The following is a 41,970-nucleotide window of genomic DNA, read 5'->3' on the forward strand; positions in this document are numbered from 1 at the left end:
AAGAGTGTACTGGCGCGTGTCCGCACCAATACACTCTTTTTATGACCATCTATCTTCTATCTCCCACATATCGATCGCTACCAGCACCAAGTCCGACAACCAGCAGCAATACGCTTGCACCCAGCAATAAAACAAGCGGCATCGTCCAGCTATTCGTTACATCATGAAGCCATCCGAATAATGCCGGGCCCATTGCTGCAAGCACGTAACCTACGGATTGGGCCATTCCCGACAGTTCCGCTGCTTCTTGAGTGCTTCTGGTCCGTAGACTGAAGAACATCATCACAAGTCCGAAGGCAAATCCTCCGGCAATCCCAAAACAGATCGCCCAGACAGCCATTAAAGCACTGCTTCCCAACCATATGCCACCGATTCCGATGAAATACAAAATAGCCGTGATGATTACTAGAATACGTTGGTTCTTCATCCGACCTGCCCACAACGGCACGAAGAAAGTAAACGGCAGCTGGGCCATTTGCATTAGTGATAGTAACCAACCTGCATGGCTTGATGACATCCCTCGCTCACCAAGGAGAACAGAGAACCAAGCAATGAAGACATAATAGAGCAACGACTGTAAGCCCATAAAAATCGTTACCTTCCAAGCAAGCGAAGAACGCCACATATTTCCACTAGAGATCGACCCCTTGGCCCCAGTCCCTTGATCGAGCTTGCGCATTTGCGGAATCCAGAACAGGGTTGCTAGCGCAGCGATCATAAACCAAATCGCCAAAGTCCCTCTCCAGCCAAATCCAGCTTGACTAGCTAGCGGTACACTAATACCTGAAGCGACGGCAGCGCATAAATTCATTGAGACGGTGTAGACACCTGTCATTAACCCAATTTTGTGAGGAAACTTCCCTTTAATCAGACCCGGAAGCAGTACATTACATACCGCAATAGAAAGCCCGAGTATCGCCGTACCTGTGAACAACAGTCCCGTTCCAGAACCCGACCGGATTAGAATCCCCATAGCAAGCATAACCATAGCAATTAATAACACATTAGCCAAGCCGAAACGGCGAGCTAGCTTTGGAGCAAACGGGGACAAAATGGCAAAAGCCAACAATGGTAGAGTAGTAATAGCTCCTGCTAAAGTGTTCGATAAGCCTAGATCATCCTGAATCATTTGTACCAGTGGACCGACGGATGTGAAAGGCGCTCTAAGTGCCGCTGCGATAAACACAATCCCCAACACTAGCAGCCAGCGATCATATTTGGTATCCGTTAAACCTCTATTCTGAATGTTTCCTTCTCGTTGCGATGCTTTCATCATGTATCCTCCTAAATTGCAACAAGCATAAACGCCTTTGACATCCCTGTAAGGACGGTGAGCGATTACGCCTGAAATATAAAAATGTTTATTACATGGCATTAAGACCTATCATCCACTATTATTATAAAAGTTACAAGCCTTAAGTAATTTTATAACCCTATTATTGACAAAATCGAATGACATCTTTAGTATCCATATAATCAAGACAATTGAGAATCAATTTCATTCGATCTCCTACATATTCTTATAGAAAAGAGTGAACAGAATGCTTCGAAGGTTTTTTTCCTACTATCGTCCGTATAAAAAACTATTTATATTGGACTTCTCCTGCGCTGTTTTTGCAGGTCTTCTAGAACTAGCTTTTCCGGTAGCTGTCAATAAATTTATTGATGATTTGCTCCCGGGTCAAGATTGGCCGCTAATTCTTATTGCGTGTGTCGCGCTCCTAGCTATTTACGCCTTGAATACAGTTATGCAGTATATCGTTACATACTGGGGGCATATGCTTGGCATTAATATCGAGACCGATATGCGTAAAAAAATGTTCGATCATATCCAGAAACTGTCCTTCCGCTTTTTTGATAATAATAAAACAGGTCACCTCATCGGGCGAATCACCAACGATTTAAATGATATCGGCGAGGTGGCGCATCACGGTCCTGAGGATATATTTATCGCCATCATGACACTTGTCGGTGCTTTCCTCCTTATGGCTGATATTAATCTGAAGCTGGCCATTATTACTTTTATTATCGTTCCAATTATGGCTTGGGTGATCATTTACTTCGGACGCAACATGACTTCCACCTACCGCCAGCTTTTTGGAAATGTAGGCAGTTTCAATGCCCGTATTGAAGATAATGTCGGCGGAATCCGGGTTGTTCAATCTTTTGCCAATGAACAGCATGAACAAGAGCTATTCGCAGTAGATAATCAAATGTTCCGTAAAACTAAGCTTCTCGCTTATAAAATCATGGCCAAAAGCTTATCCGTCAGCTATATGATGACCCGCCTCATTACGATCCTTGTGATGATCAGCGGCGCTTGGTTCTTCATCAATGGCGAGTTGCAAATCGGTGAGTTTGTGGCATTTATTCTGTTGTCCAATATCTTTTTCCGTCCGATCGAGAAGATCAATGCCGTTATCGAGAGTTATCCAAAAGGAATTGCCGGCTTTAAACGTTATCTAGAAATTATTGATACGGAACCAGATATCAGCGATAAGCCGGATGCCGTAGAGGTAAATACTTTACACGGTGATATTACCTTCCAGAATGTCTTTTTCGGATACGACGAAGATCGTCCGGTTCTACAAAATATCAGCCTAAAAGTTAAGGCTGGCGAAACGATTGCCTTTGTTGGACCTTCTGGTGCAGGCAAAACAACTATTTGCAGCCTGCTCCCTCGTTTCTATGATGTCACAGGCGGGGCTATCACCATAGATGGCATTGATATCCGTGACATGAAGCTGGAGTCGTTACGTAAGCAGATCGGGATCGTACAGCAGGATGTGTTCCTGTTCTCGGGTACGATTCGTGAAAACATCGCCTACGGAAAGCTGGATGCGAAGCTGCCCGAAATCTGGGAAGCTGCTCGGCGTGCCCATCTGGAAGATCTCATTCAGAATCTTCCAGATGGCATGGATACGGTGATCGGCGAGCGCGGTGTGAAGCTGTCCGGTGGACAGAAGCAGCGCCTAGCGATCGCCCGCATGTTCCTGAAGAATCCACCGATCCTGATTCTGGATGAAGCTACTTCAGCACTGGATACAGAAACGGAAGCAGCGATTCAGCAATCGCTTGCGGATCTGTCCGTGGGTAGAACCACACTCGTCATCGCCCACCGATTGACGACGATAAAGAATGCCGACCGGATCATGGTCGTGAACGAAGAAGGCATCGCCGAGCAAGGCCGCCATGAAGAGTTAGTCCATGCCGGTGGCATATACAGCCGGCTGCATCAGGCACAGTATAACGCTTAGGGACGTTATCTGGAGCTTCTGTAGAATGATTGATTCAGCTGCTGAGATTTTCAAGAATAACAAGCCTAGTCTCCACGTTATTGGCGACTAGGCTTGTTTTTTCGTGCTTCTCATCTATTTCCAGCATGAGAGGCTGCACACCACATGAGTAGGGTCCTGTGACCTAGGTACCTACTATCATTTTTAACATCGCTGCTTCTACATTGACGTTCTTTCATGACCACGACCAAAATGTACATGCTCTAATGAGTGAAGTATCTGTGTCCCAATAATTATTATACACTCTATAAAAAAGTTCACCCGGATGTAGAATGAGCTTTTTTTAGTTTCAGGAGAGCTGAATATACGAATCTTCAAAACCCAACAAAACTTCATTACGCTGCCCCCAGCTAGCCTCTTCCCTTCCCAACTCCGAGACGTAACCGTACAGGCAATCGTCTCTTTGTACTAGACAGATACGGCCACTAGGCTTGCTGTAAACACAGGCTCCTGTGAGTTTTTCTTCAAAAAACTTGCCTCTACTTGTGATACGGTTCACCGTAACAGGGCTAACGGCGAAAAATGCGAAAGGAGCTGCCGTGGCAGCTCCTTTCTTGGTCGTAGAGAAACGTCTATTGAACTTATGAGTTTGGATGATTAAACAACACAACACAAGAGTCGCATTCGAACATAGAGAGAAAAAGTTGCAACAACAGTACTCAGTCGAACTATTGCAACGATTCGAATAAACGCTTTAAATTATTTAATAATGCGTTTTTTTCATCCCAAGTCCAATCAGCTAAAGCTTCATGCATATTGCGCTCACGGGCGAGGTTAATCATTGTATTGATTTCCTCCCCGTATTTTGTCAATTCAGACACACGAATTCGAGAGTCTGAACTTGATGGATAAGTATAAACCAACCCGGCGGTCTCTAACTTATCGATTTGCCGACTAACACTCGAATAGTTTTTCCCCATCATAGCAGCCAAATCACCAACACTAGTCGGTTGGAGATGCTCGATACCAACAAAGACGCGAAAGGCTGCTGCCTCCAAATTTACACCAGCATCAGCAATCATTTTCTTATCACGGTCTGACCGATTGATAATGGAAACTAAATCAATTAGCGCTTTAAAAATTTCATTCTCCATTTCTTTTTATCGCACCTTTACTACTGGACGTGGTGTAAGCGGAGCATTCCAAGCCTCTTCGATATTTTCTAGAGCAAACTCTGTTGTGTCAATCTTTATCTTCCTCTCGGCGGCCATCTCAAAAACACCTTGAACAGCGGATAACATATCAGCTTTAGAAACACTCTTATCTCCACTACCTACCAGTTCAATTGTTGATGAGCGTAAAATAGATGAAGGTAAATTTATGTTTTCTTGTCCAGATGAAGTTCCAATGCTTACAAAGCGGGTTACACGATCCGTATTATTCTTAGAAAGAGCTGCCATGATGGCGAATGCGCTATCACCCCAAAGGTAATCCAATATAACATCAACACCTTCAGCAATAACTGGCATTAGGCCGTTTTCAAACATTTTTTGTCCGTAGTCAGCTGTCATATCAAATGCAATGGCCTCATCGGCTCCAAGTGAATGTAGCTTCGATTCATTGCGTCCCGTTACAATGATTTTCTTGGCCCCAAGGCCCTTAGCAATCTGAACTGCTAAGCTACCGGATGCCCCAGTGGCGCCGTTAATCAAAACCGTTTGGCCGGATTTGAAGCCAGCCCGAAATACCAATGCAGCCCATGACGACATAGCTGGGTTGGCAATAGCGGCAGCAGTGAGATCATCAATACCATCCGGTAAACGAACAACTAGCTTCTCGTTGACAACGGTTTGCTCAGCCAAACTACCATACGGTGCCGTTGGCAGTGCAAAGTAAACTCGAGACCCATCTTTCAAAGTTCCAACACCGTCAATACCAGCTACAATTGGAAAATTAACTTCTGATGAGTAGTGCTTACCCATTGAACGGAACTTGCTAACTCGACTCAAGGCTGTTGCCGAAACGTTAATTATAACTTGCCCACCTGTCGCAACAGGGGAATCAAAATGACCCATTACGGGAATGGTCCCCTTCTTCTTCACTATTGCTGCCTTCATAGTTATTACACCCAGCTCTCATTCGAAATTATGTGCATCGCACAAATTATGTGCACAATGCACATTTTATTTCGAACCATTCCTTGATGAATATACTGAGGTCAAAGGGTTAGCTAAATTCGTGCTTCACCGTCGCCAATTGGACACGGTCTTTCAGCTGGACTATCCATATGCAAGGCAGGTCGGTCTTTCTGCATCCAGACTAATTAAGCAATAACTTGCCGTTACTTATGATACGGTTCACCGCGGCCGTCCAGTCGTTCCCTGTTGAACTGATTATGGAGGCAAAATCATGGAAGATAATCTCGTACACAACAGGTTGACCGTCAATGGCTGGAGCAGGTGCTGCGGCAGCAGAGCAAGTCTGTCTCCGATGTGTTCTATGCCGTGAGAGGTACGCAAAATTAGTTATATTTTGACTACTATCAGGACCACATGACAAACCTATTAATTAGCTACGACCTCGACATGACCCTCATGAAGATCAGTTAATCAATGCCTGCCACTAAACCGTTTAATCGCTTCCTCGGTCACCGGCTCGAAGAGGTTTACAAGGTTGCCGTCGGGATCACGGAACAGCATAGAACGGTTTCCCCACGGCATCGTGGTCGGTTCTTTTACCCAATCATAGACAATTGGCTTCAAGCGTGCATATTCGGCTTCGACATCGTCGACGCGGAACTCGATGATGACAGTGTGATTGCTCGCTGCCACTACGGAACCAGCGCCGAATAGCTGCGCCGTTTGGGAGTGGCCGATTGCCAGGGTACATGCTGGCATAACGAGTTCGGCAAAAACAGGCGCGGGGTGCACCGCCGAAACACCCAGAACTTTTTCATAGAACTCGACGAGACGATTCACATCGTCGGTAATGATGCGTACAGAAGCAAAATTCACAAAATACCATCCTTTCTATACTCCTTTATGTTTACATACCCGATAATAAAACAACGCTACTGACAGCGTTATGTCAGTAGCGTTCTGAAATTTTTCGGGCTTCCTCACGAATCTTACTCCGGAATGATTCAGGCTCCAATACGATTACACCCGCTCCCCAGCCGAGCACCCATTGCAGTAATTCATCCAGTTGGCGTACGCGTAAAACCACATCTAATCCAGCTTGATGCTCTTTCATTTCTTCAATGTAATGATAGTTGGATTCCTTCACCTTATCTGCGAGATCATGATTAAATCGAAGATGAACTCGCAAGTGGCGATCATCCGGAGGGATATACTCTCTTATGTCAAAATGCACAGGAAGCTCGAATCGCGATTACGCCTGTTTCTTCATTTGAAACAAACGAGGGATAACGAAGCTGATTGACAAGCGGAAGGGGCTTTTCCTTTGTCAGAGAAAGCCCCGAAATTGAATCACAGGCTTACCTTCGTCATTTGATGTAATAAGCTACCCATATATTTCCGATACAATTTATATCTGAATATGAAAGATTGGGTTGTTTTATATGGCGAACGGATCAAATGAAATAAAAACACTTGATGTTACAGAAGTTCTTGACCTAGCTAGTAATAAACATATTATCGACGCATTTGTTACTGATGAGAACAATGAGCAAGAAGTGGTTGTAGCAATAGTTGCTAGGATACGGATTGCTGATATTAAAAACAAGCAAGGTTGGAATGCAACTGTTGTAGATGCAAAAAGAAGTCGCTTTTATGACAGTGTAGAAATTAATACAGAACCTACAAACCGCGTGGCATCAAACGCTGTAAATCTACACACATCTTCAGGAATTTTCTATGGTTCCTATAAAGGATATAATGTTAGAAAGCAACGAGACTATGTCAAGAAGAATGGTAAGAAATTGTTGGAACGATATCAACAGTTCTACTCTGAACCAGTCACCCCTAAAGATCAATAATTTGTTGTAGACAGTTGCTTAACTATCCTCGTTAAAGAGTCCTATTCAAAAATAGAGCCAGACATTCTCCCAAAGAGAATGGCCCGACTCTATATCTGTTAAGATGTGTTTCTATTACCAAAGGTTCAACTTCACCTCATGCAACCTTGTATTAGGATAGCCGATGAATCGACCATACTATATCCGTACTGAAACCAAGGGTTAGACCGTCAGCTTCGTAATAGAATCCAACTTCATCACCTGCTTGCAGCTCTACATCACCGGATAGCGTCACCGTCGCACTACTTAGTACGGTCCTTATAGTTAAAATTAACGCTATATTGACGTCCAAGATAGGCATATAACCTTTTATTAAATCAGTGCTGCCATTCTTCTTTACGGTAAAAAATGGATCAATGCCTCTTCCTAAGCTTATACTAACTGGAACGTTAGTCTTATAGTTAACAGTTGCATATATAGCATACTTGCCAGTGGCCGGTGCCGTAAATATCCCTGTAGCAGGATTAAATGCAGGGCTTGCGTAATAAGGGGACGCCTCACTCCAATTCGTAAATAGCGTGCTACTAGCGATTGAGTATGTCGTACCCGTAACAGAAAATCCTTCCGAGGTAAAAGAAGTCCCCGCTGGCCCTGGATCTCCTTGTGGTCCCGCCGGTCCTGCTGGGCCTTGTGCTCCCGCTGGCCCCGGATCTCCTTGTGATCCCGCCGGTCCTGCTGGGCCTTCTGCTCCCGCTGGCCCTGGATCTCCTTGTGGTCCCGCCGGTCCTGCTGGGCCTTGCGCTCCCGCTGGCCCTGGATCTCCTTGTGGTCCCGCCGGTCCTGCTGGGCCTTGTGCTCCCGCTGGCCCTGGATCTCCTTGTGGTCCCGCCGGTCCTGCTGGGCCTTGTGCTCCCGCTGGCCCTGGATCTCCTTGTAGTCCCGCCGGTCCTGCTGGGCCTTGTGCTCCCGCTGGCCCCGGATCTCCTTGTGATCCCGCCGGTCCTGCTGGGCCTTGTGCTCCCGCTGGTCCAGTCGCTCCGGTATCGCCTTTATCACCCTTGACTCCATTGCCTTTAGAATTCTGCGATTCTTGGTCAACCGATGGCTGAGTACTGATGGTGATGGTTTTCATGGTGGAATTCCATACTACTTTTGCACCGAATAATTCGGCAATAAAACGTACCGGTACCATAACCCGGTTCTGAATGATCTTAGCAGGTTGATCGAGCGTGACCTTCTCCTCTACATCACCGACTTTAATGCTGGCGGTCGGGTCGCCTATAATCAGCGTACCCGATGCATCTCCTTTAAAAACCGCTATTGTTTGTGTAGAACTGTTCCAGTTAAGAGACACGCCGAGCGAGTCTTCAAGGACCCTCAAAGGCATAAGCGCGGTTCCTTTATGGACAATGGGTTCGACGTCACTCGGGATTACGCTATCATTAACGATAATAGAAATCTCGGCCACTTGGCCGACCGGAGCCGCCTGAGCAACAGGGACCACAAACAACGTCATTACAAGCACAAGTACAATAGATAATTGCAGTCTTTTTATTTTTATCACTTTACTTTCCCCCATATTTAGTCAATTCGAAGTAGATACCAGCACCTAAATAATTACGAACAGCATTCAATTATTCGGCGGTTGCAATCTGATAGGGATCACCTTCAAGTCCCGTTCCTCCAGCAAAGCTCACTGCCGCATATGCCTTACCTTCATCTGTCGCGAACAATCCGGGTATACCACTTAGCACCACTAGCTAGATCTATTATAATGGAACTAATTGTATTTAATAGTGACCGCTGTCATCAGTATTGTCACATGACAAATTAATTTAGTAGTCATTTACCGAAGCCGACAACGGAGATTGTGCGAAGATTCATACTCAAAAGCATAATAATTCGCCCTACTTATGATAAGGTTCTCCACTCAGTCTGTACCGGCAAGCTTTCATACTAAAACAGATTATAGTAGACAACCCTTCAATTCATTTGCAGGAAGCCTTTAGCCTGGTACCGCTGGTACGTCAACTTCAACATCAGGCCCATCGTTTACGATGTACACTACTAAAGAACCATTAAGTTCTATTGTCGGACGTTTCGTTTCCCAATCTTCTAAACGCAGCTTTAATTCTGTTGATGACTCTGAAAAAAGAGTAAGGGGAGATGCCTCAATCTGAGCAAGCAAACGCCCCACGCTATCTGTTTCAATAATGAATTGAAAGGTGATCATGTGTTGGAGAACGTTTTGAAGTCTACGATCCATGCCTCTGCATCCGAGATTACATTCTTTGCTGCGTCGATGGAAGTATGACGTTCAAGAAATGCCGAACATTTTAAACTGATTCGTTTAACCATGTTTCCGTTCCCATCTTTGATGCTATTTTAGAATGTTTTTCTCCAAGTGTAATTGTCGAAGAAACAAAAACAAGGGAAGACCCAGTGAAGGACCTACCAGTAGCGTACCTGCAATCGGCAGCCATAAATATTTCATTTTCTTTCTGGTGCCTTCTAATAGAATAAATCCCATAAGCACGATCGCGGTAACTAAAACATCCATCCATGCAAAAGCTCCGATACGCGTACTGGTTATGGCTTCAAATAGGAGAGACAAATCGAGGCCGTTGCGCACGACCCAAGGGATGAATTGCGATTAGGGCAAGACGAGTCCCAAAAAAGATAATACTCCGTAAAAGTACTTCATTTATAACCCTCCATTATTTTGTAATTTGCAACTCCAAAAAGCTCGCAAAAGTCCGTTTGCTCCATCTTCGCTGCTGCGCGTGACCGCTCTTCAACCCATATCCTTCAAGGCTCCGTTCCAAGCCCTCAGCGCGATTTCCCAAAAAAACTTGCCCCTACTTATGGTACGGTTCACCGTGCTGTCTGTAACGGCAAGTTTTAGGGCCATTACTCTGGCAACCAGCGCAACTGACTTAGAGACGTATAAGCGAAAGAACTATTGAAAACTTTGGTCAACCCTATAGTTTTTTGACTACTTTCTATTGTTTGTACAGTAGTCTTAAAATCCACGTATTTGCTAGAATGTAACTAATGAATTTTTGAAACCGCTTTCATTTGGCGTGATGGGCAAGATGTATGTGCAATGGTTTAGTGCCTTCAGTTGCTCACGCGAGTTCAAATCTTGTTTTGTCCTCCATTATGGGTGAAGTGGCAGAGTGGTTGATTGCAGAGGGGAATCCCTTGTGGTACGGCAGTATCACCGAGAGTTCGAATCTCTCCTTTACCCAACTTAATAAGGTAAGGTGACAGAGTGGTCTAGAGTACTTGCTTGGAACGCATCTGTGGCTGTGAAGAGCCGCTTGAGGATTCGAACCTCTCGCCCTTCACCATAGCTTACTAGTTTGGTTCAGAGACCGAATGATTTGCTTATGTACAGATATTCTAAGGTTTATTGCACTCGAAGCCCACTAGATAATATCTCATAAAGGGGTTGATACAAACACTCAGAAGGCGGTACTAGGTAAGATGTTGGGATATGAATACGTCCCACGAAGTCTAGTCATTTGCTTTGATTAGCGTATAGGATGAAGAATTAAATAGTGTCTCTCAACTCCTAATAGGAGTAAATAGCAGCACGAAATCTTCAAAAAATACACAAAGTAGGAGATAATCAGATGAAAAAACCTCTTATTAAGAAAGCGTTGAGCTGTGTTCTTGTTGGCTCCACTCTTTCTACTGTTTTGATTACAGGGCAACCAGTACAAGCTGCCTTGGGGTATTGGCCTGAACCATTGCCGATATCAAATGAGTACTATTTGCATAATGAAACATTGCAGCCTTATGGGGCAGCATTCCAAATCGACGAATTGAAAAATTGGACTCCTGATAATGACCCCGATGCCCGATATAATCGGAGTGCTGTTCCTCTGGCAAAAAGGTGGATGGGACCATCCGTCAATCCTAATGCATCACGCGATGCAAGAATAATCCCTCTTAGTGGTACAAGTGCACGTGCAAGCCAATCACCGTCACAGGGTGGCGATGGCGCTTACACATATGCAATGACAAATTTCCAATACGTTGATATCAACAATTATTGGGGAGGCTCGTCAGCTGAGGGGCCAATTGCTATACCGACACCAGAGCATATAGACTCTGCACATAGAAACGGTGTAAAGGCAACTGGAACTATTTTCATCCCTTGGGGTGACAGTGCATATGGTGGTAAGTTTATTGATCAGTTGGTGGAACAGGACGCTAAAGGTAATTTTGTTGCTGCCGATAAATTAGTTGAAATTGCTCAGTATTATGGATTTGATGGTTTTACCATTAATCAAGAATCAAGTTCAAGTCCAGAGAGCATGGCAAAACTTAAAGAGATGCTCGCATATATTCAGGAGAAGAAGCCAGATAACTTTACTATGGCTTGGTATAACGGGAAAGGTCAATTAGGTGAATCTGACGTTAAAAATTGGATGCAAGATGGGGATACACGCTTAAATAACGACTGGTGGCTTGACATGAGCTGGAGAAATATTAATGCTTCAATTAAGTCAGTCGTAGACGCTGGTAGAAGCCCTTTTGATATCCATGCGACATGGGAGAACTTCCCTTATACCGACAAAGGTGCTGATGTTACTAATCTAATTGGTCCCGATGGGAAATTAAAAACATCTCTCGGTATTCTAGGGCCTAACGCAACACTCATTAGCTCTAAGAGTATCGATGATTTTATGAACCATGAAGACCTACGTTTGTGGACAGGTCCAGCATTCGATCCTAGAGATAAAACACGTACTCTCGGTGTTTTTCCTGGATTTTCAAATCTTGTTGCAGACCAAACACCAATTATAGGAAATGAATTTGCAACAAATTTCACAGTTGGTAACGGTAAGAAATTCTATGAAGACGGTATTGTTACTGGTAAGGAAAAGGGTTGGTATAACCGTTCACTAACGGATATAACACCAACTTGGCGTTGGATTGTTGATAGTAAAGGTTCTAAGCTAGCTCCTAATTTTGATTATGAAGATGCTTGGTGGGGAGGATCATCGTTAAAGTTATCAGGTAATCTAGACGCAAATCAAGCAAATCACATAAAGCTATACAGCTCACAGTTAGAGATCACTGATAATAGTAAGATAAGCATCACATATAAAACACCTGCTTCAGATGTCGATGTGTATGTTGGTTTATGCTTTGGCGATACTTATGACGATAGTAATTTCGAATTCTACCCTGTTCCAGCTGGTACAGAGAAGAATGGTTGGACAACCTCTACTATCGACCTATCAAAACACGATAAAAAAGCAATTGCGATATCATTGAAAATAAATGCAAATGAGGATGTTAAGGACTATTCTATAAATATCGGAAGACTTGCATTTACAACAAATGAAGCTGCTCCTGCAGCAACATCTGCAATTACACTTGATGATTCAATATATGTAAATGATACAACAGCAGAAGCAAGAATATATTGGGATAAATCTGCCAATGCGTCACTATACACCATCCATCGCGTATACGCTGATGGGACAAAAGAATTCATTGGCGCAACACCAAGTGATGCTTTTTATTTAGGTAGATTTGTAAGAGACAATGAAGAAGCACAGACTACTTTCGAAATTACATCATACAGCGCTAATGGAACAGTTGGCGGGGTAAAAACATTCAATTTCAACTGGCCAGCTGTTACGGGTGGTTTCGAAGTAGCGCAAGTAGAAGGTACTAATATTGCGTTGAACGTCCCGGTCGTTGATGATGGCTCTTTTGACCCTGGGGGCAAGGTTGACAAAATTAACGATGGTGTTATTCCAAACAGTAAATGGGCTTCAGGTAAAACAATTGCATCTGCTTACTTCGACTTGGGCAAAGATATGGATATTAGCCGTTGGGTTGTTAAGCATGCTAACGTTGCCGGTGCAGGTGAGGGCGTAGATTTTAATACCGACACGTTTGATTTACAGTATGCGAAAGATGATAGACAACCTATTTTAGATCCTAATGACCCTACTAGTAAGCAGAGAGTTATAAAATTAAATTACACAAAAGTCGATGAGGTAATCGGAAACCGTCAAGACGTTACCGACCGTGTACTTGATACTCCTATTACAGCACGTTATATTAGGCTTCACGTTACAAAAAGTGATAACTGTCCTTGGCATGCAATTCGTATCTATGAATTTGAATTGTATGAGAATCCTTATGTCCCTCATTCCACAGCCTTGCTAGACCGCAATGTAACAGTGAAAAATAATGTTGGAGCAACTGATTCTGTAGTTTTAGACAATGTTGCAATGCCTATCGGATCAGGGGGAACGGTTGCAGATGATACAGGTATCGTGAAAATCTATGACAGCCTGAAGTCTGACCAACCAATTGCAGAGGTAAAAGCTACACAACCAAACAATAAATACAAGCAGCTTAATCGTGGAGTGGCTTCTTTTGAGAATTTAACATTAATTCCTGAAGGCGGCAGATTGTATTACACAACTAATGTAAATGGAGTGGTGAGCTTACGTTCTAGTATTGAATATGCGCCTGAAGTTGGAACGGAAATTAAGCTACCAACATCAATTAAGCTGGAGCATTCTTTAATGGGTAACCAAACACGTAGTAAGTACGGTGTGTTTACCTTAGAAGGATTAGATGTTGGGACTTCTATGAAGATTTATGAAACTGCTGATTCACAATCACCTATTTTACATTCACAGCAAGTAGAAGAAGGCCAAGATTTCATTAGGCAGGCAAGAGTTCCGTTGTCCAAAGATGGTGGCACGCTGTATTATGAACTGAAACAATATGGGAAACCTAACTCAGGACGACTAGAATATACTTATGATCCTACTAATGAGCTTTATGTTGACCAAGCTTCTTTGAAGGATTTAGTCAATCGTTATAGTAATTTGCATGAAGCCAATTATGTTCCCGCTACATGGGGGCCATTCTCAATAGCTTTAAACGCTATTAAAGCAGCACTATCAACAGCAGTTACAGCGAGTGACGCAGAAGGATATAGAGCTGCATTAGAAGAATCGGCCTTAGCACTTCGTAGTATTGGAAATATTCAAAGACTTAAAGAAGTCTGTAACGAATATGAAAAAACATACACTGAAGATCAATATACAGCTGATAGCTTTAAACTCTTTAGTGATGTTTTAGAAAAAACTAAAGGTATTATCAGTGGAGTAGAATCTTCTACAATAGCTGTAACAAAGACTGAACTTGAAAAGTTAAGGTTTGATCTTGATAATGTGGTAAGTCGTTTGGTAGAGGGTGGAGACCACGTAGTTGATTCTGTAACCATAACCCCTAACGATGTGGATGGAAAGATCGGAACTACACTAACATTTAAAGCTAAAGTCGCAGGTAATGCTGGTGATACCGTTATTTGGGATGTGTACGGTAACTCAAGTCAATATACTACCATCAGTGATGGGGTACTCCGTGTTGCTGCTGACGAAGAAATTGGTGGTGTACTGACAGTTAAAGCAACTTCAACGTTTGATACAACAAAATCAGGAATAGCACAAGTGTTAGTAGTAAATGAACTACTTCCAAAAGTAATCAGTGTTACAATCCCTGACCAAGTTGACTTCGTTGAGGCTGGTAAGATTCAGCAATTCACTGCTAATGTGGCAGTAAAAAATGACGCATCAACATCCGTTACATGGGCTGTTTATGGTGCTGAAAATGTCGATACTAAAATTTTCAACGGATTGCTGATGGTTAACGAAAATGAAACAGCAGATCAGCTTACAATTAGAGCAACATCTGAAGTTGATTCGACGAAGTTTGCTGATAAAACGATTAGAGTAGTAAAAGATACAGATGAACCTTACACGATTACAGTTGGTGTTATGACTAATGGTTCAGTAACATCAGATCTATCGACAGCAAAACCAAGTCAAACTGTAAAATTGACAGTAACACCTGATGCTGGATATCAACTAAAAACAGGTTCTCTGAAAGTAAATGGCAATGTGATACTCGAAGATACATTTACAATGCCAGCTCAAGATGTAATAATTACTGCTGAATTTGAGAAGATTCCTGGAATAGAGCTTGTAAGCATTCAAGCACCGACAGCGATAACCGGATTGCCTAACGGAACTCTAAAGACAATCGCTGATCTTAAGCTACCTGCTACCGTTGTATTAGTAACTAATAACGGAAAAATGAATGCAGTTGTAGCTTGGGATGTGAATTCTGCTGATTACGATCCTTCAGTCAAGACAGAACAAACGTTTACAGTAAATGGCGAAGTAATATTGCCTTCTGACTTGGTAAATACCAATAGTATTTCATTGAAAGTAAGTATCGGAGTTACCGTATTAAAGAAACAAGTGGTTTCACCTCCAGTTGTCCAACCTCCATCAGGTGGTGGTGAAGTTACAACAAAGCCCGTTCCCGTTTATGAGACAACTGTTTCTCAAGGCAAGGTAACAACTGTAACTTCTGTGAAAACTACAGATGAAAATGGAATAGCAGTTACTACAGTACCTGGCAAACTGATTGATGATGCTATCACAACAGCTGTATCAAAAGCTGCTGATCAAGGTGTAAATACTGAAGTAGCAATTAAACTGGATGTGGACGCTCCATCAAATGCTAAAGCAGTCAAAGTTACATTATCAAATGAATCCTTGATGAAATTCACATCTAATACGGCGGTTACCTTAACAATATCTACGCCAATCGGAACAATGACATTTGGTCGAAATGCGATATCAAGCATCTCCGATCAAGCAACAGGAACTGTTACCATTACTGCTACGAAGATGGAACCATCAACATTAGATGCTGATTATCAGCACAAAGTTGGAGATAGACCCGTTGTGAATTTCGATATTACTAGCGGTGACAAGACGATATCGGAGTTTAGTGGAAACATAACAGTAACAATACCTTATGCACTTAAGTCCGATGAGAAGCCAATTGCAGTTGTAGCTTACCATATCAATACTGCTGGCCAACTTAATGTGGTGAAAAATGGTGTGTATGATGTGACAACCCAAACACTAACATTCAGTGTACCTCATTTCTCGCAATATGCTGTAGGGTACAACAATATTGAATTTACCGATGTTGCAGCCAACGCTTGGTACAATGATGCCGTAAGCTATTTAGCAGCAAGAGACATAACCAATGGATTAGGTAATGGGAACTTTGGTCCTGAAACAAAAGTTTCCCGCGCACAATCTCTGGTAATGATAATGAAAGCTTTTGGTATCAATCCAGATCAAAACTCTGAAAACAACTTCGGTGACGCTGGAAACACGTACTATACTGGGTATCTAGCAGCGGCAAAGCGGTTGGGTATAACAGATGGTGCGGGCAATAACATGTTTGCACCTGAAAAAGAAGTTACACGACAGGAAATGTTTGTATTGACATATAATACGCTTAAGAGCATTAATGCATTGCCGACCGGAACTACTCCAAATGAACTGAAAGACTTTAAAGATAGTGATTCAGTATCTGCTTATGCAACTGCTGCCATGACATACTTTGTGAATAATGGAGTTATATCTGGATTAAACGGTAACCTCTTACCAGTAGATAAAGCAACCAGAGCGGAATTTGCTCAGACACTCTACAATATTATGACAAAGTAAATTGCAATGACTAACAGAATAGACTAATACAAGCTATGACAAGCACACCTAATCTTAATTGTGAAGGTGTGCTTGTTTTCGTTTGCTAGTACTTGACGCTAACGTATATACGGGGTCTCTCTCTAAAACCTTATGTAATCTCTTAATTACTAGCTTTTTCATAAATTTCGACATTACTTGTGATAGGGTTCTCCGCGCTAGCTGAAACTGCAAGTTTTAGGGCCATCCCTTGCGGAATGGCCCTTTGCTAGATAGCAGCACGTTACGCCAAGTGCATAAAAATAGTCTCCATTGCCCCCCAAGGTGCCTCTTTCTCATCTACCTTCTTGAAACCATATTTTTCGTACAAATTAACATGATCACTGACAAGGTATACTTTATCGAATTCAAGTTCCTTAGCGTATGCCAAGGCAGATAAAATCAACTTTTCACTTAATCGATCGCCTCTGTACTGCTCTCCCACAAACACAAACCCGATATAAGGTGTATAGGAAACATCAGGTATGCAGTCTGTTTTTGCTAAAGTGCAATAGCCAGCAATACGATCACCATCTAATGCTGCAAAAACTCTTTCCCAGTCTGAAAAATGGAATTCTTTCATTTGTTTAGCTAAAGTAGTTCCTGCTTTCCATGAACAATTCAGCGCATACTCAGCAACGACTTGCCATAACTTATCGCTAGAATTAAGCGATTCTATTTGCATAAATACTCCCTTTCTTATAGGCAACTAGTCGCTAAATTACCTTTTTTCTTTTATTTCACTAGTCGCTCTCCGTTATCCAAACAAGCGTTCCGTTCTTATTCATAACTGTAAAGTATAACACTTGATATGAACTAACATGGTAAAATATGATTATATTTAAACACAACTACCTGTAAGCCTAAAACTGATTCAAGCAAACTTTAATACATATAGGGAGCCAGATGGCTCATCCTTCTGTGAACCAAAAAAGCTCTCAACAGCCTGTTGTTTCCGACTTGCCTAATACGTAGCCAATCCCAAACCCATACCCTGCAAAGCGCCCTACCAAGCCTACTTCCAGATTTCCCGATAAAACTTGCAGTCACTTATGGTACGGTTCACCCTGATTTATCTTCACCGCGGTACATCTGTTCCAAGCTCTAAGTGAATGAACCATAACATAATTCACATCAGTTGTATGGTTGTTATTAAGCAGATTGCGGGGACCATTTATACAGCACGTTCTCTCATACACTTTCGTCCTGCATAATAACCATAAGTAAATATCATTACAAAGACGAGGATGCCTCTGAACCATGCGTCAGTAAAAACCATCAATGATGGCATCCCAAGTGCAAATATTAACAATAAAATCCAGTTTATATAGGAGCGTTTGAATCGTCTTTTAAGAAAACCTTCAGAAATAATATTATATAGAACCATAAGGTAGGACAATGAAGCGAAAATCAAGGAAATCAAGAAAATTTGTTCCGTTACTGTCGCGGCGCTATCAATTAAAGCGATGAGCAGTATAAGTAATAACAAAAATACAAAATTAAAGTAGGTATAAATAAAAGGAATTCCAAAAGGTGCAATCTTCGTTTTTATGTAGTATTCAACACTTGCGGCTATATTTTTATCACTCTTGAATGTTACTGGATCAACTTGTTTAAATTTCAAACTATAGATTTCCTTTTCTATATCTTTATGTAATTCAAGCAACATCTCCCTTTTTAAAGACTCATTAGTTGTCTCTTTAAACTTAATGAATAATTTTAGTAAATCATAAGGAAGGAGCGAAGAGGCTTTAGATATCTTTTCAGCTACTGTAAAAAGGTCACTTTTTTCATTGAGGTATTTATATATTCCAAATTCAATGTCAGAGTAGATATCAAGAGCCTTATCTACCCGTTGTTGATTAGATTTACTGTTTTCAAGAAAGTTGCTTCTTAGCTCCTTATACATCCAAAAAAACTAATACTGTAACTATAATTGATATTGCAGCGGGTGTTGAATCAGGAAATAAGGTTCTTAAAAACTCGATAAAATAACTCATTAAATCACTCCTTTTATTTACAATTACGCTTGATATATCATTTAGTTCCGTTGATACCATACCGACTAAAAGAGCGTATTTTAATATTCCACTATTTTATTGAAAGGTATCGACTAACAAAAAAAGCCTTCTTTCGAAGGCGGTGTAATTAAATTCTTTCTGCTATTAGGATTAAACGCTATTTCAAATTGCTACACTACGCGGAAGCGGAACTGCCCCACTTCACATCAAACAGATGATGTAGCGTAGGATATAACGGTGTATCAGCTTGACGGTCTTCCTGCAAGAGTAAGTAAAGGTCCAGCTTCGTATTATCTTCACCATTAAGTGTGCGACTGTTCATCATGCGAAGCAATAACTGATGCACGCAGTTCATTGTTGCTGGATGTTCCGGATCCGTCCAGTTGCGATTGGTTTGAAAGAAAACATCCTCGTATCTGTGTAGGATAATCCAGCACAACTCGGTCTGTTGGTCCGAATCTAATGATTCTGGGAATAACAAAGCTCGAAAAAGGGATGCATCATCCATGTTGTGGCCGGCCATAGACAACCAGGATTGAATTTCTTGGAAAGTAATCTCGAAATTGACCATGAGGTAAGTATCACTGAACTGCAGATTAACCAATTGTGTATTCATTAATAGGTCCCCTTTATATAGTCTACGTTCATCACATAAAATTCTCGTTCATTGGATGCATAAATGGTTACTCTAATTGCTTCTGGGATGTCTTTTATCTCAATGATTGGAGCTTGCGCTTCAGATGAGAGTACCACACGATCGTAATTTTCAAAATTAATTATTGGGTTTCCGGTTGTGGGATCGTTTATGGTTTCATAAACGGTATAATACTTACCGTCCATACGTTTTTCTTGATGGGTTTTAACTGCCGGCCCACCATAATATTGACTAATCCCAAAGGTCACAGTAATTAAACTACCAGCCCCACCGTCCCCACTGCCTCCTCCAACAAACCCGATATCAGTAAAGGGTTGGCCGTTGCGGGGTCAATCCCTTGATTCATATCTAGCGAAGCTAAGTTTTGTTTTCGGATAATCGATTTCAGTTTGTTGGCATACTGACTATCCGTCGCATAACCAGCTCTTTGGAGTTCGTTAGCAAACTCATAAGGATTTTCTTTGGATAATGCGAAACGATAACGACTGTTTTTAAGTAGGAAATCCGAATGGTCAGCAAAAGATCCTGCTACGCTAGAGTAGCTCCGGAATTTTGAAGTCGTGGGCACACGTACGCCATCCACTTCTTCATGTGTTCTTGCCAAGCAATAATCACCTTTATATGATTTATTCGCTTTAATACCAAACAAATTATAATTGCATACTGCGTTTTTTTCCTATGGATTCGTGGGAATGAAATTTAGGGAAATCCTCCCCAATTTCATCGATATTACGGTCCTGATTTCAACAATTAGGGAATTTCTCCCTTTAAATTCACCTAATTAGCTCATAACAGCGGATTTCAGGCGATTTATAGGGAGGTTTTCCCTATAAATCAAACAAAAACACAATCTAAACACTCGCCCAAGCACAAACTATTTTCATCTACACCCAATTCGATAATTACTCCTCCCAAAACTAAGTTTCTTTACGATAGAGCCTCACCGTTTCCTTCAGGGTATCAAACGACCAACCTCATCCATCCCTTAGCATAATTAGAAACTTTTCCATGGTTGGATACCCAAGTAACTAACAGGAAATAGATAAATAAGCTCTATCTGAGGAATATCAAATTCAACGAAACCAGGATTTGCAGATTTTTTCCCTTGATATTCTTTTAAGTAAAATAGAATTCTCATGCTAGGTAAAGTACTGATAACTAACCATGCAATATTGTACCTTAGCTTCCTCGTCTTTAAAGCCCTCATGCAAGAAATATATGTAAGAAATATTGGTGCTGAATACATTAAGAACATCTGGTTTACTATTTCTTCATCCCAATCTTCAGTGTTCAGCTTCAAAAAATAGATAGTTATAAAATGCAAAAATACAACAATTAGAACTTGCAGAATCGCTTTAATCCTAATGTTCTTAAATTCACTTTTCACTATACCACCTCTTTATTTAGTAACAGTTCTGAATACCGATAGATTAATCCTCTATTTTCAATCTGTAAAAAACAAATAAAAAAGGAGCCGCGTAAAGAACACGACTCCCTCTTAATTAAACCGCATCAATGGCGGCACTTATGAATGGTGATTAGCGATAAACTGCTGTTCACGTACTTATTTCTTCGCAATATGCACTTTAAGCTGCTTGCCCTTCACCGTCGTCTCTCTCATCGCTTGCAGTACCATTGCACCTTTACCGTTCAAAATATCCACGTAGGTCACATTGTCCTGAATCGAGATAATACCGATATCTTCTGCAGATATACCCTCAAGCTTTGCGATTGTACCGACAAAGTCCACGGCTCTTAGCTTCTTTTTCTTGCCGCCGTTGAAGTACAGCTTCATGATCTCTTTATTCAAGCTTTCGCTTTTGTCCTTCTTGCGGACAGGCTGCTTGTTAATCTTCTGCTCGAAAGCTTCCTTCGCGTAAGCAACGGCATCATCCGAAGGAGCTTTCATGTTCGGGATGCTAAAGCCAATATAGCCTTCAATGTCCTTCACCCACTTTTGCTCATTTGGAGTGACAAAAGTGATCGCTTTGCCTGTCTTACCTGCACGAGCAGTTCTGCCTGTACGGTGCACGTAGCTTTCTTTTTCCAGTGGAATATCGTAATTAATCACGTGAGTGATGTTCTCGATATCAATACCTCTTGCCGCTACATCGGTAGCGATTAGATAACGGAACTGCCCTCTTTTAAAAGCATTCATGACCTCAAAACGCTCGTCCTGCTCCATTCCCCCGTGGATCTTATCACAGGGATATTCCAAATCAGCCAGCCCTCTAAATACCGCATTCACCTGTTCTTGTGTACGGCAAAAGATAATGCAGCTATCCGGATTCTCCACCGTAATAATATCGCTCAGTAGCGAGAACTTAGCAGCTTGTCTCACTTCGATCAACGCATGTTCAATTGTAGCGGTTGTAATTCCACTTGCTTGTATCTCAATTTCCGTTGGATCGCTCATATATTTCCGGCACAAATTCTTAATCACTTCCGGTAATGTAGCGGAGAAAACACAAGTCACCCGTTCTTTTGGCAGCTGCTTAATGATCTTTTCGATCTGTTCAATGAACCCCATGCTCAGCATTTCGTCTGCTTCATCGATGATCAAATACTTGATCCGATTTAGCGGAAGCGTGCCTCTTTCAATATGGTCGAACACACGTCCAGGCGTACCTACGACAACATGTGTTTTTTGAGTAAGTTCAATTTTTTGTGGAGCAAAAGGCTGCTTACCGAAAAGAGCCACGGCCTTAACCCGTTTAAATCGTCCAATGTTGGTGATATCCTCTTTCACTTGCATGGCAAGCTCCCGAGTAGGCGTTAGAATCAAAGCCTGCGGCTTATTCTCCACCCAATCCACCAAATCACAGACGGGGATTCCGTAAGCTGCCGTCTTTCCGCTACCCGTTTGCGATTTAACGATCAGATCCTTTTGCTGAAGAGCTACAGGGATCACTTTGCTTTGAACTTCTGTTGGCGTCTCATATTTCAGGACATCCAGCGCTTTAATAATGTCTTCGTTTAACTCATAATCTCTAAATTGCAATTCACTCATCGTTCAACCTCTTCTATGCCGATTGTTCTGGTTAAAGCGGAAACTCCGCGATCCTTCATCTTGTGCATACTTATCATTATAACAGCTATTGGCTCCCTTGATTCCATTCCTTATAGAACTGGTCCAGATAATTAAGCATAAAATCATGCCGTTCTTCTGCTAACTTGCGCCCATAGGTTGTATTCATCAGGAATTTTAATTTTAATAACTTCTCATAAAAATGATTGATAGCCGTTCCTTTGCTGTAATCCCTGTACTCCTTTTGAAGCGATTCATCTCTTGGAGACACTTCTGGATCATAAGCTGGACGACCTTTCGCCCCTGAGAAAATAAAGGTTCTGGCAATGCCAATCGCACCAAGCGCATCAAGTCGATCGGCATCTTGAACCACTTGGCCTTCAAGCGTCTGCATCGGTTCTCCCCCGCCACCACTAAAGGACATCGTCTCAATAATCATCATAATATGATTAATTTGTTGCTCATCTGTAAGGTTTGAAGAAAGCCAGGTACGTACTTTAAGCAAACCTTCTTCTTTAGACGGATTAAGCTTCTCGTCAGCAACATCATGCAGCAAGGCGGCCATCGTGCAAACAAATACATCTGCGCTCTCGATCTTGGCAATTTCAGCAGCGGTGTTGCGCACTCTATCGCAATGCCACCAGTCATGACCCGTAGTATCTTGTCCAAGTTGTTCTTTAACAAAATCTTCGGTCCGAGCTATAATTAAAGATTCATTCATCGTAGAAAAACTCCCTTTCCTTAAGGAATATCGAAGCCCTATTATAGCTGATAACTTGTCCATTCGCCCACAAGAAATCGAACCAATTATAAATTCTTGCTTGCACGACTCCAAATGATCGGCTATAATCGGCAGTAATCAAAATTTCGAAGGGAATTGGTTCTGATGAATACAAATACAATCATGCTGAATCAACTTCATTATTATCACAAACAGCGTTAGCACTCCTGAATTTTTTCAGGGAGGCTAACGCTACTCGCGTTGGCCTCCCTGCGGCATAGATCACGCGCAGGACCAAGAGGTCCTGCGCGTTTTTTTATTTTCTAAACTATGCCAATTCAAAGGAGCTACTAATGATGCAAAACATTAAAGGAACTTATGATTACTTCGGTCAAGAGCAAGCGCTCAGAAAGAACATTCAAAATACGCTGGAAGACTTGTTCGAGCTCTATGATTTTGAATCGATGGATACGACATTATTAAATGAATTGGAGTTATTAACCTCAAAATATGCAGGCGGGGACGAAATTCTCAAGGAAATGTACCAACTCACGGATCAGGGCAACCGCAAATTGGGGTTGCGTTATGATCTGACGATTCCTTTTGCCAAAGTGATCGCTTTAAATCCAGGGATAGAGTTTCCCTTCAAGCGGTATGAGATCGGAAAAGTGTTCCGAGATGGACCCGTAAAACGTGGGCGTCTGCGTGAATTCCTGCAATGTGATGTCGATGTGGTCGGCATTTCCGGCCCTGAGGCTGAAGCTGAGCTAATGCAACTGGCTACCGAAGCGTTCCGCAAGCTGGACATTCCTATCATCCTAAAATGGAACAATCGACGTTTTCTCGGTGAGATTCTAGAGTCCATCGGCGTACCTGCGGAAGAGCAACTATCCGTTATGCTTACCCTTGATAAACTTGAGAAAATCAACATTAGTGGAGTGGAGAACGAGTTGATTGGCAAGGGGCTAGAACGTGCAACCATCGCGGCGATTCTAGCGCTTATCGAAATGGATAATCCAAGCTTTGAGCAGTTATGCGACAAATACAATCTCACAACACAACCGGGTGCGTCAGAGGTTCTCGTCCTACAAAATCTAATCCAAGACATTGGACTAAAGGAGAATTGCCGCTTCGATCCTTTCTTATCCCGAGGTCTTTCATTCTACACAGGAACAGTTTACGAGATCTTTGATGCATCTGGTTCCTTTGCCTCAAGCTTGGGTGGCGGAGGCAGATATGACGCGATTATCGGACAGCTAGTGGGCAGAGAGGATAATCAATATCCTACGGTTGGGTTGTCTTTTGGTATGGAGTCAATCATGGCGCTCCTAGCAGAACGACCTATCCAAGAAAATAGCGCAGCTGATGTTATGGTCATTCCCATTGGTGAGACACTATCACAAGCTTTGATTGCAGCAGCCGACCTGCGCGCCTGTTCTATAAGAACCACTCTCGTATCCGGTAAAAGAAAATTAAAAAAGCAGCTCGCCACAGCCTCATCCAAAAACATCCGTTACGTTATTCTGATCGGCGAAAGCGAATCGAGTGTTGATAAGGTACGTCTGAAAGATATGGAGGAACAAACAGAGGTTATCGTTCCGCTGGATGAAGCTATTTACCTCATCACTGGCTAAGCTGGTATCCTCTTAATAAGATTCACATAAAAAAAAGACCCCGCCGACGGCCGGCGGGGCAAAGTTTATATTTAAGGGAGGTTATACAAGAACTATAACTATGCAAGCTTAACTTTTTATGAAAAAGAGATAAAAATACCCTTAATAATTCTTACGGTTTAGATCTTAAACTTGTCTACCAGCACCTGTAGTTCCTTGGCGCTTTGGGTATTCTCGTCAGCCACCGTAACTTCATGGAATGTCTTCTCAACGATATCAGCCGTCTTCACCGCAATATCCTGAATCCCAATAGCCCCCTCATTTACTGTAGCAGCCACTTCATTGACCGCAATAGAAATACTAGATACCGCCATACTTAGATGATCCGCCGCAGTCTCGAATTGATTCATCAGCAAATTCACCGTAGTAGCATCACTGTTATATTGCTGACTTACCTCCGTTAACCGCTCATAATCTCCAAGAACATTCTGGTCAATAAAAGCAAGTAACGCCTCTGAATTTTCCTTCATTAGTTCAACAGAAGCATATACACCTGAAACGACCCCTTGAATCCCAGCCGCAGTCTCTGACGATTTCTCAGCCAACTTGCGGATTTCACCAGCTACAACAGCAAATCCTCTACCTGCCTCACCTGCTCTAGCCGCTTCGATCGCTGCATTCAAAGCAAGCAGATTGGTCTGGCTAGTAATCGACAGAATCGTATCCGCCAGTACATTAATCTCTGAGATCGCATTCGACTGTTCAATTGCTTTTTCCATATCGATACGAACAGATTCATACACTCGCTTCGCATTATCCGTTGACTCTAACGCCTCATCTTGTAACGCCATCGCCCGCTCACTGATCTGTTTGGAAACTTCAGCGCCTTCCTTCACATTACTGGAGATCTCAGACACATTAATATCAATTTCAGTTATCGCTGCTGTCATCTCTTGTGTTGAAGCTGCTGTCTCCTCCATCCCTGCCGAAAGCTGCTGTGTAGTTGCCGAATTGTCATGAGCATTCTCCCGTACATCTATAGACAGCTTTTCAAGAGTCTCCGCATTATCAAGCACCTTGGTCGAGATCGTGATTAGACTACCCGCCATATCACGAAGAATAACCCGTGTTCGGAGCATCGCTATGGCTATCGTACCTGTTTCATCTTTGTTTTTCGTCAGATACTCGTACTGGGATTCATACGTCAAATTCAGATCTGCCGTTCTATTTATCAAATCTGTCAATTTAGCAATCGGTGAAGAGATTTTTTGGGCAAAATATAAAGCAATCAACAATGCAATAATCAAACTTCCTACACCCAGTATAATGTTAAAATTTCTCATATCAGTGACAGGCTTCACTATCTCATCTAAGTCAGCAGTTAATACAAGCAACCAGTTGGTCTCAGGAATTACCGTGTAAGCTGATTTCTTCTCCACATCATTATATGTATTATTAAACAGGCCATCTGCTACCTCTTCACCAGCCCTCACACGATCCATAACAGCCGAGATCAGAGCATTCTCAATCGGTTGTCCGATTTGTTTTTGATCCGGATGATACAGTTTATTTCCGTTCTCATCCAGTAAATAGGCATAAGAGCTCGTCGTGTTCACCACTTTTGTGTTTGCTAAATACTTAATCATACTATCTGCAGAAACCGCTGAAGCTACATATCCAATCATCTTCCCGTTACTCTTAACCGGATGTACAAATCCTACCACATAAGCCCCAGTAGATTTCGATTTCAGCGTTTCGCTAATTACCGGCGCCGCAGTCTCCATTACTTTCTTCGTATAATTTCTATCACTGAAATCCGTACCTATAAGCTTAATATCACTGTCAGCCACAGCGATTCCATTCATATCACTGACAAAAGCATGTTCGAGGTTCCCAGCATCCTTCACAATTCCCTGAAGGCTTATATTTACCTCATTCTGTAGCTTACTCCCCTTGGCAACGCCACCATTCCCTGCTTGGAGTAATAATTCGACAATTTCCGACCTTCCCGCAATAAGTTCAATACTTCTCTGCTCCTTCGAAATCATAGCCGATATGGTCTGAGCTTTATTCGTATTGACCTGCTTCATAGAATTCTCAGTAAGGCTCACAATGGCCTGAGTTGACCTTAAATATGTAAAAACCCCCATTACTGCAATACATAATAGGGTCACACCTATCATCATAAGTGATAGTTTAAGACGAATCTTCATTTTTCCTCATCCTTCCGACTACTGTTCATTAGAGAACAATGCAATTGTAAATAATACAACTACTATCGGATATGATGATAAATTAGTGAATATTGACGAAGCGAAAATACGGAAAATATCAAAAAATGTCGAATTTTTGCATATAAATGCAGAAAAAACTAGTTCTACTAGTTCGGTAATCTTCTTTTTACTAGTTATTAAGACCTGTTTTATTTCTAAGATGAAATAGGCGGTTCTGACTGGGATGCTGGGGAAACTTGCGTAATTGCACCATTTGTTAAAGGGTGTTTAGTTCTGCTACGTAAAAACAGACCAGACATTGCAGCGAGAATTTGCTGGAATAACATTCCTGAAATCACAGGGAGTGCAACAGCCGGAGGAAAATATTTTACTGCGAGCACAGCTCCCGCGCTTAAATTACGCATGCCGGAATTAAATTGTACGGCCACAGAATCTTCGTAGCTAAAGCGGAAACGGCGCGATACCAATGCTCCGATTACATATCCGAGAACTACGGTTACAAAGGTTACGCCAATAATAATCGCTAATTTACTATCCGGGTGTTTCAGATAACGGGCAATGCTAGCACCATTAATAGAAACAACCATGAACAACCCAACCTTTACAAATGGGGAAAGCGGAGGTCCACATACCGCATTCACCTTGCCTTTTGTCCATTGATTCAGAAGCATCCCGACTACCGAAGGAATGACAACCATCCATAGGAGTCCTATCATCATTTCCCCAAGCTGAATCTCCACACTCGCTCCCATGAGCAAATACAAGGTACCCGGAACGACAATCGGTGACAAGAGCGTATCGATTAGAATAAGTGCCAAAGTTAGTGCAATGTTCCCGCCGTATATGGATACCCACACCACGCTAACGACACCCGTTGGGATCGCAAACAACAGTACAAATCCTGTCACTGTGTAAGGATCTCCCGGAAAAACAGCACTTGCAACGAGCCAGCCAATGAGCGGCATCACGATATGAAGAATAACCATCAATACGATCAACTTCTGTGGTTTCAGCAGCACGCCCAGCAGATCTTTGAGATTGGATTTCAAGCTTCCGATCAATGTCATAAAGGCGAATATCCATGGGACGAGACCTGTGAATGGTAGGAGTCTGCTTTCATTAAGCACACCAACCACGATGGCAGTAGGTGTTAATAATGGCATGATTTTTTCGAGAACAACATTGGATTTGATGAGTCCATTTCTTATATTCGTAAGCATGTGTCGCATACCTTATGTATGGATTTCATACATTCCTTATCCGCAAATTTAAGTTGTAGCAGTCTCTATAAGCTTACAGAAATCATACAGGACTTTCCATTAATCTACTACACAAAAAAGGAACCAATTCATTAAATTGGCTCCTGGTACTTTTTTTATTAAAATACCTAAAGATTTAAACCCCTTGCGGAAACAATGCGTCCAGTGCTGGGCATGGCAGTTTATCCAGGAACTGAGCCAAAGGCGCTGGCATGTTACTATATAAGTCCTTCAGTGAGGTCCCCTGATAAATGTTGCCAATAATAACGGGATGACATAATTCAGAGATCAGGATGTCACCATTGCCATGTAGATGAAGCTGTTTCTTGCCCTCTATGCAGTGTGGAAAATAAACGCCCGGTTGCTCCTCGAACCCAAGCGCATCCATAAACCGGTCCATACAAGTAAAATACAGGGTCGTATCCTCTTCCTTCATAGCGATCAGTTCACTCACAGCATTCTTTAATTGTTCACGGGCAGCTATAGACTTCCAACCCGTATGATCCATGATAATACTGTTCTGAATCTCATGTGTTCTAACACCCATCGCATATACGTGATCACTAATTTCCTTCATATTATCCTGAGTTTCGCTGAACAACAGCGTTTCCAGCACCGTATCTACACTAGTTGCCGCGAACATAGTAATGTTCTCTCTAATTTTCTCGTAGATGCTTGGATGAATATTATAATAACGAGAGAAGGCGTCCGCTGTAGTAAAATTGAAGGAAATATGTATCGTCGTTAATCCTGCCGCGACCAATTGATCAATCCGTTCAGCATTTAAAAGACTGCCGTTTGAATTGAGCTGTGTCTGAATCCCTCTGGATGAGCAGTAGTTTACAATCTCCACACAGTCATCGAACTTTAATGTGACCTCGCCACCTGACAAGCGTACTCTTTTCAGACCAGGAAGCTCTTCAAGAATTCTGATAACCTCTTTAGCCTTGATGCTTTGTCCATCATTTCTATTATACGCACAACAATAATCGCAGCGAAAATTACAGTTCGAGGTAACTCCTATTTCTAAGCCTTCCAGCTCATAAGTAAGCGGTTTGTCTAGTTCCAATGCTTTATATCTCATTCTCTAAAGTCCTCCTGAAAAATAATGATTTGATTCAAGGGTTCAATCTTAGAGATTATAAAGGTTTATGGCTTAGGTTAATGTGAGGTATATAACAGTCGAAGTGTGTTTGAGAAATCCAGGTCAGCAGCTTTCGGACGTAACTTCGGGAATGTTTGGACTTCCGGCCGCTGTTGTCTCCAGATTTCTTTGATTTTACCGTATTAAACGGTTGAAATCCGGAGACAAAGGCGGTCGCTATCGCTCCTACAGTTCCAAACTTCCCTTCGTCACTACTCAGCTGATCTCATTTTTCGTAATGCTTTCCTTCTTCGAAAGAGTTACCACCTGATGGTACCCAAACGCTCTGGTGAATTTTCTTCTCATTTACGACTGAATAAATATAAATCCAACCTTCTTCGTTTTTGAATCTAACTTGTAAATGATAAGGATTATATTGTCTACCTTCTTGTCGACTAATTTCCCATTCTTGATTAGGGTATTTCTCCTCCAAATAGTGATTGAGTTGTTCTGTTTTTCGGGATACTTGATAATCAATCCAGTAGGGGCGAATAGCGAAGGATAATAGCAAAAGTACAGTTATTGAAGATACTATAATTAAACCAGACTTCCTAATCTTACGGGGTAAAAACAAGGCTACTCCAAATATAATGAGGACAAAAACAACCGAAAATATGATTTCTATTGCAGTAATTGGATGCAACATAACCCTCCTCTGAATCAGGCTTCTTTCGAGGTCCATGACCCATTTACTGGTCTGCACCAATAATTTCCACTATAATACTTTATTGTAAGCAGATACAACTCATGCAGAACGCTTGAAAGGAGCCAAAAGATGAGGAAAATCATCCTAAACGCACTCATTATTTTAATCGTCATTTTTGTTACAGGCTGTACATCTAATGCCGATACGGTTGATACACCGCTGTACTCAGGGAAAAGCTTATTTATAGGTGTTGTTGGTGAGGTCCCTAAAATAAGAGAAGAACATGTGCACTTCACAAGTATTTCTTTTGAGGAATTAGAAGATTATTCAAAACTCTCCTCCCAATATGATGCTGTAGTTATTACGAAAGAGCATCTGAAAGAAGCGGACGACAACAAGTATGTTAAAGTATACACAAATGCAAGTGTTCCTTTCTTCTTTATTGGAGCTACGAAATCATTTATGCCGTTTGTTCTTGAAGATGTATCGTATGAACACTCTTCTTTAACAAATTTTAATAATGATATGTATGTCACAGGCTATTTCCATAATGGTGAAAAATATAGATCTTGGGAATACGGGCTTTCCAACGGCAAAGTAAATGAACCCAACATTAAAAATGTATACTCAATGATGTTCACTACTATCGAGTCCATCAAGAATGGTACGTATGAATAGGCATATCCCCCTCCATAAGAGAAAGATCATTTATGCCGTGAAACCTATAAATTCCGATCCATTTTAGATTTCATATCCCAAACTCCCCACCTCCTGCACCCAGTCAAAATTGTGATGGGAGATGGCAAGGGAGATTTATAGGGAAAAACTCCCTATTTTCAGGATGATTTCTTCACAATTACCTAGTTATGCGGAATTTCTCCCTATAATACAGGAAATTTTCTAAAAAACGATGATATCCGCTGAAATATAGGGAGAAATTCCCTATACTCCACCTGTACAACCCTAAAATACAGAATTTATAGGGAGGATTTCCCTATACTTTAATAGATCTATTCCATTCTAGCTTTATGTGAGAAAGATAAGGATAATTTATTGCGCAAGCATATAATTTTTTTCTTTTATCGAGTAGGAGGGAGCGGCAAGCTCCCGTCCTCTCACACCACCGTACAAGCGGGTCCGCATACGGCGGTTCCAAAAGGTTAACAAAGTTCCAGATAACGTGAAAGCAAACTTTTCAGCCCTTTCGCTTCCCAGTAGGAAGTGGGAAGGGCATTATTCGTGTTCCGGGACATTTCCCATGCGCCTCGCCTCGAGTTGGCCAGCCTAAAACAGGCCCACTCTGGAACCCCAAGTGCCCGGAGTTCGCGGATTCGTGTGCGCACTCGTTTCCACTGCTTCTACAGACACATTCGGAGTCTTCTCCGAATCCACTGGTCCAACGTTTGGAGGTGTTTCTTCGCCGACGTCAGATGGAAATAGCCGAGCCACCCCATCAAATACCGGTTTAGTCGGCTGATTCGTTCTTCCATAGAAATGGACCAGGTTCGATTCGTCAGTTCACGAATTCTTTCCTTGAATCGTGAGATTGTCTTCGGTGCTAATCGAATCATTGCCTGTTTCTGGCTCAGGAAACTAAACCCTAGAAACTTCCGGTGCCAGGGTCTGGCTACCGCACTTTTCTCCCTGTTCACTTTCAGTTGTAGCTTTCCTTCCACTAATCGGCTAACCGATTCCATAACACGTTCCCCTGCTCGCTTACTCGCCACAAAGATATTGCAGTCGTCCGCATAGCGCACAAACCGCAGGCCTCGTCCGGTCAATTCCTTATCCAGATCATCCAATAGAATATTCGCTAAGAGTGGACTGAGCGGACCGCCTTGTGGCGTTCCTTCCCTGCTGCGCTCTCGTTTTCCATCCACCATGACTCCAGCGTTTAGATAGGCACGAATCAGTGTCAACACTCTTTTATCTACCACTTTTCGCGCAACTCTTGCCATCAGCATGTCGTGATTTACCTGGTCAAAGAATTTCTCCAAATCTAGGTCCACGACCCATCTCAGGCCACTTTGGATGTATCTTTGGGCTTGTTTAACGGCGTCATGCGCACTCTTTCCCGGCCGAAAGCCGTAGCTATACCATGAAAAGTGTGCGTCAAAGATCGGGTTCATCACTTGTAGAAGGGCTTGCTGGAGAAAACGGTCCATCACGGTCGGGATACCTAGCAGCCGTACACCGCCTCCGGGTTTGGGGATTTCCACCCGTTTGACTGGCGCAGGTCTGTAGGTTCCTGTTAGAAGTTCGGCTTTTGCCGATTCCCAGTGTGTTTTCAAGTAAGCTTGTAGATTCGCTACCGTTACATTGTCCACGCCGGGCGCTCCTCCGTTTTGCACCACTCGTTTGTAAGCGAGTCGTAGGTTATCTCCTTCGAGCATTCGCTCCAGCAAGTTGTTCTCTGCTTCGCGATTGGAAGGGGCGACTTGTGCCGACGAAGAACTCGGCGCTCCGGCATACCCTGGCGGCTTCACCGCTTCTCTTTGCCGCAAGCTCTCTTGCGAGATATTCTGCTGTCGTTGCTCTTCATACGAACTCATCGTCTTCCTCTCTCCTTTCGGTTCAGCCCTTCCGTAGCTGTTGCAACAGCTTACGTACTATGGCCTCTGCTGACTCCTGCCGGTTCAGCGCAGCCTCTCGGCTACGGTTACAAGTTTTTTTTCTTGCATATCCAGCAGGCCTCCCCAGATAAGAACGTTATCTTTCCGCCCGCGACCACTGAAGTATACCGCACCAGCCCTTGGCGGCTTTGGATTTCGTCATGTTTAGGTGACTCATCCGGCTGACACAGCCTCAAATTCAGTTCGTGTACCTTGGCCCGTGCTTTTGCCTCCGGCTTCCTTCAGATTCCGCCTCGCGGTGGACACCCTTGCCCTTGGCTAACGGTAGGCGCTCGCCAGCCCCCGTTCGGGACTTTCACCCTAAAGATAACGCCCATGCTGGGCGTACTAAGAAAAAAAGGCTGCCAAATGGCAGCCCTTTTCTTTTGATAACGTATCATAATCCCGCCTACAACTCCACCGACTTGCCCATCTCATTCCAGACAGGCTGTCCAATCAAGCCCACACGCCAAATTGCAATCCCTTTTAGACCGTAACGCTTGGCAAGTCCAACCTTGGAATTTACTGATGTTTCATTCTCACTGTATACGGAAATACCGAGAATCAGCTTATCCTTACTCACTTGCTGAAGTGCAAGCCGGATGCCTTCATCAACTAAACTCATCGGCTCTGGAATTTTTTTCTCTTGCAAATAATCATAAGCCATAATGACCAAATCGTCTGCGAGGCTTCCCAGCGTCTTGTAATCATAACCTTTATAAGAGCTGTTTAATGGATGAAGAATAACCGTGAGCTTAAGACCTGCTGCATGTGCTTTTTGAGACAAATTCTTCACAAAAGCATTGTAATCGGCTTGCACCTTTGCTTTATCTCCCGTTAGACCCAGTCCTTCGAGATCCAGCGTGATGCCTTGGAATCCCTTTTGTGTAGCCAGATCAATGATTCCTGTAATCGTCTGCTCTTGAAGCACTTTATCTTCCAGATTCTTCGTGAGCTCCGCTGCAGTGTCACCAGAAAAGACCATCAGATAAGGCGCTGTGCCACCTGCTGCTGCATTCGAGATAATAGACTCTGGGGTTACATCCCCAGCTGCTTGAGGCCATCTAAAGTCAGTGCCTGTCGTGGTGAATTGTCCACTTTTATCAATCCCGCTCCACCCAAAAGCTACAGCATCAAAGCTAGGAAGTAACGAAATTTCACTGTATGAGCTAAGCGCATAAAAGCCCAGCTTATACATATCCGTCTTTGGTGAAGTGATCGATACCGTTTTGGTTGCTTGATCCCAAGCTACGCCCGCACCAAACTGCTGGCCGAAAAAGCTGAGTGGAATCATCGTGTTATTACGGATCGTTTGCGGGGCAACCCCTAGCTTCACAACTTCGCCGTTTACGCCTGCATTTTTACTACCAAGGGTCAACGTTACCACTTTAGTACCCGCTGTATCCGTCTTGGTCGCGGTAATTTTCTTAAGCGCTTGATTCCACTCTACGTTGATCCCCAGCGCTTCTGATATCGCCCGGAATGGAACCATCGTTGTTCCGTTCATCACAACAGGCTCTACTGGAAACGGCAGTGCATAACCATCCAGCACAATACTAACTCCACCTGCGGGTGCTGCTTGTGTAGTGTTTTGGAATAATGCCGTGGTGCCGCCTAGCGAAATCGCCAGACATAAAACCAATTTGCCAATCCGTTTGTTCATGACTGTTAAGTCTCCCATCTTCCATAATATGAAGTGTAATCTCTTAAACTCTTTATATGTCTTCTACCATTTTACCAAAGATTATCCAATTGTAAAATTAATAGATTGTCATTTATGAGTTTCGAAATTATTATTTTTCATATTAGTAGAGGTCGACAAAATTACATAAACACGCTCAAAAAGGTTCCCACTGCTCGTTCAACATCTACATCCACAGCGACTCGTATGGGTTTACCCACTTTTGGCAGAGCCCGCAAATCCGCTACGACCATTCCCGATGTAAACTCACCTTTGTGCTCCACACGAACATTCATTTCTTTATAGGTTACTAGATCTGGTTGCAGCGCAACCATAAGCGCGAGCGGATCATGCAGCGGTGCACTGTTAATCAAAAAGTTCGCTTCACGATAGAAATTAAAATAATGAGTGAGCGATTGTTCCATAAACGAAATGATCTCTTTATTCTCTTCACGTCCAAAACGGTTTAATAAATCGATATGCTCTTGGGTAATCCGCGTCTTAAGCGTAACGTCTAAACCCACCATCATTACGGGAAGTCCAGATGTAAATACATGATCTGCAGCTTCAGGGTCTCCAGCAATATTCGCTTCTGCAACCGGTGTTCTATTGCCGGGATTGAAGATCGTACCGCCCATCACCACTACTTTTTTCAAAGTATTCTTAATACCAGGATCCATATCAAGCGCCATCGAAAGGTTGGTTAGATGTGCCAGTGTAACTAATACAATTTCTCCGGGATTCTCATTAGCCATCCGGACAATAAACTCTGATGCAGTTTCGCTAATGGGACGCTGGCTGGATGGAGCAATTTCCACATTACCAATACCGTTCTCACCATGCACATGAGTGGCGTAGCCTGAGTGCTCACGAACAAGTGCCTTGGATGCTCCAATAGCTACAGGAATCTCATAACCAGGCTTAGCAAGCTCAATCAGTCGCAGTGAATTGTCCGCCGCCTTGTCGACATCAATATTCCCAAAAACGGTTGTAATTCCTTCTACAATTACGTTTGGAGCGCGTAAGGCATACAGAATCGCCAGTGCGTCATCAATACCTGTGTCTACATCAATAATAATTCGTGTTTTGCTCATTTATGTTCTCTCCCACCCTGCAATGTCGTATGGATTATCATATCACGGCCTACCAGTACGCTCAATTTTATTCATTTGCTGTTCTTTAAAAGTATGAATAAAGCTTTCAGGATCACACTCTACCAAATAAGTATATACACCCTTACTCGTGTACAGATAGAACATCCCCTCTGAACCTCCCATCGAGCGATAGGACATATCTAAAATATCTTTTATTGGAAATTCACGATGACGAGTCACGACTCTATCTTTGTACAAATACATTAAGCGATTGCATGTAATACTTCGTTGTTCTCCATCCTTAATTTCTCGCTGTATCTTATAATACGGAAGCTGAGCTACCCATTTCATTTGAAGTCCTCCTGCTTGACGTAATGGACTCCATTTTATTATTCTTTTTACCTTTTTGCAAAATAAAGAAGCTCGACGATCCCCTTAGAAGGAATCATCAAGCTTCAGGAATACCTTTTATTTCGCAGTATAAGCTACAGCTGCTCGGCAAAAGCGTTCTAACGCTTCAACTAGAATAGATCTAGGACAAGCCAGATTGATCCGCAGATGACCTTGTCCCTCAGTTCCAAAGACAGAGCCTTCATTAAAAGCAACTTTAGCCTCTTTGTACATCAGCTGTTTAAGTCCATCTATATCCAGATTCAGACCGCGGCAGTCAACCCATAGCAGGTATGTGCCTTGCGGATGCATCACTTGGACCTGCGGCAAATGCTCCGACAGATAGCTAATCGCATAGTCCACATTGCCTGACACGTACTCTAAAAGCTCATCCAACCATTCTTCACCATCATTATAGGCAGCTTCTACTGCACCTTGGGCGAAGTAGCTAGCCATATGTAAACTCAAGGCTTTCATTTTTCGATCAAATTTAAGCTTCAATTCCGGATTGGAAGACACGATAAAAGAAGATTGTAACCCCGGTAGATTGAAGGTTTTGGTCGCGGCAAGTGTGGTTAGTGTAATATTCGCAATTTCCTCAGATAAGGATGCAAAAGGGATATGCTCATAACCTGGAAGCGCCAAGTCACAATGAATCTCATCAGAGATTACGGTCACTCCATAACGCAGACAGAGCTCACCAAGCTTCAGCAGCTCTTCTCTTTCCCATACTCTACCACCCGGATTATGCGGACTGCATAAAAGCAGCAGCTTGGCTCCACCTTGCATCAGCCCTTCCAATTGCTCATAATCCATCTCGAAGCGTCCATTACGAATAACAAGCGGATTCTTGGCGACCTTGCGATCATTCATTTGGATGACGTCATAGAAGGGATAATAGACTGGCGACTGTAAAATAACCTCGTCCCCTGGCTCGGTAAACAGCTCTACAGCAAAACTTAAGGAGGTTACGATTCCGGGAGAATCCGAAATCCATTCCGGTTTAATTTCCCAATCATGCCGTCTTCTGAACCACGACGTGATAGCTTCTTTATAAGAGTCACTAGGTACACTGTATCCGTAAACCCCTTGTTCTGCGCGGCGCAGAATCGCTTCCTTCACTGCAGGAGGACTTTCAAAATCCATGTCTGCCACCCAAAGTGGCATAATATCCTTCTCACCAAACAACTTCTCGGACTGGTCCCACTTGTAAGAACGTGTATTACGGCGGTCAATTACGCGATCGAAATCATACTTCAATTAAAGTCACCTCATCCTTATAAACTTGTCCCTTATTGTATCATGAGGCGGAGGATATCGCACTCTGGATAAGAAAGAACGCACTTGTCGAAAGTGCGCCCTCCTTAACTCTTATACAACTACGTGTTATTGCAGCCACTCTTCCAAATGCGATGCCACAAATCCATCATCCACCAGATGGGGATAGTCTCTGCGCACTCTGTTGATTTCCTCCACTTGCCCCGGGGATAATCGTTCCTCCGGATTTAGACACCATAAGCCTTCAAGCAATCCTTGTTGGCGAAGTACTTCATGAATACCCGGGATACAGCCATGAAAATGATGCGCGGGATCAAATATCGCCGCATTGCTATCCGTCACTTCAGCCCCAAGCGTCAACCAATTGGATGCCAACGAGGGTTCACTTCTGACCTTTTTAATCTCATTAAGCAGCTGTACTGCTTTGCTCGTCCAGACTGCCCAGTGACCGAGTAGGCCGCCGACTATTTTTTTCTCAACGGGCTTGCCGTTCACCATAAATCGGAAGGTCGTGAGCAGATCGCTGACAATATTATCATCATTTCCGGTGTACAGAGCAATTTCTTCGCTACGGCTGGATTCAAGCACAGCTCTGACTACATCCAGCGTCTGATAACGATTGAACGGCGCCATTTTGATGGCGATTACGCCTTCTATTTCAGCGAATGACTTCCAAAAATCAAAGCTTAAAATCCGTCCTCCCACCGACGGCTGAAGGTAGAAACCAAACACCGGAATCACATCTGCCACTCTGCGTGTTCGTTCTAGCAGTTCTTCCTCACTCAAGGTTTGCAGGCCTCCCATGCTAAGCAGTCCCGCTTCATACCCAAAGCTTGCGGCAAGGCGCGCTTCAAGAACAGCCTGATCCGTCCCACCGCAAATACCCGCTACTTTCATGAATGGCCGATTTAGCTGGGCAAGTTCCACCTCTTCCGCAGCTAGACGTAACACAGGTTCCAGCAGCCCTACTTCTGGATCCCTGATCTCGAATTGAGTGGAATGCACGGCAACCGCGACTCCACCCGCCCCGGAAGCAACATAATAACGGGTAAGTGCCCGTTGACGTCGCTCATCCAGCTTGCGCTCTTTAGTTAAGGCGAGAGGATGTGCGGGAATAGCCAACCCATCATGAAGCGCGGCATGTAATTCCGAAGTCAAAGGTACTCTTGTCAGTGTCATTAATATTTGCCCTCCCGCTCCTGAAAATGCGTAGGTTTATTCCAGGTTTCTCCGCCTTGCCCTATCCAATCGCCAATCCAGTCGATCATTTCGGCCAGCGATACCCGCGGATAGCCAAAGGTGGCAGCGGCTTTCGCTGCATTACTTAGCAGTGCAGTAGGTGCTTCTGCACCTGTAAAAATCGGCTCAATGCCTAACTTTCGGCCGAATTCATTCGCAGCCCAGCGCAGGGACAATGTCTCAGGCCCAGTAATGTTCATGACATTAGGCGGCGAACTGCAACGCAGCAGTGCTCGCAATGCGATTTCATTCGCATCCCCTTGCCAGATCACATTGGCATGACCCATTGTGATATCAATGGGAAGTCCCTCCCTAACCGATCGAGCAAGCTCCAGTAACACACCATACCGAAGATCAATGGCGTAGTTCAGCCGATAAATGAACATCGGCGTTCCATTTTTATGAGAGAAATGTTCAAATATACGCTCCCGGCCCAGACAGGATTGCCCATACTCCCCGTTCGCGTTCGGAGAAGTTCTTTCCGTTGCGCCTCCTTGGCTGACCGGAGTAAAAGGGTAAACGTTGCCTGTCGAGAATACAACCATTCGTGAATTACGGAACCTTTCCGCAACGCGGCCCGGCAGATAGGCATTCATCATCCAAGTGAAATGCTCATTCCCGGTCGTGCCGAATTTATTCCCGGCCATATAGAGAATATTTTGGATTTCAGGGAGTGACTGCAGCGCCTTATCGTCAGACAAATCGGCGGAGATAATCTCGACCCCTGCCTCTTCAAGCTCTCGTCTCAGCTCTTTATTCGAGAAACGGGATACGCCGATAACTTTCTTGTTTAGCCCCGCTTGGCGAATTGCATTCACCGCTAGCCTTGCGAGACTGGGTCCCATCTTGCCCCCTACGCCTAGTAGCATAATATCTCCATCGAGCTGGCTAAGTTCCTCAATCAGTGCTGCCGATGGACTTGCCAAGCGCTCCTCCAACTCTTGAACGGTTCGCATCATTGAACTCTCCTCTCCATTGACTCAAGTTTGTTGCTTTTACCACAAAAGACCTTATAGCTTGGTGTAATCGGACACGTTGCTAGCTGTAATTGAAAGCCAGGCTAGCTGAGATTAGAAACTAGCTTGTTGTGATCGGAAACCAAGCTAACTACAATCGAAAGCTAACTAGCTAGATTCACAAACCAGCTTGCTACAATCGAAAACTAACTCTCTGGTTGCAGAATGTGCAATAGAATTTCCAAATTCATCGCTAAAAAATGAATCTATTGCACTTCATACATCAGATTCCTGCCATAAGCTCGTTTAGTGGTAATTATCTGAAATTTCATTGCACATAGTGCAATAGAATCAAAATTCAGCCTCTCTGAGCGGAATCTATTGCATAAAATGCAATCACTCAAAGCAAAGCAATCATCTCATTCAAATCATTCAAATCATTCAAATCATTCAAAGCAATAAACCAAATTCAGTCCAGACAATCTAGTAAACTCATACTAACTTTTGTCGTTGTGTAGCTTAGGCGCTTGCCTTGTAATCCGCCGCTTGGCCTCATTCTCTTCCAACACCTTCAGCCCTAAGCGCCTCGCGGTAATATCCAACTCAATTTCATCGCCATCCTGCACAAGGGTCGCAATTCCTCCGATAGCCACTTCTGGAGCCGCAAATACGTACGGATTCGTGCGATATTTGCGACATACGCGACACTTGCGATTCGTGCAATGCGTGCGATTCGTACAATTTGTACAATTCGTGCGATATAAGTGTATTTCGTACACTTATAACAACTCCTGTTCCCGTAGATGGCAATTTAGTTGTACTATCTGCAATTAATAATCCAGAATGAGACTACAAACAGCGATTTGATAAGATTTAACTGTATGAAGTGCAATTAAAGTCCACATGAGACGATTACGATATACTGTAGTTGTATAAAGTGCAGCTATTTTATCTTCACAAGCATTTGATTATTTCAGTCTCGGCTATTATTTCGAGTGCACCGATTCCCTCTCGCTCAGCAACTCTTCTCTAAGCTCAACAGGGAGAAGAAAGTCAAAGTCACAACCGAGGTTCGCTTGAAGCACACGCTCATGAAACAGCAAGCCATACCCTCTGTCGTAGTGCGGCTTGGGCGCTTGCCATGAGACCCTACGTCGTGCCAATTCTTCATCCGACACCTTCAGCTCCAAGCGCCTCGCGGAAATATCCAGCTCAATTTCGTCGCCATCCTGCACAAGCGCCAGCGTACCACCAACAGCAGCTTCCGGCGCCGCATGTACAATCAATGCGCCATAGGAAGTACCGCTAATCCGCGCGTCAGAGATGCGGACCATGTCGCGTATGCCCTGCTTCAGCAGCTTTTTCGGAATCGGGATTTGCCCGATCTCCGGCATCGCTGGAGCACCCTTCGGGCCTGCGTTTTTAAGCACTAGCACACTGTTCTCATCCACGACCAGATCAGGATCATCGATCCGCTTATTTAGATCGGCCGGGCTCTCGAACACTACTGCGCGTCCGATATGCTTTTTGAGATGAGCGGATACAGCGGTTTGCTTGATCAGCGCCCCATCCGGCGCCAGATTCCCACGCAATACGGCAATCCCACCTTGGCTGTCCAGCGGCTCCTCCAAGGTACGAATCACATCTCTGTCCAGCGTTACTGCCTGAACCAGATTTTCTGCAACCGTTCTGCCCGTTACAGTCAAGCAATCCCCATGCAGCAGCGGCTCCAGCTCCTTCATCAGTGCGGGTACACCACCTGCCTCGAAATACTCCTCCATTTGATATTTGCCCGAAGGACGCAGGTTCAAAATAAACGGGGTCTGACTACTGATCCGGTCAAATGTCTCTAAAGGCAGCTTCATCCCCAGCCGCTGGGAGATCGCTATAAGATGGATGATAGCGTTCGTCGATCCGCCGCTCGCCATCGTAACTGTGATCGCATTCTCTATCGCCGCCGCAGTCATGATGTCGCGGGGACGAATGCCCTGGCGAACCAGCTCTACGATCTGCTTGCCCGTTCGCTCAGACATATGCCTGCGTCTGCTGTCCGGCGCCGGAATAGCCGCACAGCCCGGTAACGCCATGCCGATTGCTTCGGCGATCGAGGCCATCGTGCTTGCTGTGCCCATCACCATGCAGTGACCATCACTACGGCAAATTGCATTCTCTGCAACAGCCAGCTCTTCGTCACTTATATTTCCGGCTTTATGCTCCAGCGTAAAGCCATAACAATCCGTGCACGCTCCAAGGCTACGCCCGCCCAATCGGCCATTTAGCATAGGGCCACCTGTCAATACAATGGCTGGAATATTGGCGCTAGCGGCTGCCATCAGCTGAGCGGGTACCGTTTTATCGCAACCCCCAAGCAGCACTACCCCGTCAATGGGATGCCCCTTCATCATTTCTTCCGTATCCATCGCCATCAAATTACGCAGCAGCATCGTTGTAGGCTTCACATAAGGCTCACCAATCGAAATCGTCGGGAATTCCATCGGCACTCCCCCAGCCTGCCAAACACCACGCTTCACATAATCCACCAATTCATTAAAATGGGAATGGCATTTATTCAGCTCACTAAACGT

General features: G+C 43.5%; 32 protein-coding genes, 1 tRNA gene and 2 pseudogenes. 6 read left to right on the forward strand and 29 right to left on the reverse strand.

What is annotated here, in order from left to right:
* Nucleotides 1-49: 49 nt before the first annotated feature.
* Nucleotides 50-1,273 (reverse strand): CynX/NimT family MFS transporter, encoded by a 1,224-nt coding sequence (locus tag NYE25_RS31055; RefSeq protein ID WP_081951083.1) that lies wholly within the window; start codon nucleotides 1,271-1,273, stop codon nucleotides 50-52.
* 268 nt (nucleotides 1,274-1,541) lie between these two features.
* Here NYE25_RS31055 and NYE25_RS31060 point away from each other — a divergent pair, with 268 nt between their 5' ends.
* Complete coding sequence (locus NYE25_RS31060; RefSeq protein ID WP_076298557.1) at nucleotides 1,542-3,257, forward strand: ABC transporter ATP-binding protein; 1,716 nt, start codon at nucleotides 1,542-1,544, stop codon at nucleotides 3,255-3,257.
* A 707-nt stretch (nucleotides 3,258-3,964) separates the two neighbouring features.
* Here NYE25_RS31060 and NYE25_RS31065 read toward each other — a convergent pair.
* The 4 genes from NYE25_RS31065 to NYE25_RS31080 form a co-directional block, all read right to left on the reverse strand.
* On the reverse strand, nucleotides 3,965-4,390 hold the full coding sequence (locus NYE25_RS31065; RefSeq protein ID WP_341147843.1) for a MarR family winged helix-turn-helix transcriptional regulator: 426 nt from the start codon (nucleotides 4,388-4,390) through the stop codon (nucleotides 3,965-3,967).
* A 6-nt stretch (nucleotides 4,391-4,396) separates the two neighbouring features.
* A complete protein-coding gene (locus tag NYE25_RS31070) occupies nucleotides 4,397-5,353 on the reverse strand; it encodes a quinone oxidoreductase family protein (RefSeq protein WP_341147844.1) in 957 nt (318 codons plus the stop codon).
* Between the two features lie 492 nt (nucleotides 5,354-5,845).
* Nucleotides 5,846-6,250, reverse strand: a complete 405-nt coding sequence (locus NYE25_RS31075; protein WP_076283207.1) for a VOC family protein — start codon at nucleotides 6,248-6,250, stop codon at nucleotides 5,846-5,848.
* Between the two features lie 73 nt (nucleotides 6,251-6,323).
* Nucleotides 6,324-6,563 carry a WYL domain-containing protein gene (locus NYE25_RS31080; RefSeq protein WP_445667194.1) on the reverse strand — a complete coding sequence of 80 codons (240 nt, stop codon included), beginning with the start codon at nucleotides 6,561-6,563 and terminating at the stop codon, nucleotides 6,324-6,326.
* A gap of 253 nt (nucleotides 6,564-6,816) precedes the next feature.
* On the opposite strand from NYE25_RS31080, the gene NYE25_RS31085 reads away from it, so the two are divergent.
* Nucleotides 6,817-7,233 (forward strand): hypothetical protein, encoded by a 417-nt coding sequence (locus tag NYE25_RS31085; protein ID WP_341147845.1) that lies wholly within the window; start codon nucleotides 6,817-6,819, stop codon nucleotides 7,231-7,233.
* A gap of 151 nt (nucleotides 7,234-7,384) precedes the next feature.
* Here NYE25_RS31085 and NYE25_RS31090 read toward each other — a convergent pair whose 3' ends face one another.
* From NYE25_RS31090 to NYE25_RS31100, 3 genes are all read right to left on the reverse strand, one after another.
* Nucleotides 7,385-8,776: a stalk domain-containing protein gene (locus tag NYE25_RS31090; protein WP_341147846.1), complete on the reverse strand. Its 1,392-nt coding sequence runs from the start codon at nucleotides 8,774-8,776 to the stop codon at nucleotides 7,385-7,387.
* 441 nt (nucleotides 8,777-9,217) lie between these two features.
* Nucleotides 9,218-9,478, reverse strand: coding sequence for a hypothetical protein (locus NYE25_RS31095; protein WP_076283210.1), 261 nt, complete (start codon nucleotides 9,476-9,478; stop codon nucleotides 9,218-9,220).
* A gap of 114 nt (nucleotides 9,479-9,592) precedes the next feature.
* Nucleotides 9,593-9,856 carry a DUF2834 domain-containing protein gene (locus NYE25_RS31100; RefSeq protein WP_339804252.1) on the reverse strand — a complete coding sequence of 88 codons (264 nt, stop codon included), beginning with the start codon at nucleotides 9,854-9,856 and terminating at the stop codon, nucleotides 9,593-9,595.
* Between the two features lie 520 nt (nucleotides 9,857-10,376).
* Between NYE25_RS31100 and NYE25_RS31105 the strand changes: the two genes are divergently transcribed.
* Together NYE25_RS31105 and NYE25_RS31110 are read left to right on the forward strand one after the other, a co-directional pair.
* Nucleotides 10,377-10,463, forward strand: a tRNA-OTHER gene (locus NYE25_RS31105).
* A 387-nt stretch (nucleotides 10,464-10,850) separates the two neighbouring features.
* Nucleotides 10,851-16,796 (forward strand): endo-beta-N-acetylglucosaminidase, encoded by a 5,946-nt coding sequence (locus NYE25_RS31110; protein ID WP_341147847.1) that lies wholly within the window; start codon nucleotides 10,851-10,853, stop codon nucleotides 16,794-16,796.
* Nucleotides 16,797-17,058: 262 nt separating this feature from the next.
* On the opposite strand, the gene NYE25_RS31115 is transcribed toward NYE25_RS31110, so the two are convergent.
* The 8 genes and pseudogenes from NYE25_RS31115 to NYE25_RS31150 all read right to left on the reverse strand — a co-directional run bounded on the left by NYE25_RS31115 (nucleotide 17,059) and on the right by NYE25_RS31150 (nucleotide 23,239).
* Nucleotides 17,059-17,499, reverse strand: a complete 441-nt coding sequence (locus tag NYE25_RS31115; protein WP_076298564.1) for a GNAT family N-acetyltransferase — start codon at nucleotides 17,497-17,499, stop codon at nucleotides 17,059-17,061.
* Between the two features lie 489 nt (nucleotides 17,500-17,988).
* Complete coding sequence (locus NYE25_RS31120) at nucleotides 17,989-18,723, reverse strand: hypothetical protein (protein WP_341147848.1); 735 nt, start codon at nucleotides 18,721-18,723, stop codon at nucleotides 17,989-17,991.
* A gap of 287 nt (nucleotides 18,724-19,010) precedes the next feature.
* The gene (locus tag NYE25_RS31125; protein WP_076283214.1) at nucleotides 19,011-19,451 is read right to left on the reverse strand and encodes a hypothetical protein; all 441 of its coding nucleotides are present in this window, start codon (nucleotides 19,449-19,451) and stop codon (nucleotides 19,011-19,013) included.
* On the reverse strand, nucleotides 19,451-19,738 hold the full coding sequence (locus NYE25_RS31130) for a hypothetical protein (protein WP_076283215.1): 288 nt from the start codon (nucleotides 19,736-19,738) through the stop codon (nucleotides 19,451-19,453). The genes NYE25_RS31125 and NYE25_RS31130 overlap by 1 nt, the downstream gene beginning before the upstream one ends.
* 5 nt (nucleotides 19,739-19,743) lie before the next feature.
* Nucleotides 19,744-20,145: pseudogene (locus NYE25_RS31135) on the reverse strand (glycoside hydrolase family 73 protein); the annotation flags it as partial.
* A gap of 339 nt (nucleotides 20,146-20,484) precedes the next feature.
* Nucleotides 20,485-20,877: a hypothetical protein gene (locus tag NYE25_RS31140; RefSeq protein ID WP_341147849.1), complete on the reverse strand. Its 393-nt coding sequence runs from the start codon at nucleotides 20,875-20,877 to the stop codon at nucleotides 20,485-20,487.
* Nucleotides 20,878-21,054: 177 nt separating this feature from the next.
* Nucleotides 21,055-22,500 carry a DEAD/DEAH box helicase gene (locus NYE25_RS31145; protein ID WP_076283218.1) on the reverse strand — a complete coding sequence of 482 codons (1,446 nt, stop codon included), beginning with the start codon at nucleotides 22,498-22,500 and terminating at the stop codon, nucleotides 21,055-21,057.
* An 85-nt stretch (nucleotides 22,501-22,585) separates the two neighbouring features.
* Nucleotides 22,586-23,239 carry an HD domain-containing protein gene (locus NYE25_RS31150; protein ID WP_149643916.1) on the reverse strand — a complete coding sequence of 218 codons (654 nt, stop codon included), beginning with the start codon at nucleotides 23,237-23,239 and terminating at the stop codon, nucleotides 22,586-22,588.
* Between the two features lie 353 nt (nucleotides 23,240-23,592).
* Here NYE25_RS31150 and NYE25_RS31155 point away from each other — a divergent pair, with 353 nt between their 5' ends.
* A complete protein-coding gene (locus NYE25_RS31155; protein ID WP_341147850.1) occupies nucleotides 23,593-24,873 on the forward strand; it encodes a histidine--tRNA ligase in 1,281 nt (426 codons plus the stop codon).
* A 158-nt stretch (nucleotides 24,874-25,031) separates the two neighbouring features.
* On the opposite strand, the gene NYE25_RS31160 is transcribed toward NYE25_RS31155, so the two are convergent.
* The 4 genes from NYE25_RS31160 to NYE25_RS31175 all read right to left on the reverse strand — a co-directional run bounded on the left by NYE25_RS31160 (nucleotide 25,032) and on the right by NYE25_RS31175 (nucleotide 30,135).
* Nucleotides 25,032-27,065, reverse strand: coding sequence for a methyl-accepting chemotaxis protein (locus NYE25_RS31160; protein ID WP_341147851.1), 2,034 nt, complete (start codon nucleotides 27,063-27,065; stop codon nucleotides 25,032-25,034).
* Nucleotides 27,066-27,280: 215 nt separating this feature from the next.
* Complete coding sequence (locus NYE25_RS31165) at nucleotides 27,281-28,306, reverse strand: bile acid:sodium symporter family protein (protein WP_341147852.1); 1,026 nt, start codon at nucleotides 28,304-28,306, stop codon at nucleotides 27,281-27,283.
* A 175-nt stretch (nucleotides 28,307-28,481) separates the two neighbouring features.
* Nucleotides 28,482-29,429: a radical SAM protein gene (locus NYE25_RS31170; protein WP_341147853.1), complete on the reverse strand. Its 948-nt coding sequence runs from the start codon at nucleotides 29,427-29,429 to the stop codon at nucleotides 28,482-28,484.
* 286 nt (nucleotides 29,430-29,715) lie between these two features.
* Complete coding sequence (locus NYE25_RS31175; RefSeq protein ID WP_341147854.1) at nucleotides 29,716-30,135, reverse strand: hypothetical protein; 420 nt, start codon at nucleotides 30,133-30,135, stop codon at nucleotides 29,716-29,718.
* 129 nt (nucleotides 30,136-30,264) lie between these two features.
* Here NYE25_RS31175 and NYE25_RS31180 point away from each other — a divergent pair, with 129 nt between their 5' ends.
* The gene (locus tag NYE25_RS31180) at nucleotides 30,265-30,813 is read left to right on the forward strand and encodes a hypothetical protein (RefSeq protein WP_341147855.1); all 549 of its coding nucleotides are present in this window, start codon (nucleotides 30,265-30,267) and stop codon (nucleotides 30,811-30,813) included.
* A 482-nt stretch (nucleotides 30,814-31,295) separates the two neighbouring features.
* Here the strand turns inward: NYE25_RS31180 and ltrA are convergent.
* The 9 genes and pseudogenes from ltrA to NYE25_RS31225 all read right to left on the reverse strand — a co-directional run.
* Nucleotides 31,296-32,687, reverse strand: a pseudogene (gene ltrA / locus NYE25_RS31185) (group II intron reverse transcriptase/maturase).
* Nucleotides 32,688-33,156: 469 nt separating this feature from the next.
* Nucleotides 33,157-34,410, reverse strand: a complete 1,254-nt coding sequence (locus NYE25_RS31190; RefSeq protein ID WP_340968633.1) for a stalk domain-containing protein — start codon at nucleotides 34,408-34,410, stop codon at nucleotides 33,157-33,159.
* Between the two features lie 161 nt (nucleotides 34,411-34,571).
* Nucleotides 34,572-35,522 carry a nucleoside hydrolase gene (locus NYE25_RS31195; RefSeq protein WP_341147856.1) on the reverse strand — a complete coding sequence of 317 codons (951 nt, stop codon included), beginning with the start codon at nucleotides 35,520-35,522 and terminating at the stop codon, nucleotides 34,572-34,574.
* A 42-nt stretch (nucleotides 35,523-35,564) separates the two neighbouring features.
* Entirely contained in the window at nucleotides 35,565-35,873 is a 309-nt protein-coding gene (locus tag NYE25_RS31200; protein WP_076283228.1) for a hypothetical protein, read from the reverse strand.
* Nucleotides 35,874-35,990: 117 nt separating this feature from the next.
* The gene (locus NYE25_RS31205) at nucleotides 35,991-37,172 is read right to left on the reverse strand and encodes a MalY/PatB family protein (protein WP_076298577.1); all 1,182 of its coding nucleotides are present in this window, start codon (nucleotides 37,170-37,172) and stop codon (nucleotides 35,991-35,993) included.
* Between the two features lie 126 nt (nucleotides 37,173-37,298).
* On the reverse strand, nucleotides 37,299-38,369 hold the full coding sequence (locus NYE25_RS31210) for a dihydrodipicolinate synthase family protein (protein ID WP_341147857.1): 1,071 nt from the start codon (nucleotides 38,367-38,369) through the stop codon (nucleotides 37,299-37,301).
* Nucleotides 38,369-39,385 (reverse strand): NAD-dependent epimerase/dehydratase family protein, encoded by a 1,017-nt coding sequence (locus NYE25_RS31215; RefSeq protein ID WP_341147860.1) that lies wholly within the window; start codon nucleotides 39,383-39,385, stop codon nucleotides 38,369-38,371. The genes NYE25_RS31210 and NYE25_RS31215 overlap by 1 nt, the downstream gene beginning before the upstream one ends.
* 497 nt (nucleotides 39,386-39,882) lie before the next feature.
* A complete protein-coding gene (locus NYE25_RS31220) occupies nucleotides 39,883-40,164 on the reverse strand; it encodes a dihydroxy-acid dehydratase domain-containing protein (RefSeq protein WP_341147858.1) in 282 nt (93 codons plus the stop codon).
* Between the two features lie 207 nt (nucleotides 40,165-40,371).
* The coding region (locus tag NYE25_RS31225; RefSeq protein WP_341147859.1) for an IlvD/Edd family dehydratase at nucleotides 40,372-41,970 on the reverse strand (1,599 nt) is incomplete at its 5' end.

Origin of the sequence: Paenibacillus sp. FSL E2-8871 (assembly GCF_038000345.1) — a bacterium.
Taxonomy (GTDB): domain Bacteria; phylum Bacillota; class Bacilli; order Paenibacillales; family Paenibacillaceae; genus Paenibacillus_AQ.

What these genes read in the sequence shown, in the direction of transcription:
- NYE25_RS31055 (WP_081951083.1), bottom strand. Translation starts at nt 1,273, where the DNA reads ATGAAAGCATCGCAACGAGAAGGAAACATTCAGAATAGAGGTTTAACG.
- NYE25_RS31060 (WP_076298557.1), top strand. Translation starts at nt 1,542, where the DNA reads ATGCTTCGAAGGTTTTTTTCCTACTATCGTCCGTATAAAAAACTATTT.
- NYE25_RS31065 (WP_341147843.1), bottom strand. Translation starts at nt 4,390, where the DNA reads ATGGAGAATGAAATTTTTAAAGCGCTAATTGATTTAGTTTCCATTATC.
- NYE25_RS31070 (WP_341147844.1), bottom strand. Translation starts at nt 5,353, where the DNA reads ATGAAGGCAGCAATAGTGAAGAAGAAGGGGACCATTCCCGTAATGGGT.
- NYE25_RS31085 (WP_341147845.1), top strand. Translation starts at nt 6,817, where the DNA reads ATGGCGAACGGATCAAATGAAATAAAAACACTTGATGTTACAGAAGTT.
- NYE25_RS31095 (WP_076283210.1), bottom strand. Translation starts at nt 9,478, where the DNA reads ATGGATCGTAGACTTCAAAACGTTCTCCAACACATGATCACCTTTCAA.
- NYE25_RS31110 (WP_341147847.1), top strand. Translation starts at nt 10,851, where the DNA reads ATGAAAAAACCTCTTATTAAGAAAGCGTTGAGCTGTGTTCTTGTTGGC.
- NYE25_RS31115 (WP_076298564.1), bottom strand. Translation starts at nt 17,499, where the DNA reads ATGCAAATAGAATCGCTTAATTCTAGCGATAAGTTATGGCAAGTCGTT.
- NYE25_RS31120 (WP_341147848.1), bottom strand. Translation starts at nt 18,723, where the DNA reads ATGTATAAGGAGCTAAGAAGCAACTTTCTTGAAAACAGTAAATCTAAT.
- NYE25_RS31125 (WP_076283214.1), bottom strand. Translation starts at nt 19,451, where the DNA reads ATGAATACACAATTGGTTAATCTGCAGTTCAGTGATACTTACCTCATG.
- NYE25_RS31145 (WP_076283218.1), bottom strand. Translation starts at nt 22,500, where the DNA reads ATGAGTGAATTGCAATTTAGAGATTATGAGTTAAACGAAGACATTATT.
- NYE25_RS31150 (WP_149643916.1), bottom strand. Translation starts at nt 23,239, where the DNA reads ATGAATGAATCTTTAATTATAGCTCGGACCGAAGATTTTGTTAAAGAA.
- NYE25_RS31155 (WP_341147850.1), top strand. Translation starts at nt 23,593, where the DNA reads ATGATGCAAAACATTAAAGGAACTTATGATTACTTCGGTCAAGAGCAA.
- NYE25_RS31160 (WP_341147851.1), bottom strand. Translation starts at nt 27,065, where the DNA reads ATGAAGATTCGTCTTAAACTATCACTTATGATGATAGGTGTGACCCTA.
- NYE25_RS31165 (WP_341147852.1), bottom strand. Translation starts at nt 28,306, where the DNA reads ATGCTTACGAATATAAGAAATGGACTCATCAAATCCAATGTTGTTCTC.
- NYE25_RS31170 (WP_341147853.1), bottom strand. Translation starts at nt 29,429, where the DNA reads ATGAGATATAAAGCATTGGAACTAGACAAACCGCTTACTTATGAGCTG.
- NYE25_RS31175 (WP_341147854.1), bottom strand. Translation starts at nt 30,135, where the DNA reads ATGTTGCATCCAATTACTGCAATAGAAATCATATTTTCGGTTGTTTTT.
- NYE25_RS31180 (WP_341147855.1), top strand. Translation starts at nt 30,265, where the DNA reads ATGAGGAAAATCATCCTAAACGCACTCATTATTTTAATCGTCATTTTT.
- NYE25_RS31190 (WP_340968633.1), bottom strand. Translation starts at nt 34,410, where the DNA reads ATGAACAAACGGATTGGCAAATTGGTTTTATGTCTGGCGATTTCGCTA.
- NYE25_RS31195 (WP_341147856.1), bottom strand. Translation starts at nt 35,522, where the DNA reads ATGAGCAAAACACGAATTATTATTGATGTAGACACAGGTATTGATGAC.
- NYE25_RS31200 (WP_076283228.1), bottom strand. Translation starts at nt 35,873, where the DNA reads ATGAAATGGGTAGCTCAGCTTCCGTATTATAAGATACAGCGAGAAATT.
- NYE25_RS31210 (WP_341147857.1), bottom strand. Translation starts at nt 38,369, where the DNA reads ATGACACTGACAAGAGTACCTTTGACTTCGGAATTACATGCCGCGCTT.
- NYE25_RS31215 (WP_341147860.1), bottom strand. Translation starts at nt 39,385, where the DNA reads ATGCGAACCGTTCAAGAGTTGGAGGAGCGCTTGGCAAGTCCATCGGCA.